Below are 43203 nucleotides of genomic sequence, written 5' to 3' on the forward strand. Positions count from 1 at the left end.
CTTGGCCTGCGCGCTCAATTTGCCGAAGCCCTGCACGTCGAGCGCGAAGCGCTGGGTCAGGTCGTTCGCCATATTGGCGGAGTTAGTCGTATCCGAATTCATCCCGTGTCTTCCTTAGATGATTTCAAGGTCGGCGCGCAAAGCGCCCGCCGCTTTCATGGCCTGCAGGATCGACATCAGATCCGCGGGCGTCGCACCGAGTGCGTTGAGCGCCTTCACCACTTCGGCGAGATTGGCGCCGGCGGTCACCATCTTGAGGGCGCCGTTGTCCTGCTTCATCTGAATCTGCGACTGCTTGGCCACTACCGTCTGGCCATTCGAGAACGCGCCCGGCTGGCTCACCACCGGCTGCGTATTGATCACCACCGACAGATTGCCGTGCGCCACCGCGCAGTTCTGCAGCGTGACCATCTGGTTCATCACGATCGAGCCAGTGCGCGCGTTCAGGATCACCTTCGCGGCGGCTTGCGCCGGCTTGACGTCGAGGTTCTGCAATTGCGCCATGAAGGCGACCTGCTGCTCCGGATCGGACGGCGCGCGCAGTTGGATCGTACGACCGTCGAGCGCGGTTGCCGTGCCGCTGCCGAATGCATTGTTCACCGCGGCCACGATGCGTTGCGTGGTGTCGTAGTCCATGTCGTTCAGGTCGAGCTGCATCGTGCCCGCTTGCGATACCGAGGTCGGCACCGCGCGCTCGACGATCGCCCCGCCGGCAATGCGGCCCGCATTGAGCGTGTTGACCTGCACCTTGCTGCCGTTCGCGCTTGCGCCGGCGCCGCCGACCGCCAGATTGCCCTGGCCGAGCGCATACACCTGGCCGTCCGCGCCCTTCAACGGCGTGAGCAGCAGCGTGCCGCCGCGCAGACTCTTCGAATTACCGAGCGACGACACCGTCACGTCGATGGCTTCGCCCGGACGCGCGAACGGCGGCAACACGGCCGTTACCATCACCGCGGCGACGTTCTTCAACTGGATGTTCGACAGCGACGATTGCTGGTTGGTCGAACCCGCCGCCTGGTTGTTGATCGAGATGCCGAGGTTCGCCAGCATGTTGGCGAGCGTTTGCGTGGTGAACGGCGTCTGCGTGGTCTGGTCGCCCGTGCCGTCAAGACCGACGACGAGACCGTAGCCGATCAGCGGGTTGTCGCGCACGCCCTGAATCTGCACGAGGTCCTTCAGACGCTCGGCGTGCGCGGGCGTGGCGGCCGGCAGCGCGGCGCAGGCGAGCGCAACCAGAGCGAAAGCGCGGCCAAGGCGGGAAAAGACGGTACGCATGATCACCACGGCGACACGTTAAGGAAGAAGCGCTGCAACCAGCCCATATTCTCGGCTTCGTTGAGATAACCCTTCGCTGAGTATTCGATCTTCGCGTCGGCCACCTGGGTCGAGTACACGGCATTCAGGTTGGAAATCGTGTTCGGATTCACCACCCCGGAGAAGCGCACGAATTCATCGCCCTGGTTGATCAGCATCTGCTTCTCGCCGCTCACCATCAGATTGCCGTTCGGCAGCACGCCGGTCACCGTCACGGTGATCGTGCCGTTGAACGTATTCGATGCATTGGCGCCGCCGGTTCCGTTGAACACGTTCGCACCGGTGGCGCTGAGATTGGTCTTGCCGAACAGCCCGCCGAGGAAGCCTGCGGTCGGCACGTTGAAGTTGGTGCTCCCCGAGCGGTTCGCGTTGGCGCCCGAGGACTTCGTCGCGTTGACGTTTTCCTGAATCACGATCGTCAGGATGTCGCCCACATTGCGCGGCCGCTGGTCTTCGAACAAAGGCCGGCCCGCGTAGCCCGGGTTGTAGATCGAGCCAGGCGATTGCGCTTGCGGCGGCATCGGCGGCAGGGCCGTCATCGGCTGCTGCGTGATCGGCTGCTTCGGCACCAGACCGCAGCCGCCCAGCGTCGCGAGCAGCGTGAGCTGCACGAGTGCCTGAGCGGTGCGCGAATGAACCGGATGACGAGTGAAGTGCGACATCTTGATTACCGACTGTTAATTCCTGATCCCTAAGCCTTAAACCTGCATCTGGCTGAGGGTCTGCAGCATCTGGTCGGAAGTCGTCACGGCCTTGCTGTTGATTTCGTACGCGCGCTGCGTCTGGATCATGTTTACCAGTTCCTGCACCACGTTCACGTTCGATGCTTCCACGTAACCCTGGCTCAAGTTGCCGGCGCCGTTCAGGCCCGGTTGCGCGATGTTCGGCGCGCCCGACGAAGCCGTTTCCGCGAACAGGTTCTCACCCTTCGCATCCAGACCGGCCGGGTTGATGAAGGTGGCGAGCTGCATCGAGCCGAGCTGCTGGCTGTTGGTCGAGCCGGCCACGGTGATCGACACCACGCCGTCGCTGCCGATGGTCAGCGAGGTGGCGTTGCTCGGGATCGTGATGCCCGGAATCACCTGGTAGCCGCTCGAGGTGACGAGCTGGCCCTGGGCGTTGGTCTGGAACGAACCGTCACGCGTGTAGGCGGTCGTGCCGTCGGGCATCTGCACCTGGAAAAAGCCCTGGCCGTTGATGGCGATGTCTTTCGAGTTGCCGGTCTGCTGCAGGTTGCCCTGCGTGTACAGACGTTCGGTCGCGACCTGCTGCACACCCGTGCCGAGCTGGATGCCGGACGGCAGTTCGGTGTTCTGCGTCGAGTTCGCACCCGGCTGGCGGATGGTCTGATACAGCAGATCCTCGAACACCGCGCGCGAGCCCTTGAAACCGTTGGTGCTGACGTTCGCGAGGTTGTTCGAAATCACGTCCATCTGCGCCTGTTGCGCATTCATGCCGGTAGCGGCGATGTAGAGCGAGCGATTCACTATTCTTCTCCAAGGTGTCGGGACAATCCCGGAACTACCCGTTAGCTAAAGCTGAGCAGCTGGTTGGCGGACTGATCGTTCTTGTCCGCGTTTTCCAGCAACTTGGTCTGCATCTGGAACTGGCGCGCGTTGGTGATCATCGAGACCATCGCGGCGACCGGATTCACGTTGCTGCCTTCGAGCGAAGCCGGCGCCAGCGTGACGGCCGGATCGGCGTCGGCCGGATTGCCGTCGGCGGTGCGAAACAGACCGTCGTCGCCGCGCGTCATGGTTTGCGGATCCGGATTCACCAGCTTCAGCTGATCGACCGTCACCACCGCGGTCGGCGGATCGCCCGGCGTCAGCGCGGACACCGTGCCGTCCTTGCCGATGGTGATTTCCGCACCCGGCGGCACCGAGACCGGACCGCCGTTGCCGAGCACGGTCTGGTTCATGGCGTTCACCAGCTGGCCGTTCTCGTCGATATGCAGATTGCCGGCGCGCGTATAAGCCTCGTTGCCGTCGGCGGTTTGCACGGCCAGCCAGCCCGGACCCTGAATCGCCACGTCGAGCGGGTTGCCCGTCTGCTGGATCGGCCCCGGCGTATAGTCGGCGCCCGGCGTCGACGACAGCACGAAGGTGCGCGTGGTGTTGTCGTTGATCGAACTGCCGTCGCCGAACGCCATCGGCACGGCGCGGAAAGTTGCAAGCTGTGCGCGAAAGCCGGTGGTCGAGGCGTTCGCCAGGTTGTTGGCGACGATAGCCTGCTGTTCGAGCGCTTGCGTGCTGCCCGACATCGCGGTGTAGATCAGCCGATCCATGATGGGAGGTCCCGGTCGCTTACAGGTTGATCAGGGTCTGGTCGACGGTCTGCTGGGTCTTGATCGTCTGCGCGTTCGCTTGATAGTTGCGTTGCGCGGTGATCAGGTTCACCAGTTCGCTCGTCAGATCGACGTTCGAGTTTTCCAGCGCGCCGCCTTGCAGCACGCCGTGATTGGTCGAACCCGGCGCCGAAATCTGCGCGACGCCCGATTGCGAGGTCTGCTGAAACTCGTTGTTGCCGAGGTTCACGAGACCGTTCTGGTTCGAGAAGTTCGCGAGCACGATCTGGCCGAGCGCCGCGGTCTGCTGGTTCGAGTAGTTGCCGGTCAGCGTGCCGTCAGGGCCGATCGTGAAACTCGTCAGCGTGCCGGCTGCGTAGCCGTCGGGCTGCAGCGAGTTCACGCCGTCCTTGCCGCCGTACTGCGTCGTGCCGGCGATGTTCAGCGTCAGGTTCTGCGGCGTCGACGAGCCGTCGGTGGTCGGGATCGAGAAGGTGTACGCGAACGGCGTGGTGGTGGCCGTGAAGGTGGGCGGATTCGTGAGCGGGGTGTTGACCTGGGTCGTGCCGAGCAGCGTGCCCGACGAATTGAAGTTCGCCTGGCCCACCAGGTTTGCCGTGCCGGTCGAGGTGCCCGCGTACACGTTCCATGTGCCGGCCGAGGTCTTGGCGAAGTACATGTTGACGGTCTGCGAGCCGCCGAGCGAATCGTAGACCGTCGTGCTGGTCGAGTAGTTGTACGTCGTCGAGGTGTTCTGGTTGAACGCGATCGGCGTCGGCTTGATGGTGTAGCTATCGGTACCGGCGGCGGCCGGCGTGCCGTTGAACGTGATGGTCTGGCCGTTGCCGAGCGGGATCGCCGTACCCGCGGTGTACGTGCCGTTGGTCGACGTGCCGAGCGTGTTGTCCGTCACCGTATAGGTGGTCGGGGTCGGGAACGTGACGGTGTAGTTGTCGTTGTTCGTGCCCGAGGCCGTATTCGTGATGGTTGCGCCGGTGGTGGAGAGCGTGCCGGTGCTGCTGACGGTCGCCACGGCCGGCGTGCCGAGCATCAGCGGGTCCTGCGCGTTCAGGTTCAAACCGGCGACGATCTTCGTGGTCGCTTGCGGCGCGATGTTCGCGGTCGGCACGCTGAGCGGCACGGTTTGCGCGGTGTTGATGACGCCCGAGCTGTTCGCCGCGTAGCCCATCAGTTGCAGGCCTTGCGCGTTGGTGATGTAGCCGTTCTTGTCGAGCTGGAACACACCGTTGCGCGAGTACACCAGCGAGCCGTTGTTCGACAGCTGGAAAAAACCGTTGCCGTTGATCGCGACGTCGAGCGCCTGGTTGGTGCTGGTGATCGTGCCTTGCGAGAACTGTTGCTGCACTTCGGACAGCTGGGTGCCGATGCCGATCTGGTTGTTCACCGCGGTCGCCACCGAATTGGCGTACATGTCCGCGAACTGCGCAGCGCCGCTCTTGAACCCGGTCGTATTCGCGTTGGCAATGTTGTTGCCGATCACGTCGAGATCGCTCGACGCTGCGGACAAACCACTCAAACCTTGTTGGTAACCCATGACGGTCTCCGTATCTGGAAAGTCGTAACTGACTGAATCTGAATCAGAGGATGGCCGCGACGCTGCTCAAGCCCACGGTCGTGCCGTTCGACAGCACGAGGCCCGGCGTACCGCTGCTTTGCATGACGACGCTTTGCACCGTCGCGCCCGCGAGCGTGGTGGCCGTGGCTTGCTGACCGTTGATCGTGCCGACCGCGGTGATCGTGTAGCTCCCGTCAGGCAGCGTGTTGCCAGCCGAGTCGGTCGGCGTCCAGCCCACCGGAATCGTGCCGGCCGACTGCTTGCCGAGGTCGAGCGTGTTGACGATCGTGCCCGCCGAGTTCTTGATGACGATCTGCAGGTCGCCCACCGAATTGGCGAGCTGCACGCCGAACGAGCTGGCCTTGCCGCTCGCGACCGTCACGGAGTTGCCCGGGGCAAGCACGGTCGAGCCGATCAGCAGCGCAGCTTGCGACTGCTGGCCTGCCGACATCTGCGTGGCGAGCGAGGTGAGCGTCGTGTTCAACTGGCTGATACCCGACACCGTGTTGATCTGGGCCAGCTGCGACGTCATCTGCGAGCTGTCCATCGGATTGGTCGGATCCTGGTTCTTCAACTGCGCGACGAGCAGTTGCAAGAAGGTGTTCTGCAGATCGGTCGCCGAGGTGCCCGAGGTGCTGCCGGTCGAGCTGGTGGAACTGCTCGCGCTCTTCGTGCTCTTGGTGCTGCCGCTCGCGCTGTTCGTACCGTTCATGGTATCGAGCAGCGTTTGCGATACGGTCGGGCCGTTGTTGCCGATGGTGGTGGTCAAGGAACTCTCCTCAGGTGCCGATCGTGAGCGTTTTCAGCATCAGCGTCTTGGCGGTGTTCAGGGTCTCGACGTTGGCCTGGTACGAGCGCGAGGCCGAGATCATGTTGACCATCTCCTGTACCGGGTCGACGTTGGGCAGCGTGACGTAACCGTCCGAATTGGCGGCCGGGTTGCCCGGGTCGTACGCGGTCTTCATCGGCGTCGGGTCGTCGACCACGCCGGTGACCTGCACGCCGCCGATCTGCTGGCCCGAGGCCGTGCGCGAGCCGCCGATCGGGCTAACCGCGAACACCACCTGCTTGGCCTTGTACGGCTGGCCGTCCGGGCCCGTCGTGCTGTCCGCGTTGGCGAGGTTCGACGCCGTCACGTTGAGCCGCTGCGACTGCGCCGACATCGCGGAGCCCGCAACACCAAAAATATTCATCAAAGATGGCATGTTTCCTTCCCTCTCTTGCTCCGATTCCATGCGACGCAACTGCATGGTTCGAGCCGGCCTCAAGTTAAATCCCGTAGCGATTGTTCCTGCGTACTGCGTCTTCTTCTGCGACGTCTGCCGCGCTTGTCCGTTACTGCCTGTTACGAGCCCGACGTGATCGCTGCGAGCATCGTCTTGATCTGGCTCGACAGCACCGTCATGCCCGACTCGAAGTGCAACGTGTTGTCCGCGAACTGCACCCGCTCGGTATCGATATCGACCGTGTTGCCGTCGAGCGCGGGCTGCGTCGGAATGCGGTATTGCAGGTTGCCGTAGTCGTCGGGCGTGCCGCCGGTCGGCGTCAACGTCGCCTTGCCTGACATATGGCCCGGCGCGGTCGACACCATCGACATGCCGCTCGTCACGCCCGCGGGCTGCGCCATGGCAAGCGTCGAGTTGTTCGAAGCGCCCGTGCCGGCGCCGCCGCCCGCCTTCTTCAGCGCACCGGCGAGCGACGAAGCGAAGTCGACGTCGCGCGCCTTGTACCCGGGGGTATCGGCGTTGGCGATATTCGACGACAGCAGCTCCTGCCGGTAGGCGCGCACATCGAGCGCCTGGCGGCCAAAGGCAAATTCGGCATCGAGTTTGTCCAGCATAGAAATCTCCGGAGACGGTTCCCGAGGCTTCCCGGGCCTGCCTCGCATGAGACCTGCGTCGGCCGGGAAGACCTTTTTGCATGAGGTGCATCTTATGGGCCGAACGCAAGCGGCAATCGGACGAATAACCGGGAAAGGGGGCTTCTATTCGACGTTTGCGCAATGGGGGCGCTCTCTAGAATGCAATGCGTACCGATGCATTCGATGGAGAAACACGATGGACCAGCCGACCTTCGACCTGACGCACCGCGCAAGCTGCGCGGCGGCGCATCGCGGGAGTGCGGGCGCGGTCCGGCGTGTTGCCCGCCGCGCATCCCGCAGGACGTGCCGTCTGCTGGCTCGCCTTGCCGTGAACCTGGTGGTATGGGTCGCCGGCGGCATCGTGCTTCTGCCTGCTTCCACACAAGCTCAACAGGCTCAGGACGCCGGCGGCCCCATCGTGATTCCCGGCCCGGGTGAAAAGAATCCGGCCGCGCTCGCCGATCTGGCCGCGCAGATGCAGGCCGCGCCCGCGAAACGGGCAGGCTCCGCCGCGACGCTCGCCGCCGCTACCGCACAGTCGCTCGCGCCCGGCCCGGTTGCGCGCAACACCGATCAATTCACGCGAGCCGCCAACGCGAGCGGCTCGATCGTCATTCCGGGCGCGGGCGAACCGCCCGCCGCGCCGCAGATGATCCGCACCAGTTTCAAGCCCGACGCGAACGGCGTCGTGACGATTCCCGCACCGGGAAGCTCGTCCGGAAACGCGCTGGGACGCGCGACTGTGCCTGGGAATGGTGTCAACAGCGGTGTCAACGGCGGTGTCGGCGGCGCCAGCGGTGCCAACGGCGCCGGTATCGAAAGCGCAATCGGTAACGCGACGGCAGCGAGCGGCTTCGACAGCCTTGCGTCGCGTGGCGAGCCGCCTCAACTGGGTGCGAACGGCAAACCGATCGCGACCGCGGCAGTCGTATTGAAGCCCACGCCGACACCCGCTCCGATGCCGACACCGCCCGCCACGATCGCCCGCACGCCGTCGGCGCGCCAGGTGGCGCCGGCTGTCGCACAACAGGGTCTGCAACCCGCAGCGCTGGCGCAACCCGCGCCGCTCCCCGGCCAGCAAGACGCCGAGGCGATTCGCAGCGCCGCGCTCGCCTTCCTGCAACAGCAATCGGCAGGCTTGCCCGGCAAGGTCGAGATCACCGTCGCACCGGCCTTCCCGCGCGGGCTCACGGCCTGCACGACGCTCGAACCGTTCATGCCCAGCGGCGCGCGCCTGTGGGGCCGGATGACGGTCGGCGTGCGCTGCGCCGGCGAGCGGCCGTGGACCATCTATCTGCAAGCGCGCATTTCGCTGCGCGCCACCTACTATCTGGCCGCCCGCGCGATGGCACCGGGTGAAGTGTTCACAGCCGCCGACCTCGTCGCGCGCGACGGCGACCTGACCGGTCTGCCGCAGGCGATCGTCACGGACCCCTCGCAGGCGGTCGGCTCGGTGTCGCTCGTGCGCATCGCCGGCGGCATGCCGCTGCGCCGTGACATGATCAAAAGCGCGTCGGCGGTGTCGATCGGGCAAACGGTGCGGGTCGTCGCCGCGGGCGACGGTTTTGCGATCTCGTCCGAAGGCAGCGCGATGAACAATGCCTCGCCAGGCCAGCAGGTACGGGTGAAGACAGCTAACGGCCAGGTCATCTCCGGCATCGTCAAGGATGGCTCGACGGTGGAGGTTCAGTTGTGAAACAGCGCGGCGGCGAGTCCGATAGTCCGCACGCCGGCGCGGGTTCACGCGTGACGGCCCGGGCAGACGGCCCAGAGGCCGCGGCGGCCGGGCAATCCGTTGTGGGGCCGGATTATCCTGAAAGGAACGGTAAAACCTTGAGCGATTGCGCTAAAGTTTTGATCAGCGCTTGCCGTTATCAGAATCAAATCGTTCAGGAAGCCCATCGTGAAAGTCGATTCCACAACCAATTCGAATCTGCCGACGTTGAAAGACGCCGTGTCCCGCTCGCAGCAAAGCGACGCGACGAGCGCGAACAGCAACGCGCAGAGCGCGAGCACCAGCTCGCCGACCACTCCCAGCGGTTCGGGCGACGCCAGCGTCAGCCTGTCGGGTCTGTCGCAGCATCTGCGCAGTCTCGCGGCGTCCGGCTCGGCCGACATCGACACGGCGCACGTCGAGTCGATCAAGGCAGCCATCAAGGACGGCTCGCTGACGATCGATTCGAGCAAGATCGCCGACGGCGTGCTGAATACCGCGCGCGAACTGTTGCAAAGCAAAACCTCGTCGACCGGCAATTAATCGACGCATCGAAGTACGGTGAACGGCCGGGCGGCATTCGACAAATCCGGTTCGCGAATCATGCGCGAGCCGTCGTGTTCAGCGAGTTGTTGAGATGAAAGACGCCCTGCTTGCCACCCTCATCGAAGAATATTCGGCCGTCGAGGCATTCGCCTCAATTCTGACGCTCGAGACGAAGGCATTGACCGCCTTGTCGCCGCTGGAACTGCTGCCGCCGATCGTCGAGAAAAAAACCGAACTGATCGGCACGCTCGCCAAACTCGAAACCACGCGCGACGCGTTGCTCGCGGAAATGGGCTTTCCGGCCGGTTGGCCCGGTATGGAGCTCGCGGCGAGCGCCGACACGCGGATCGCCGACCAATGGGCGCTGCTGCAAAAAGCCGCCGAGCGGGCGCGGCGCTTCAATACGAACAACGGCGAACTGATCCGCGTGCGGATGGACTACAACCAGCGCGCGCTGACCGCGCTGCAGGTGGCCGTGCCGCAGAAGACCGGCTTCTATGGGCCGGATGGGCGGATTCCGGCTCAGTCAGCAATCTGAAAATTTCGTGGCCGCAGCGCATTTCGCACACTGACCTGGTTGCGTAGCGTGTTTCTGAACAAAAGGGCTCGTCTTTGACGAGCCCTTTTTGCTTTCCCCCTCCGCTCAGGGCGCCTAAGCCCTCCTCCCGCGCACGTTGGCCATCCGGCCAGGTAGCGCGCAATTCCCCGCCACGTTGAAATCACGGATTCCCCACTGAGGTTCTCCGCCGTCGCGCGCGGCTTTTCGATGCCGCGTCAGACGAGCAAAGCGGAGCGTTACTCACTAGCGAAGTTGTGTAATCGTGTGTATGATTCGAGAGGTGAAATATGAACAGTGCCGAGGTCGTCAAAGTAATTCAAGCGGATGGCTGGCGGTTGATCCGGATATCGGGCAGCCACCATCACTTCCGGCATACGGTAAAGGCCGGTCTCGTGACCATCCCGCATCCGAAAAAGGATCTTCCGCCCGGCACACTGAACAGCATCCTGAAACAGGCGGGTCTGAAATGAAAAACCTGATTTTCCCGATCGCAATCGAGCCTGGTGACACGCACCATGCGTTCGGCGTGGTGGTCCCCGACATCCCCGGTTGTCATTCGGCCGGCGATTCGCTGGAAGAAGCCTACGCGAACGCAAAAGAAGCCATCGAGGCGCATCTGGATACGCTGCTCGACGAGGGCTTGCCGATTCCCGAGCGGTTAACGCTGGACGAGCATCGGCGCAATCCGGACTACGCGGGTTTTACTTGGGGTTTTGTCGCCACGCGCAATATTCCGGCGCTGAAAAAAGCGGTGCGCATCAATATCTCGCTGCCCGAGGCGCTGGTTCACGATATCGACGCTTACGCCCAGGCGCGCGGCATGTCGCGCTCAGCGTTTCTCGCGCTGGCCGCCGAGCACGAGATGGCGGACGCGTAACTGAAGAGAAAACCGGGAAGAAAAGGCGGGCGTTGTGCGCGCCGCCGGTCAAACATCGAACCGTCAAACGCCCGTCGCCTCGGCATTCGCCCAGGCCATCTCGCGCAGGCGCGTACGCAAACGCGCCACGGCCTGGCTGTGCAACTGGCACACCCGCGACTCGCTGACTTCCATCACCGCGCCAATTTCTCGCAGGTTCATGCCGCGTTCGTAATACAGCGACATCAGCAGCTTTTCGCGCTCAGGCAAGCGGTCGATCGCCTCGATCAGCGCCGAGCGCAGGCTGTCGTCCAGCAGCGCCGACAGCGGGTCCGAATGATCGACACAGTAACGGTCGAGAAACGGCTCGTCGTCCGCGGAACGGTCGAAGTCTTCGTAATAGATGAGCTGGCTGCCGTGCAGATCCTGGAGCATCGACTGATACTCGTCGAGCGGCATCTGCAGATGCTCGGCGATCTCCGTTTCGCTCGCCGAGCGGCCCAGATTCTGTTCGACCTTGTGCACCGCGGATTCGACTTCGCGCGACGTGCGCCGCAAGCTGCGCGGCAACCAGTCGTTGCTGCGCAATTCGTCGAGCATCGCGCCGCGAATCCGCTGGCTGGCATACGTCTCGAACTGCGCGCCCTGGTCTTCCTTGTAGCGGCTCGCCGCATCCAGCAATCCGATCATGCCGGCCTGGATCAGGTCGTCGAGATCGACGCTCGCCGGCATCTTGGCGACGAGCTGCAAGCCGAGACGACGCACCAGCGGCGCGTACTTTGTCAGAACATCGGCTTGGGAGATCTTTCCCTGAGCGTTATACATCGTGCTCCCCTTGTCCTTGTGCCGCCGCTCAGGCGTGCTGCGCGGACGGTTGGTCGGCGTGTTGCGCCGCTGTAACTGTCGCAGGCGCCATCCACGGCGTTTGCGACGACATCGCTGGCCGCATCGGCCAGTACTGCAACTCGGCGGCGAGATGCCGGAAATCGCGCGCGGCCGGTGTCGATGGGAAGGCATCGACGACACACCGCGACAACTCCAGGGCTCGCGCCATCCGCGCATCGGCGGCAATGCAACCGGCGTCTTCCAGCGACACCGTCAGGTAGCGCCCTGCCACGCCGGCCAGGTTGACAAACGCGGTATGCGCGTCGTCAACGCTGTGTACGTGATTCACCAGCACGCGAAACTGCGCGGTGGCGTGGGCGTAGTGCAACCGTTTCATGCATGCATAGGCGTCGGTGATCGCCTGCGCGGCCACCCGCGTGACGATCATCAGGTCATGCGCCTGCATCGCGAGGGGTGACAGGTGGCCCTGCTCGTCGAGTTCCGCGTCGATCAGCACGATGTCGGCAGACCCGCGCAGCACGGCGCCCAACTGCGCGGCCGAGTGGCCTTCGCGGTTATGGCGCGAAGCAGCCAGCACCGAGAAGCCGAGTACGTGTTGTGCGGTGGCTTCGTCGAGCGTCATCTCGCCACGCATTACCGCCGCAAAATTGCCCGCGCCGCGCACGCCGCCGAGCATCGCGCTCACCGACTTGTCGCCGAGGCATTCGTCGACCACCAGCACGTCCTTGCCTTGCTGCGCGAGCGCCGCGGCGAGGTTCACCACAATGGTCGTGGAACCGACGCCGGCCGACCCACCCGTCACGGCAATCACACGCGAGCCGCTTTTCGCCAACAGGCGCCGCAATCCTTCGGCTTGATCCGAGATGAATTTATCCAAAGCGGACCTCGTGCAGTTCAGCCGTCGACCGGGCGGACAGCGCGGACAGCAGCGCCGGAATATCGTCGTCGTGCGGCACGAACGGCGAGTTGTCGCGCGGAATGCAGAACGTGCTCTTGATCAGGAATTTCTTGGTCGCGACGTACAGGTTTTCCGGCACCTTCTGGCCCGTCGACACGTAGTGCACCGGCAGCTTGTAGCGAATCACCGTATCGAGCACGCCACCCAGATTGGTGGCCTCGTCGAGCTTGGTCAGAATGCAGCCGGCGAGCGGCTGCTTGTCCGGTGCGCGCTGATAGGCCTGCACCACTTCGTTCAGGGTGTCGCCGTGGCTCGTCGCGTTGAGCAGCAGCAGACGCTGCACCGGCTGACCGGCGCGGCACAGCATGGCGATCTGGTCGGACACGAGGCGATCGCGCTGGCTCATGCCGATCGTATCGATCAGCACGATGTGCTTGTTGCGCAATTCGGCGAGCGCAAGTTGCAGATCGCCGCCGTCTTTCACCGCGTGAACCGAGACGCCGAGAATCTTGCCGAAGATGCGCAGTTGTTCGTGGCCGCCGATCCGGTAGCTGTCGGTGGTGAGGAGCGCCACCTTGCTCGCGCCGAAGCGCATCACGCAACGCGCGGCGAGCTTTGCCGTGGTCGTGGTCTTGCCGACGCCGGTCGGGCCCATCAGCGCGAACACGCCGCCGCGCTCCATCAGCGCGTCTTCGTCTTCCATCACCGGCAGGTTCGATTCGAGCACCGAACGCACCCACTCCATGCCGCCTTCCATGTTGTCGACGTCGTCGGGCAGGTTGTCGACCATCATCTGCACGAGTTGCGCGGAGAAGCCGGCGGCGAACAGGTGCTTGGTGAGTGCGGCGCGTGCCGGGCTGCGGCGTTGGCGATCGCCCCACAAGAGTCCGGCGAAGTGTTCTTCCATCATGCCGCGCATCGACGACAGTTCGTGCATCACGGTGTCGTTGACGACCTGCTCCATGCGCGCCTTGATCGCTTCGGCGACCGTAGCAGGCGTGCGGGTGTCGTCGCTGGCGGGCTGCTGGCCAAGTTTCTGGGCGGCACGGCGCGCGGCGAGTTGCTGGGCTTCACGAGCCCATTCGGGCGTGTCGGTGACTTCCGGCGCGCTCGGTTGCGAGGTGTAGTGCGGGGCGTGTTGTGAAGCCGGCTGTGAACCGGGTTCGACCGCGGCGCCGAGACCCTTGGCCATGGCGGCGGCCGGCGTCATCGCGGCGGGGCGCGCGCTGTACGCGCCTTGCTGCTGCTGTTCGGCCGCGATGCGGCGTGCGTGATCGATCAGCCAGGGATTCGATTCGGCCATGGTGCGCGGCGTATCGGCAGCAGGCGCTGCCGGCATGCCCGCGGCTTTGAGCAGATCCGCGCGGATGTCTTCGGTGAGACGCGTTACCGCGGCGCGGGCGCTGGGTTGCTCGACGCCGACCGGTTGCGATGCCGACGCTGCAGCGGGTGCGGCCGGTGCTGCTTTGGACGCGTTCGGCAGCGCGCCCTTCGGCGCAGCGGTGACAGCAGGCTTGGCAGCCGGGCCTGAAGCGTTCGCGCCGTTCGAGACGTTTGGCGTCATGTTCTCGGTACCCGCTTCCGGGCTTGCGCCGAACACGGACGAAAACACATCGGGCATGCCGCTCGCATACGGATTGGCGCGCGGCGCGGCGAGTGCGGGTTGCTGTCCAGTCGTGACGTTCGTCGGTGCGGCCAGCATTGCACCTGCGCTGCCGCGCGGCGCTTTCGGCGTGATGGCGGCGAGCTCGCTGTCGGCAAGCGCTACGATTTCGACGCTGCCGTCGTCCATCGTGCGGTTGGACAAAACGACGGCATCCGGGCCCAAGGCTTCGCGCACGAGACGCAGAGCATCGCGACTGGTAGCACCGACAAATTTACGAATGTTCAAGCTGGACCCCCGATGAGGTAAACGGACTTACGGACTAACGGACCGGCAACATACCGCTTCCCATTGAGATCATTATTGCGAAACCTGTCGAGCGACGATCGGTGGATAAAGACCGTGAAAGGTGGGCAATTCGGGCGATGGAAACGCGCTGCAATGCACGCGCCCAACGGTTTGAAACAGGCGCGAGGACGGCGTCCAGCGGGGTTTTCGCGGACGCAACATGACCTCCGGCCCCTGCTTGCGGCACGAGAACTCAGACGCCGGAATGAAAACCGGCGCTCGAAGAGCGCCGGCGGAAACCATCGATCAGGAACAAGTTCGGCTAACTGCCGGGAACCGGCACGCAACGTCTCACCAGCCGGGCTTAACCATGCGCCCCGATCAGGTTCACCACCTTGATATTGCGTGTGTCCGGCACTTCCGCATAAGACAGCACCTTCAACTGCGGCAGGCTGCGGCGCAAAAAGCGCGCGAGCATCGGCCGTAACGCATGCTGCACCAGCAGCACCGGCGCGAGCCCAAGGTTCTGCTGACGCGTCATCGCCTTCTGCGTTTCGTTGAGCAGCGTATGCGCGAGGCCCGGCTCAAGGCCCGGATTGGCGCCCGTTGAAAGCGCCTGCGACAGGACCCGCTCCAGATTCGAATCGAGGCCCATCACCTGCATATCGCCCACGCCGGGGAACCACTGCTGCGTGATCGCGCGGCCCAGCGCGAGGCGCACGGCGGCGGTGAGATCGTGCGCGTCGGTGACCTTCGGCGTGTGTTCGGACAGGGCTTCGAGAATCGTGCGCATGTCGCGGATCGGCACACCCTCTTCCAGCAGGTTTTGCAGCACCTTTTGCAACGTGGTGAGCGGCAGCGACTTCGGCACCAGATCGTCGACGAGCGACGGCGTGTCCTTCTGCATCCGCTCAAGCAAGGCCTGCACTTCGCGGCGGCCGAGCAGTTCGGACGCATGCGTGACCACCAGGTGATTCAGGTGCGTGGCCACCACCGTGCTCGAATCGACCACCGTGTAGCCGTACACCTGCGCCTGTTCGCGCAGATTCGTATCGATCCAGATCGCCGGCAAGCCGAACGCCGGATCCTGCGTCGGCGTGCCCGGCAGTGCGGCGGATACCTGTCCCGGATTGATCGCCAGCCATTGCCCCGGATACGCTTCGCCGACGCCCACTTCCACGCCCTTGAGCGCGATCCGGTAGCCGTTCGGCCGCAGTTCGAGGTTGTCGCGGATATGGATCACCGGCGGCAGGAAGCCGATTTCCTGCGCGAATTTCTTGCGGATGCTCTTGATCCGCTTGAGCAGTTCGCCGTCCGAGTTCTTGTCGACGAGCGGAATCAGCCGGTAGCCCACTTCGAGACCGAGCGTGTCGATCATCGTGACGTCGTCCCAGCTGGCTTCGGTGTTTTCCGTCGGCGCCATCGCGGCCGGTGCGACATCGACGAGCGCCGCGCTGGTCTTGCGCACGTCGCTGCGCTTTTTCATCGTGCGGCCGAGTTGAATCAGGCCACCGCCGAGAATCAGGAAGGCGAAGTGCGGCATGCCCGGAATCAGGCCCATCAGCACCAGAATGCAGCCGGTGATGATCAGCACACGCGGGTTCGTGAAGAGCTGACCGGTCAGTTGCGTGCCGATGTCTTCGTTGGTGGCGACGCGCGAGACGATCACACCGGCCGCGGTCGAAATCACCAGCGACGGGATCTGCGCGACGAGGCCGTCGCCGATCGTCAGCAGCGTGTAGTTCTTGCCCGCCGCCGCGAAGTCCATGTTGTGCTGGACCATCCCAACGATCAGCCCGCCGACGATGTTGATCACCATGATCAGCAAACCGGCGATCGCATCGCCGCGCACGAACTTGCTCGCGCCGTCCATCGAGCCGTAGAACTCGGCTTCCTGCGAAACCTCCGCGCGGCGCTTGCGGGCCTGCTCTTCATTGATGAGACCGGCGTTCAGGTCGGCGTCGATCGCCATCTGCTTGCCGGGCATCGCATCGAGCGTGAAGCGCGCGGACACTTCCGCGATCCGCCCCGCACCCTTGGTGATCACCATGAAGTTGATGACCATCAAGATGATAAACACGACGATACCGACCGCAAAGTTGCCGCCGACGAGGAAGTGGCCGAACGACTCGATCACCTGCCCCGCCGCGTCCGGGCCGGTATGGCCTTCGAGCAGCACGACGCGCGTGGACGCCACGTTCAGCGACAGGCGCAGCAAGGTCGAGAACAGCAGCACGCTTGGGAAAGCGGCGAAGTCGAGCGGTTTCATCGTGTACATGCTGACGAGCAGCACCATCACGGAAAGCGCGATATTGAAGGTGAACAGCAGATCCAGCAGAAACGGCGGCAACGGCAGAATCATCATGCCGAGGATCATGCAGATCAGCACCGGCCCGGCGAGGGCGCGCAAATTGGTGCTGCTCAAGGCATCGGGGCGTCGGGACAGGAATCCGGCGCGAGCGTTCATGCGGAGGCTCCTGAAGCGTTGTCGCTATTCTGGTTAAGCACGTCGGCGGCTTCCTGCTCGGCTTCGTCGTCCGGCACGCTGCCCTTGTCGAGTTCGGCGGGCACGTCGAAGTCGGTCGGTGTGGGCGGCTTTTCGCCGCCCTCGGTGTTGAAGCGTCGCAACTGGTACACCCACGCGAGCACTTCGGCGACCGCGCCATACAGCGGGCCCGGAATTTCGCGGTTCAGTTCGACGTTGTGATATAGCGCACGCGCAAGCGGCGGCGCTTCCAGCAACGGCACGTTGTTCTCGGCCGCGATTTCGCGAATCCGCGCGGCCACCAGATTCACACCCTTGGCGACCACCTTCGGCGCGCGCATCTCGCCGTCGGTGTACTGCAGCGCGACCGCGAAGTGTGTCGGGTTGGTCACCACCACGTCCGCCTTCGGCACGTTGGTCATCATGCGGCGGCGGGCAATCGCGCGCTGCTGCTGGCGAATCCGGCCTTTCACGTGCGGATCGCCTTCGCTTTCGCGGTGTTCGCGCTTCACTTCTTCCTTCGTCATGCGCAGTTTCTTGTGGAACTGCCAGAGTTGATACGGCACGTCGAGCGCGGCCACCACGAACATGCCCGCCACCGTCATGCCGCAGCACACCGCGATCAGATGCACGGTGTTGGCGAGCGCCAGTTGTATCGGCTGGGTCGCCAGCGCGAGAATTTCTTCACGGCGATGCCAGATCGCCGTGCCGCCGATGCCGCCCACCACGAGCGTCTTCGCGAACGACATGCCGAGCTGGACTGGCCCGTTGATCGAGAATATCTTGCCGAGCCCTTCGATCGGATTGAGCCGGTTGAACTTGGGCTCGAGTCCTTTCGAAGAAAACTGCCAGCCGCCCAGCGCCATGGGCGCGAGCAAGGCCGCCGCGCCGGTGAAGGCCAGAATCGGCAGCAGCGCGGACAGGCCCTCGCGGCTCGCCGCGCCGGCGCCGATCATCATGCGGCGGGTTTCGAACACCGTGGCATGGTCGAACGTAAAGGATGCACGCAGCATGGCCTGCAGATGCTCGCCGATGTGGCTGGACATACCCCATGCGCCGAAAAACCCCGCCGCCAGCAGCGCAAACGTCGACAGCTCCCGCGAACGCACGATCTGCCCTTCCTCGCGCGCCTTCTGCAGGCGCCGGGGAGTGGCTGATTCGGTTTTTTCGAGGTCGCTATCCTCTGCCACAAACGCTCTCCAGTCGGCTGAGGCACGGCGCCTCTTTCCAGTGAGAGCGATTATTCCCGCTCGACGCAAGCGCTGATCGGCGGATAAGGCCCGGGAAAGGGGGGTATTTCGAGGGATGGGGCGCCAGGCAAGACGCCCGGCGGGGTTTGCTGGCGGGGCTGGCGGGGCTGGTGGAGCTGGTGGAGCTGGTGGAGCTGGTGGAGCTGGTGGAGCTGGTGGAGCTGGTGGAGCTGGCGGGATCGTGCCCCGGCGTTTGCGCGCGGGCTAGGCCCATCCGGGCACCCGCGCTATGTTGCGCGGATGCCCGGCCGGTTCTTACGCTTGCATGCTGCGGCCTAGAAACCGACGTAAGGCGCCGGGCCGCCGCTCGCCGTCTGGTCGAAGCCGTAATACATGTGACGGCCGTAGAAGAACGGCAAGCCGAGATCGAAGCTGCTGCTGCCGCCAATCTGCCCGGCCAGATCGTTGAACGCGTAGTTGCTGCTGTTGCTGAACAGCGTGGCCGCGTTCAGGATGCCGATGCTGACGCTGGCGGTCGTGCTGCTCTGACCGGTCAGTGTGATCGAACGGGTTTGCGCGGCCGACGGGCAATAGAACCCGGCGTAGTTGCTACATACCGGCAGCGAGCTATCGGAGAAGAAGTACGCGTTCGAACCCGAATCGAAAAACGCCTGCACGGTCGTGCCGTTATAGACGCTGTTGTTCAGGTCGCCGTAGCCATCGGTAGTGAAGGTCTGCGAGGCCGCCAGCGCATTGTTCGACTGCGTGTTGATCCCGAACACCAGTGTGCCGGTGGCCGAGGATGCGCCGGTGTTCGACACTGGTGGCATCTGCACGATTACGCCGTTGTTGTCGCCCGTGAAGTTGGCGACCGGATTTGCCACCTGCTGGAGCACCGGTACCGTGGCACGGGTGCACGTGCTGCCCGAACACGTGAAGTAATTGCTGTAGGTGGCCGCGGTTGACGCATTCGCGCAGGTTGCGCCGCAATCGGTAAGTGCTGTGCCGATACCGAGAATGCCGTTGGCGCCTAGATCGCTGACGGTGTTTTCCGCAGATCCGCTGCCGCAGCCCTTCGTCGGCGCACTCCCCGCGGCCGGATCGCCGATGATCTGGATTGGAATGGCTCTCGCCGTCGTCTCGCCGCCGATCTGGACGGTCGCGGTACGCACGGTGCCCCACGTGTAGCCGTCGGCGAAGGTCGCGCATTCGGCGAGTTGCGCGCCGCTAGCCAGGGTACTGATCGGCAAGGACGCGGTATTCACCACCGAGCTCACCAGACGCAGCCCGAACGAACCCGTGTCGACCTGGATGTTGTTGATGGTCTGACAATTGGATGTCGTACCAGGCGGGCAAACGGTCACGCTAACCGTCGGAATATTGATGACGCCGTTTGTTCCCTGCGCGACCGTGATCGGCACGGTATTCGCGGCGTTCGCGGCGATCGGCTGCTGGGTGGGGCTCGCCGGCAGCGATCCGCCGTTCAGCGTGGTCGACGAATTATTGCCGCTGGAACTGGAGCCGCCGCCACCGCCGCAGGCGACCAGCACCGACACCAACGCCACAGCCACCGCGGCCTGCACCCAGCCCTTGAGCTTCGCAACACTTTGCATGGTTCGCATCGTTCGTCCTCGCCCTTACTGGATGTCGGAACCGCTGACGCCGGCAGGCAACGCCTGCGGCAACCAGGCCTGACCGTTGAACGCGCCCATGTGGCCGCCGGAGCGGACCACGAGACTGCTCTGGTCGACCGCGACGGGGCCACGAGCGCCTCCGCGCGCCACGCGCGCGGCTTGCACGCCGGCCACGTACTGCGGGAAATAGCTGCCGAGCAGATCGTTGAGATCCGGCATTTGCGGGCCGCGCCACGCAATACCGAACACCGACCCGTCCGCGGCAAGATATTCGCGCACCACCGTGCCGTTGCCGAGCGTGGTTTCACGCACGGTGTAGGAAGACGAAGCGCTCGAGGCGGAAGAGGCCGCGTTGGATGCGGAACGCATCACGCTTTGCGCCGCCGTTGCCGAACTGGCGGCGGGCTGCACGGTGCGGGAAGAAACCGATGCATCCGCGGGGGGTGTCATCGGGGCACCGCCCAGTGCCGCATGAGCGGACTGCACGGCTGACAGCGAACAGGGTAAGGCTAGCGCCATGACAAACCCGGCGCGACGTACATGACTCCACATGACAAGGCTCCTCCCGAGCGGCTGCAGCGCGGCTCGCACCTCGTGCGAACCGGCCGCATGTATGCAGATCATACGGCACCGCTGCGATCGCACACAGAAGGATTACCTCACCGTGCCACCGACTGGCGACTGCCTGTCACCAGAAAGCCGTGCCGCTGCTTGAGCCAGTAGTATGCCTGTGCATTGTGTCGGCAAACCGTAAGGTCGCACGAGTGCGTGGCTTACCGCCCATTCCGGTCCGGCGACCTGGTGGTTCGGCGCTCCAGCCTCGCGCCCTTCTCGGGCGGCCGGCTGGTCAGAAGCCGAGACTCGCCAGCAGATCGTCGACTTGCGACTGGTCCTGCATCACATCCGTCTTGCCTTCCGGGTTGATCTGCGGACCGTTCAGCAGGTGTTCAGGGCTGCCGGTGGACGACGGCTCGGCCGCCAGCGCCGCCGCATTCGCCGCGAACTGCTCGCGCCGTTCGAGCGCGATGTTCTCGACCAGCACGCCGAGCAGCTGTTGCTCGATCAGGTACACGACTTCCGTAATCTTCTTGATGACCTGGCCGGTCAGATCCTGGAAGTCCTGCGCCAGCATGATCTCCATCAGCTGCGCGTTGGTCGCGCCCGTCGCTTCAGGCACGCCGCGCAGAAAGGTGCGCGTGTCGTTCATCAGCGCGCGCACTTCTTCGCGCTCGATCGGCGCTGCGTACCATTGCTCCCAGCGCGCGTCGAGCTCACCCGCGTCCTGCTGCAATTGCGTCTGGATCGGCTTGGCGATTTCGATCGACGACAGCACGCGCTCGGCGGCCTGCTCCGTCATGTTCGCGATGTACTTCAGACGGTCGCGGGCGTCGGGCACGGCTTCCGCCGCGCGCTCGACGTGCTTGTCGAGCCCGAGCTCACGCATTGAGTCGCGCAGCGTGCGTGTCAGTTGTCCGATACGGGCGAGGATGCGGTCGGACGCGAAGTCGCCGATCTCGTTCGCCGCTTCGGCGCCTTGCGCGTTGGTCGGCAAATTCACATCAGCTCCCGGCTTTCGCCATCTTCTCGAGAATCTTGTTGAGCTTCTCGTCGAGCGTCGCGGCCGTAAACGGCTTGACGACATAACCGCTCGCGCCGGCTTGCGCCGCCGCGATGATGTTTTCCTTCTTCGATTCGGCCGTCACCATCAGCACCGGCAGATGCGTGAGGTTGGCGTCGGCGCGAATTTCCTTGAGCATGGCCAGACCGTCGAGGTTCGGCATGTTCCAGTCGGAAATCACGAACTCGTAGGTGCCGCTGCGCAAGCGCGCAAGGCCTGCCTGACCGTCTTCCGCCTCGTCGACGTTCGAGTAGCCGAGCTCTTTGAGCAGGTTGCGGACAATCCGGCGCATCGTCGGAAAGTCGTCAACCACCAGAATCTTCATTCCCTTATCCATTTCATTCCCTTTGCTTAATCCATGATGCGGCGCATGACCGCCAGTTCTATCAGGCTCTTGCGACCGGTGTCAGTGCTATAGCTATCGACCAGAGTCCGTGCTTTAGCACATTACTCCGGTCCCATGCAAAACACTTACTCCGCCCGCATGCCTGGCGCTCGCCGTCAGGCCCGCGCATCATACCCGCTGTACGCGATCACCCATTGCCGACAGACGCGCCATCACGCGGCGGCTCATCTCCGGCAGCGACGCAATTTCGTCCGCCGCGCCGAGCGCAATGGCTTCGCGCGGCATGCCGAACACGATACAGCTCGCTTCGTCCTGCGCGAGGGTATACGCCCCCGCTTTCCTCATGTCCAGCAGTCCGGCGGCGCCGTCGCGGCCCATCCCGGTCAGAATCACGCCGACCGCGTTCTTGCCCGCGTGCTGCGCGGCCGAACGGAACAGCACATCCACCGAGGGCCGATGCCGGTTCACGGGCGGCTCGTCCGACAAATGAGCAATATAGTTCGCGCCGCTACGTGCCAGCAACAGGTGAGCGTGGCCAGGCGCGATATACGCATGTCCCGGCAGCACGCGCTCGCCGTGCTCTGCCTCTTTAACGGTAATCCTGCACAAACCATTAAGGCGTTGCGCAAAAGATTTTGTAAAACCCGGCGGCATATGCTGCGCGATCAGCACCGCAGGGGCATCCGGCGGCAACGGCACGAGCACTTCGCGGATCGCTTCGGTGCCGCCCGTCGACGCGCCGACGATGATCAGCTTCTCGGTACTGAGCAGCGGATTGTTGAAGAGCGGCGCGGCGGCGGCAGGCGCATGCGCGGCCTGCGTGGCGGCATGGTGCACCGGCGCGGCCTGGCGCACGCGCGCGCGGGCCGCGGCGCGAATCTTGTCGGCGAGCTTTTCCGAGTAGTCGAGCATACCGTCGCGAATGCCGACCTTCGGCTTGGTGACGAAGTCGACCGCACCCAGCTCCAGCGCGCGCAGCGTGATTTCATTGCCGCGCTCGGTCAGCGACGACACCATCACGACCGGCATCGGCCGCAGGCGCATCAACTTCTCGAGGAAGTCGAGACCGTCCATGCGCGGCATTTCGACGTCGAGCGTCAGCACGTCCGGATTGTGTTGCTTGATGAGATCGCGCGCGACCAGCGGGTCGGGTGCGGTCGCCACGACGGTCATGTCCGGCTGGCCATTGATGATTTCCGTCATCAGGCTGCGAATCAGCGCCGAATCGTCGACACACAGTACTTTGATCTTTTGCACAGCGCTCACGCCTCCTCTGTAGTTCTGGCGTTGTTTGATTTAATCGGGCGCGGGCCGCCGCCGAACAGCTCGATGCGCGGCTTCGGGCTGCCCGCGCCCGCACCGCCGCCCGCTGCGCCGAACAGTTCGACCCTGGGCCGCGCGGCTGCCGGCGTCGAGAACAACTCGACCCGTTTGCGTGCTGCCGCGAGCCGCTCGGCACGCGCTTCGGCGCTTTGCCGCACGAGCGCCTGTTCGCGCTCGGCCACGCCCGCTTCCTGCTGCAAGCGCAACTTCTTCACCATCACCTGGCCGGTGCGCGGCATGAAGGCGACCTTGCGCGGGTGATTTCCCTGCAAATCCTCGGCGACGATGCGGATCTTTTCCAGCGCCAGATAGCGGCGCACGAATTCCGAATTGCGATCGCCGATGTTCATCGTCGTCATGCCGGCCAGCACCGCGCCGCCGCCGAACACCTTGGCCTCGAAGCGCTCGCGCCGGCCGCCGGCCTTGATCAGTTCGTTGATCAGCACTTCCATCGCATACGCGCCGTAGCGCATCGAATCCGAGGCGGCCTGCGCGACATCCGCGCCGTCGTCGGGCAGCATGAAGTGATTCATGCCGCCGATGCCTGCCGTGCGGTCCTGAATGCAGGCCGCGACACACGAGCCGAGCACGGTGACGAGCACCATGTCTTCGCTCGTGGTGTAAAACTCGTTCGGCAACAGCTTCACGCCGGGGCGTTGGAAGTGATTGTCGAAGTACAGATTGCTGGCAATCGGCAGAGTGCTGCTCATGCGGTCACCCCATTCGCGGTAACAGCGGCCGTAGCGGTGGCCGTAGCATTGCCCGTGGCGTGGCCCGCATGATTCGACGCACGTGCCGCCGGTGCGCGGCCGCCCGCGTCACGCGTCAGTTCATACACGGTCTGGCCGCGCAGCTTGAACGCCTGCGTCACATAGGTGAAGTTTTCCGAGTGGCCGGCAAATAGCAAACCGCCCGATTTCATCAATGGCTCGAAGCGCGCAAGCACCTGCGCCTGGGTCGGCTTGTCGAAATAGATCATCACGTTGCGGCAGAAAATCGCGTCGAATTGCGAGCGCAACTGGTAATCGCGGTCAGTCAGATTCAGTTGTTCGAAGCGCACCATCGCGCGCACCTCGGGCCGTACCTTGACGAGGCCGGCGTGCGCGCCGGTGCCTTTCAGGAAGAAGCGCTTGAGGCGTTCGGGCGACAGGTGCTTCACCTGGTCGAACTGATACGTGCCGGCTTCGGCTTTCGCCAGCACCTGCGTGTCGATGTCGGTAGCCAGCACGGTGGCCTGGCGCGCGCCGCTATCGCCGAGCGCTTCGATCAGCGTCATCGCGATCGAATACGGCTCCTCGCCGGTCGAAGCCGCCGAGCACCACACCGAAACGGGCTGCGCGCGGCGCGGCACGAACTCGGCGAGAATCGGAAAATGATGGGCTTCGCGAAAGAATGCGGTCAGGTTGGTGGTCAGCGCATTGGTGAACGCTTCCCACTCGGCCGGATCGTTTTCCGCTTCGAGCAGATCGAGGTACTGCTTGAAGGTCTCGAGGCCACGGGCGCGCAGGCGGCGTGCCAGCCGGCTGTACGCCATGTCGCGCTTGTGATCCGACAGTGAAATGCCCGCGCTGCGATGAATCAGATCGCGAATGCGAGCGAAATCCGCCGACGTAAATTCGAAATCCCGTCCTTGCTCGCCGGATCTGGCCGGCTCCGCCCGCTCGGGACGTGCCCGTGATTGCGGACCTTGCTGTGCGCGCGTTGCGGTCATGTGAGTTCCTGCCTGCGATACGAGCCATCCGGCTTTGGGTCAGAAGAATGGCTTCTGCCCAAAGGGATTGAGTTCGCGGGGTCGCGCCCGCCCGCGAGTTCTGCCAACACGCGATCGGCCCGCGACACGCCTTTTAAGCGTGCTTCGATGATTCGCCCCTCAGGGAGCGAGATGCCGAATGACCGCATGTCTTCGTGTTACTTCCTAGAACGTTTCCCAGTCCGCGTCCGATCCTGCCGTCGCGGCGCCTGCCGGGGCCGGTCGTGCAGCGGATTCGGATGCGGCGCGGGCCGTCTTCGGTTTGAGAGCGGGTTCGACACGCGCGGTGTCGGCACCATGGTTGGTCAAAGCCGGTACTGTCTGGCTTGCCGTGTTTGCCGCCTTGCTCGCTGCCGGGTGCGCCGCGCTGTGCGTCAACGCTTGCGACGCCGGCTTTGCAAGCGGCACGTGCTGGCTGACGCTCGCGCGTGCAACTGCTTGCGGACGGGACGCGGTCACTGCGCTGCGCGTCTGGCTGCCGGCTACTTTCCAGGCGTTCACCACCGCCTGCAATTGACGCGTCTGCTCTTCGAGCGACGCCGCCGCAGCCGCGGCCTGTTCGACCAGCGCGGCGTTCTGCTGCGTCACCTCGTCCATCTGCACGACCGCGCGATTGACCTGTTCGATCCCGCCCGACTGTTCTTCGGAAGCCGCGCTGATTTCGCCCATGATGTCGGTCACACGGCGCACCGCCTGCACGATCTCGTCCATCGTGGTGCCCGCGCGGCCGACCAGCGCCGAGCCGCTTTGCACCTTGTCGACCGAGTCGCCGATCAGTTCCTTGATTTCCTTCGCGGCGCTGGCGCTGCGCTGCGCGAGGCTGCGCACTTCGCCCGCGACCACCGCGAAACCGCGGCCCTGTTCGCCGGCGCGCGCGGCTTCGACCGCCGCGTTCAGCGCGAGAATATTGGTCTGGAATGCGATCCCTTCGATCACGCCGATGATGTCGACGACCTTGTTCGAACTGGTCGCGATGTCCTGCATCGTCGTGACGACCTGATTCACCACGTCGCCGCCGCGGGTCGCGATGTCCGACGCATTGACGGCCAACTGGCTCGCCTGGCGCGCGTTCTCGGCGTTCTGGCGCACGGTGCCGGTCAGCTGTTCCATGCTCGACGCGGTTTCCTGCAGCGAAGCCGCCTGCTGTTCGGTGCGCTGCGAAAGATCGGTGTTGCCCATGGAGATTTCGCGCGCGCCGGTGTCGATCGATTCGGTGCTGCTGTGAACCGACTTCACCATCGTGGCGAGGCTTTCCTGCATCCGCTTGATGCCGGAAAACAGGCGGCCGATTTCGTTACGGCTGAATACTTCGATCGGCTGGGACAAATCGCCCGAGGCCATCCGTTCGAAGCATGCCGTCGCATCATTGAGCGGCTGCACGATCAGGCCGCGCAGTGCGAAACGGATGCCGACCACCACCAGCAACGCGAGCACGGTGACGGCGATGATCAACGTGGTCATCAGCGAAATGTCCGACTGCGCGCTCGACTGCTGATCCACGGCATGCTGCTGGAGCGCCTTGACGACCGCGGATGCGGCGTTGTCGTACGAAACGAACCACGGGCTGATTTTCGTATCGGCGATGGCGTGATAAGCCGCCAGATCGTTCGCCCGCAAGGCGGCGAATTCAGGCTCCATGCCGTCGCGCATCAGCGACGTGCGGCGCGTCACCAGTTCGTCCAGCTGCGCCTGGGTGACGCCGTTCTTCGGCGTGTCAAGATAGGTCTGCCAGCTCTGGTTGCCCATGCCGTACAGTTCCTGCGCGCGATCGAGAACCTTCTTCGCCTGCTCGGTGTTGCCGGCCGCGCTCAACGCATTGAAGCGATCCAGCGAGACGCGCGAGCGCAACAGGTACGACGAGGCGTCGTCGAGCGCGTGAATGGCGACCAGGTCGCCGCGCGCGATCCGGTCGAGCGACCGGCTCGCGTCGTTCAACGCGGTTAGACCCAGCGCGCCGACCACCACGGTCAGCGCGACCAGAATGATCCCCACCATCGTCAACGATGTGCGAATCGACCACCTGCTCAGCATCTTGGCGCTCCCTGTTCGATCTGTCTTCTGTAATGACGCGTACCGGTGCTCAGGCGCTGAGCGTTTCGATCAGCGCCATTTCGCGGCTGGTCATCAGCTTCTCGATGTCCATCAGGATCAGCATGCGGCCGTCCACGGTGCCGAGACCCGTGAGGTACTCGGTGGTCAGCGTCGCGCCGAATTCCGGCGCCGGCATGATCTGGTCGGTGGCAAGCGTCAGCACGTCCGACACACCGTCCACCACCATCCCGACCACGCGATGCGCGACGTTCAGGATGATCACCACCGTCTGGTGGTCGTACTCGACACGGCCCAGATGGAACTTGATGCGCATGTCCACGATCGGCACGATGATGCCGCGTAGATTGATCACGCCCTTGATGAACTCAGGCGCATTGGCGATCCGCGTCACGTTGTCGTAGCCGCGGATTTCCTGCACCTTGAGAATGTCGATGCCGTACTCTTCGGCGCCGAGCGTGAAGACGAGGAATTCCTGACCGCCGGCGTCTGCCTGCTGCGCGTCGCGGCGGCCATTCGTACCGCTCGCGTGCGCGACGCTCGAATTGATGGATTGGACTTCTGCCACGTTAGCCCCCAAACGGTTGGGATGAAATGAGTTGAGTGAGTTCTACGAGTGTCATGCGAGGCTCATCGCGCCGTGCGCATGGCGCGTTTCGCGGTTCAGCGCCGCCACGTCCACGATCAGCGCGACACTGCCGTCGCCGAGAATGGTTGCGGCGGAAATGCCGTGCACCTTGCGGTAATTCGTTTCCAGATTCTTCACGACCACCTGCTGCTGTCCCACCAGTTCGTCGATCAGCATCGCAAAGCGGCGCCCCTCGGTTTGCATGATGGTGACGATGCCTTGCGTCGGTTCCTGCTTGGCGTCGTCGACCGTGAATACTTCGTGCAGCGCGACGAGCGGCAGATATTCGCCGCGCACGCGCACCACGCGCTCGCCGTTGGCGACCGTGTAGATGTCTTCGGAACGCGGTTGCAGCGACTCCATCACGAAGTTCAGCGGCAGAATGAAGATCTCGTTGCCGACCTTCACCGACATGCCGTCGAGAATCGCCAGCGTGAGCGGCAGGACGATGCGCGTGGTGCTGCCCTTGCCCGCATGCGAGGTGATTTCCACGTGACCACCCATCGACTGGATGTTGCGCTTCACCACGTCCATGCCGACGCCGCGGCCGGAGACGTCCGTGACCTGCTCGGCCGTCGAAAAACCCGGCAGGAAGATCAGGTTCCAGACTTCTTCGTCGGTCATGCTTTCGCTGACCTGCATGCCCTGCTTCGCGGCCTTCGCGAGAATCTTGTCGCGGCGCAAGCCGGCTCCGTCGTCGCTCACTTCGATGACGATGTTGCCGCCATGGTGAGCCGCCGACAGCACCAGCTGGCCGGTCGCGTCCTTACCCGCCGCACGCCGCGCTTCCACGGTTTCAATGCCGTGGTCGAGACTGTTGCGCACAAGGTGGGTCAACGGATCGATGATCCGTTCGATCAGGCTCTTGTCGAGTTCGGTCGCCTGACCGAAGGTGACGAGCTCCACTTCCTTGCCGAGTTTCGCCGCCAGATCGCGCACCAGACGCGGGAAGCGGCTGAATACGTAATCCATCGGCATCATGCGGATCGACATCACGGCTTCCTGCAGATCGCGGGCGTTGCGCTCGAGTTGCGCCATGCCGTTGAAGAGCCGGTCGTGCAGGGCTGGATCGAACGTGCTGGTGGTCTCGGCCAACATCGCCTGCGTAATCACAAGTTCGCCGACCAGGTTGATCAGCTGATCGACCTTCTCGACGCCAACGCGAATCGAGCTGCCTTCCGCGCCGCCTGCCGCCGCGGCCGGACGACCGCCTGCCTTGCGGTCCTGCTCGGCGGGCGCTGCGGCGCCCGCTGCCGCGCTTGCTGCCGGTGCGCTGCTCGCCGCGGGTGCCGGCGCGGCGGACGCCGGGCTCGTTGCAGGCGAGGCGGTATCGAACAGCCCGTGCGTGGCTGCGGCTTGAGCGGGCGCAGCGGTGTGGGCCGCCGGTGCCGACGATGCTGCGCGCTCCGCCTGTGCTGCTTGTGCCGTCTGTGCTGCTTGCGCCGGTGTCGAATCGGCAGCGTCGGGCGTTCCAGGTTCGCCTTGCTGCGTCTCGTCTGCCGGCGCGGTGCCACGGCTGATCGAAATCTGACTTTCGTCGATCACGAAACAGCACACGGCGGTAATGTCATCGGAGGTCACATCGGTCTGGAGCCACAGCGTCAATTCGCCGCCGCCCTTGACCTGCCCGACGATGTTGCCCAGGTTGCCTAGCTCTTCGGCCAGCAGTTCCTGGTCCTTCTCACCTACGCCCCGTAGCGTAATTTTCAGATGGGGGCCGGCGTCGCCGCCGGCGCCCGCAGCTTGCCCGGTCTGTGCCGGTTCGCCGTCAGTCCATTCCCCTGCCGCCTGCACTGCCTGTTCGACGACATGCTCGGGCGGCGTGCCGCCTTGAGCGGCCGTTGGCGCTTCCACCTGCGCGGCGGGTGCTGCGGCTGGCGCGGCGTCGAAGCGGCTTTCCGCATGCAACTGCTCGAGCTTCGCGCAGATCGCCTTGGCGACGGCCGCATCCGGCTCGGCGCTCGCGCGATAGTCGGCGAGCTGCCCCGACAACACGTCCTTGGTTTCGAGGAACGTGTCGATCATGTCCTTGCGCAGCACGAGTTCGTTATTGCGTGCGCGGTCGAGCAGCGATTCGAGAATGTGGGTCGTCTCGGTCAGCGCGGTAAAGCCGAACGTCGCCGCGCCGCCCTTGATCGAATGCGCCGCGCGGAAAATTGCCGCGAGGTCTTCCGGGTCCGGGTGAGCGATATCCAGATTGAGCAGCAACTGCTCCATCTGCGCGAGCAGTTCATCCGCTTCGTCGAAGAACGTCTGATAGAACTGAGTGATGTCGAGTGTCATGCCTGGGTCACCGCGAGAGTTCCTGTCTAGGCTTGGGCTGCCGTGCCGCCGCGTCGAAAGCTTCTATAACTTGTCTAAAAGTGGCGCTTATGGGGTGCCTGTCGGCGCTCATGCCTCGCCCGGTTCGGCTAACGCCGCCACCAGTTCGGTCAGCATGTCGGGGTCGAGCGGCTTTTCGATCCAGCCGGTCGCTCCCGCTGCCCGCGCCGCCGCCTTGAAGGGCTCGCCCGATTCCGTCGTGAGGACGAGGATGGGTGTCGCCTCGTAGGCCGGGTTGCCGCGCAGTTCGGTAATCAGATCGAGGCCGGTCTTGCCCGGCATGTGCTGGTCCGTCAGCACGAGGTCGAACGACATGGCGAGCGCGTTTTCGAGCCCTTCATTGCCGTCCGCCGCGAGCGTCACTTCATAGCCTGCCGTCGTCAGCGTTGCGGCAAGGATTTGCCGCATCGATGCCGAATCGTCGATTGCCAGGATGTGCCTGATCATGAAAACCTCGCTGCACTTACGCTATGGATCGCGAGGCACTCCGCGCCACATCGGCGCCGGGTCAGCCAGGCGATCGTTGTCTGTTACGGGGCCGCCGGCGCTATCACCGGCGCCTTCGGTGCAACCGTCACCGGTTGCGCAAGCTTTTGCAGCAGCGGCTTGGAGCCGGCCGCGTCGTCCGACAAGGTGGTCGTGGTGGAGTCGTCATGGTCAAGCGCCTCCTCCGACTTCCTGTTCAGCACGATGATGCTGATGCGGCGATTCTCCGGGTCCATCGGGTCCGCCTTGTTCAGGTTCTGCGTCGACGCGAGGCCGAGCACGCGCATCACCTTCGCTTCGTCCATGCCGCCGCCGATCAGCTCGCGTCGCGATGCGTTGGCGCGGTCCGCGGACAGCTCCCAGTTGCTGTAACCCTTCTCGCCGCCGGCGTACTGCACGGCGTCGGTGTGCCCTTGCACGATGATGCGGTTCGGCACGTCGTTCAGCGTGTGGCCGATTTCGCGCAGGATGTCGCGCATGTACGGTTCAACCACGTCTCGCGCGGTCGCGAACATCGGCCGCTTCTGCGAGTCGACGATTTCGATGCGCAGGCCGGTCAGCGTCGAGTCGATGCGGATCTGCTGCTTGAACTGGCGCAGTACCGGATTCGCTTCGATCGCGGCCATCAGCTTGATCTGCAGATCGTGCAGACGGACCTGCTCGCGGCGCTCGAGCTCTCCCTGCAACTGCTTGTCCGAGTCTTCGTTGTTGTGCGACGCGGTGCGCTCGGCGCGCGCGCTCGAGCCGTCGGTCGAGCGTGTCACGCCCTGCGCGTCGGTCGAAATGTCGCGGCCGCCGCCCTTCAGAATGCTCGAGTCCTCGGCGCTGCGATCGCCGCCCCACAAGGTGATCTTCAACGGCTGGTTGAAGTAGTCGGCAATGCCCTTCAGCTGCACGGTGGAGGCCGAACTGAGCAGCCACATCAGCAGGAAGAACGCCATCATCGCGGTCATGAAGTCCGCGTACGCGAGCTTCCACGCACCGCCGTGATGGCCTTTTTTGGCCGGCGCGGAGCGCTTGACGACAATGGCGCGGTCTTTGTCCTTACTCATCGAATCGGTTCCCGGCGCCCGTTACTTGGCTTTGACGCGGCGCACGTGCTCTTCCAGCTCGGCGAACGACGGACGTTCGGTCGAGAAGAGCACCTTACGGCCGAATTCGACGGCAATGGCCGGCGCGTAGCCGTTCAGGCTGGCGAGAATCGTCACCTTGATGCACTGGAACATCTTGGTCGACTCGGTCACGCGCTGCTCGGCGACGCTCGCGAGCGGGCTGATCAGCCCATACGAAAGCAGAATCCCGAGGAAGGTGCCGACCAGCGCCTGGGCGATCATCTCGCCGAGCACCGCCGGCGGCTTGTCGGCCGAGGCCATGGTGTGCACCACGCCCATCACCGCGGCCACGATACCGAACGCCGGCATGGCGTCGCCGACCTTGGTGAGCGCGTGCGCCGGAGCCTCGCCTTCCTGGTGATGCGTCTCGATCTCCTCGTCCATCAGGCTTTCGATCTCGAACGCATTCATGTTGCCGCCCACCATCAGCCGCAGGTAGTCGGTCAGGAATTCGATGATGTGCTTGTCGGCGAGGATCTTCGGGTATTGCGTGAAGATCGGGCTCTTCGCCGGATCGTCGATGTCGGCTTCCAGCGTCAGCGTGCCTTCCTTGCGCGCCTTGGCCAGCAGGACGTAAAGGAGCGCCATCAGCTCCATATAGACGTCCTTGTTGTACTTCGCGCCCTTGAACAGGGTCGGAATGACGCGCAGTGTCGCCTTGATCGTCTTCATCCCGTTGCCGAGAATGAACGCGCCGACGCCAGCACCGACGATCATCAGCACTTCGACAGGCTGCAGCAGCGCGCCGAGATGGCCGCCTTCCAGCGCGTAACCGCCGAAAACGGACAATAGCGTCACGAGTGTTCCCACGAAAATCAGCACTGCCGAGCCCTCACAAAGAAGCGACGGTGACCGTCGTTAATCTGGTTTACGGCAACGGAGCAGAAAACTTTGACGGAAAAGCGGCGTGTCACTCCGGTGTAAACCAGAGGCGGGTTAAACCAGGCCGCCAAGGCCCGGCGCCGGCCAATGGGGCCGGAAGGCCCGCCGGATGGCGGTTTGAACGCGTATGACGGCATCTGCATCGGGTTGCGAGCCAGGAGCCGATGCCGCTTTGCGGGTCAAACCTCAAGCGCCGCAAGGCTTTCGCGGGCCCGGGCGTCGGCAAATTTCTTTGTCTTACCTGCGCGCGAAGGGGGCTGGCACAGCCCGCAGACGAAGGCATGCTGCGGATCGTGCGCATGCGCGACAAAATGTCCGCCGCACCGGCAACAGGCGGTCATTTGCAACATTCCGGAGTCGAAGAAACGCACTAGCGTCCAGGCGCGCGTGAGACTGAGCACGGGCTCGTCGTCGTGCATCTGGACGTGTTCCAGATAGAGCCGGTAGCTCTTCACGATCGACTGGATCGTCAGACAGCCGCCGTGGCCGGCCATGAAGCGGTAAATGTTATAGAAGAGCGACGAGTGAAAGTTCGGCTGCCAGGTCATGAACCAGTCGGTCGAAAAGGGCAGCATGCCCTTGGGCGGCGACACCCCTTTCAGTTCCTTGTACAGCTTGATCAGCCGGTCGCGCGACAGGCTGGTTTCTGCTTCCAGCAATTGCAAGCGCGCGCCGAGTTCGATCAGCTCAATGGCCAGGGTAATTTCCCTGACTTCCTGCACCACACTTTTGTACGCCATCCGTTTGCATTTCCCCGGTCCTGATCGCTTTATTTGAACTAAAAGCTGCCCTCAGCCGAGTTGCTCGACTGGCTGGCTTGCCATCAGGATCGCGGAATGCGCCTGAGCCACGGCGCTGGATTTGCCTTTGTCCGCAAGAGTGGACAGCACGGCATGGTCATCGAAACGGAAACGGCACAACACCTGATTGGACGCCGCCAGCTTCACGGTCTGCGCCAACGACAGGTTGGCGAGCACGTCGGCCAACTGGTCCGAAATCCCCATGCGAAACATGCCCATCGGCTTGTCTTCGCGCAGCAGACGCTGTGCGAGCAGGAGATAAGACAGGTTGACTTCTCTGATCTCATTGAGCATTTCGCTTGTCGCGCTCATGATTCCCCCGGGGTGTATCTGGCTGGTCAGGCCGTTACGGAAACGTTTGCTCGAACGCGCGCGCTTAAACCGCACGAATCGGCTCGTTTCTGGTCTTGCGAGCATTGTGTCGAAAGGGGGGGCCGACGAAAATCGGACAGACACCCAGCCTGCCTGACGGATTAATCCGTCATTCGTGTAGGAATTTTTCCTACACGGAGGGCGTCAGAAAAATGGTGGGGGCGGATGAGGCACCGTGTGGCTTGGGGCTCGCGATGCGATCTGGCTAATTTCTGAGTGGAAATGTGAACCAAATGGTGAGTTCTGAGTGGCTCACCATTCGCACCTTACAGCGGTGAGAAAGAATTATAAGACGTTTTCACTTCTGCGCAACGGGCCCGGCAGGCGTGCCGGGCCCGCTCCTTGCTGGTGCTTCTTCGTCTTTTGAAGATCCCCCGCCATGCTCTCCCGCTAGCTGCGGAGCCCGCCTGCCGGCCTGCAACGCATCATGTTTCGCGCTGTAACAACATTAAGCGTTTGAAAAATAACTCGAATTAGCGTGGTCGATCCCGATAATGAAGCCAAGGGATTACCCGAAGCAGGTTCGGAGCACCCCCGGGCGGCGGCCTACCGCGCCCAACCGTCCGTCAGGCATTCGCTCCCCGCTCTACCCGAGCGTTGCTGTGCGAAGCCGTTTTGAACAGGAGAAAACCGCATGCGAATCGCACAGATTGCGCCCTTATACGAAGCCGTTCCGCCGAAACTCTATGGCGGCACCGAACGTGTCGTCTCGTATCTGACTGAAGCGCTGGTCGACCTCGGCCACGACGTCACGCTGTTTGCGAGCGGCGACTCGGTCACCTCCGCAAATCTCGACGCCTGCTGGCCTCGTGCGCTGCGCCTCGACCCCACGATCCGCGATGCGCTGGCGCCGCATGTCCTGATGATGGAAAAGGTGCGCAAGGTCGCGCATGAGTTCGACGTGCTGCACTTTCACCTCGACTACCTGCCGTTCCCGCTCTTCACCACCATGGACACGCCGTTCGTGACCACGCTTCACGGCCGCCTCGACTTGCCGGAACTCCAACCGGTGTTCGACGCATTCTCGAATGTGCCGGTCGTGTCGATTTCGGACTCGCAGCGCGCGCCGCTGCCTCAGGCCAACTGGCTGAATACGATTTACCACGGCCTGCCGGAGCAACTGCTCACGCCGCAAACGCACAAGAAGCCGGAATACCTGGCGTTTCTCGGCCGTATCTGCCCGGAGAAGCGCGTCGATACAGCTATCAAGATCGCTGCACAAAGCGGTTTGCCGCTGAAGATCGCCGCCAAGGTGGACAAGGTCGACCAGGAATACTTCAAGAAGGAAATCGAACCGCTGCTTTCCATGGCGCACGTGGAGTTCGTCGGCGAAATCAACGAGGCGCAAAAACCCGAGTTCCTGTCGGGCGCCAAGGCGCTGCTGTTCCCGATCGACTGGTCGGAGCCGTTTGGCCTCGTGATGATCGAATCCATGGCGTGCGGCACGCCGGTGATCGCGTTCAACCGCGGTTCGGTGCCGGAAGTGATCGACCATGGTGTGACCGGCTACATTGTCGAGGACGTTCAAGGTGCGGTCGCCGCGCTGCAGCGCCTGGACGAACTGTCGCGCACCGAAATCCGCGCACAGTTCGAACGCCGCTTCAGCTCGAAAACGATGGCTCAGAACTACGTTGACGGCTATTCGACACTCATCAATGCAACGCGCCGCCCGGTGTTGCGCCAGGTCGCGATGGGATAACGGCCGCACGGCGCGCTTAAGCGACTGGCGCTTTTATGCGCCCAGCCGCTTAAGCCGTACTTCCAGCACTTACGCCGGTTTCCAATTTGTACGCCAATCGTGAGTAAATTTTTCTTGTGAATCGTTTGCGCGAGCGGTTAAGAGGAGTTATCCCTCTTTCGCTTCGGAAAAGCCGCCCTTCAGAGGCGGCTTTTTTAATGCCGACGTGGATGCGCTTCCATCCCGGATTAGCGCAGCAAAATTAACAGCCCGGCATCGATCAACCTTCAGTTGGCTTTCACCAGGACCGGCAGGTATTCAAGCCGCGCCAATCACAAAACGTTCGCGGTTCTTGCCGACAATCCACTTTGGCGGTTTGCCGCGCCCACTCCAGGTATTACCCGACTTCGGATCCTGGTACTTGGCCGGCAGCGGCGCCTTCTTCGGCGGGCGCCCGCGCCGCGCGGCAACGGCAAAGCCGAGATCCTGCGCGGTTAGACCGTATTCAGCGATCTTTTGGCGGATGTCAGCGACCACGTTATCGATTTCAGTACGCCGTGCTTCGTCAGCCTGTGCCTGCAATTTGGCGATCTGTGCCTTCAGGTCTGCATATTGAGACATTTCGGTTCTCCCCTTTTTAGAACTCATTCGCTCGCAGACTAGCTGCAATTATAAAAATTCGCAATGGACAATAATACCGATTTAGGAAGAAATCATCTGATAATTATTAAGCGTCGATGAATTGTAAAACAGCATCTTTATCGCAGAATAATGGGTAAAGGAGACTCCACATTGACAATTCTTGACACCTAATCCGGCAGTCTTTCCCTAGAATTGCGCGCTCAATGGCATGCATCCGCGCTTAGCGCTCATGCCACTCCAAGCGTCAAACATTTTAGGATTACCAATCATGCAATTGTCAAAGCGTCTCGCAGCCGAGTTGTTCGGCACCTTCTGGCTTGTGCTCGGGGGCTGTGGCAGCGCCGTCCTCGCCGCTAACTTCGCCGGCCCGGTCCACGGACTCGGCATTGGTTTCGTGGGTGTCGCGCTCGCGTTCGGCCTCACCGTCCTCACCATGGCTTACGCGATCGGCCACATCTCCGGCTGCCATCTGAATCCGGCGGTGAGCGTCGGCCTGACCGTTGCCGGCCGCTTTCCGGCGCGCGACCTGCTGCCGTATATCGTCGCGCAGGTGATCGGCGCGGTGCTGGGTGCGCTGGTGCTGTCGTTGATCGCATCGGGCAAGCCGGGTTTCGACCTCGTCGCCAGCGGTTTCGCCAGCAACGGTTACGGTGAGCGCTCGCCGGGCCACTACTCGCTCGCGGCCGCGTTCATTTGCGAAGTGGTGATGACCGGCTTCTTCCTGTTCGTGATCCTCGGTGCGACCGACAAGCGGGCACCGGCCGGTTTCGCACCGATCGCCATTGGCCTGTGCCTGACGCTGATTCACCTGATCTCGATTCCGGTCACCAACACCTCGGTCAACCCGGCGCGCTCAACCGGCCCGGCCCTGTTCGTTGGCGGCGCAGCGGTGGATCAGCTGTGGATGTTCTGGCTGGCACCGATCGTCGGCGCGGTGATCGCCGGCGTGCTGTACCCGGTCATTGCTGAAAGCCGCCGCGGCAATTCGCAAGAACCGGTGCTCAACTAGTTCAACGGGCGCACCTGGTGTGCGTATCCAGAACAGTCAGAGCGGGGGCTACGGCGCCCGCTCTGACTTTGTACGTACCAGACGGGCAACCCAGTGGCGCGCCAACGGTCCGCTGCTAGAATCGTGCGACTTTCCAAGCTCGCACAGGTGCTACCCATGACCCGTTTCCGCGGATTCCTGCAAGGCGTCGCACTCTCCATCGGCGGCTTGTGTGTGGGCGCACTGGCACTCCCCACGGCCCATGCGGCAGACAACAACACCGAAACGCTCGTATTCGTCCGCCACGGCGAGAAACCCGCCAAGGGTTACGGCCAGCTCAATTGCCAGGGGCTCAACCGTGCGCTCGCGCTGCCGGCGGTAATCGCCGCCAAGTTCGGCAAGCCTGATGCGATCTACGCGCCCGATCCCGGCCAGCAAAAGGACGACAGCGGCCACCCCTATTACTACATTCGACCGCTAGCGACCATCGAACCGACCGCCATCCAGTTTCAGATGCCGGTGCAAACGCCGTACGGGTTCGCCCAGATCGATCAACTCGGCACGGCGCTCGTCGATCCGTCCAATCGCAACAAGCTGATTGTCGTTGCGTGGGAGCACAAGCTGATCGTGAAGTTGCTGCGCCAGATGATGAGTGCGCACGGCGGCAATGCCGCCGATGTCCCCAACTGGCATAGCGACGACTTCGACAGCATCTATGTTGTTCGCCTCCACTGGCAAAACGGCACGGCCCGCGCCAGTTTCAAGCTTGATCACCAGGGACTGAATGGCCGCACTACGGATTGCCCGTGCGCGGCGCTGCCGGGAGCCCCTTCAGCGGCCGCGGCAGGCGCTTCCGCGGGCTCGGCGGAGTAGTCGGGTAATGCGGACGACGTAGGGCTTTGTTACCCGCGCAGCTGCCCGTTCTCAGGACATCAGTTCGTCGTTGAGCGAGAAGAGCTTGCGCAGGTGATGCGCGACGCCCGCTTCGAAGTTGTTGCCGATGCGCGGCACGTTCGGCAAGCGCGTGATGAGATCGGGATTGGCGTTGTTCATCATGAACGGATGGCCGGCTGTCTCAAGCAGATCGATATCGTTCATGTTGTCGCCGAACGCCACGCATTGCGAGGCGGCTACGCCGAGGCGTTCAAGCACGATTTGCAACGCGCGCCCCTTCGATACGTTCGACGTCATCACTTCCAGACAATCCGGCAGCGAATAGGTGACATACAACGCGTCGCCAAAATCACGCGCCAGGTTGGCCGAGATCTGCGCGAGATCCGCAGGATCGCCAATGTAGAGGACCTTTGCGATATCGGCACCGTCGTGGCTGGGCAGATCGGTCACCTCGTACGTGAAGCCGGAATCCTGGTGGAATTTCAACAGGTCTGGCGCATCCCGGTCGATCAACCACGCCTGGTCGGCGAACAGGTTGACGATCACACGGCCATGCGCACCGACGATTTCCGGCAGCACCAGGCGCTGCACGATGGCCGGCGGCAGGTCGTCGGCGTGGAGCACCGTATTGTCCGGCGCATGAATGCGCGCACCGTTCGACGTAATCAGATACGGGTTGATGCCCAGCAGATCGCGAATACCCGCAACGTCGCAGTAGTGGCGCCCCGTCGCGATCACGAAGTGCAGCCCGTCGCTTTCGAGCTTACGCACGGTCGCAATCGTGAACGGGTCCACCTGATGATCGGCGTTGAGCAGCGTGCCGTCGAGGTCTGTGGCAATGACTTTGTACATAATGTGAGCAGCCGGGCAGCGTCAAAGATCGCATTTTACCGTTGTGCACGGCATCCGCGAGATCGCGACCGGCGCGCGCCAACATTCTCAACCGGCGACGCGAGCCGCTTCGCGCAGCGCTAACTGCAGACCGCCATGCGCGGAGTCGGCCAACGGCTCGCGCAAACGGGTCTGATAAATCTCCGGCACGTACTCACGCAAGGGCGCACCGAGGCCGCCGCACAGCGCGACCGGCAGGCTCGCCGAGGGGTCGAGCGCCGCAATCATCTTGCCCACGTCCGCACCGGCCTCGCCAAGCAAATGCGCCGCGAAGGGATGCGTACGATGCGCGATGATGATCGGCGCAAGCTTCGCATAAGCCGTCTGATTGGCTTCGCATAGCCACACGATAAGGCTGTCGCGATCATGCGCGCCTGTGTGGGCAAGCAGCGCCTGAGCCAGATCGTCATTGGGCACCCGCCCGTCGAGCGCCTGCTGCGCGTGTACGATGCCCCGCAATCCGAGCCAGGCACCGCTCGCCTCGTCGCCAGACGGGTAGCCGAAGCCGCCGGCGACCCGGCATTCGCCATCGGCGTCAAGAACGGCCGCCTGACTGCCTGTGCCAAGCGCGACAACCACGCCTTGCGCGCCGCCGTGCGCGCCCAGCAAGGTGGTGTACACATCGCTTTCCACCGCGAGCCCGGCTAGCGCCGGCGCCTGTGCGCGGAACGCGCTCAGCCAGTCGCGATTATTGACCCCGGCCAGGCCGCAGCCGAGTACGCAGCGCGACCAGTCCAGCGGCACGCCGGCACGCGCAAATGCTTCGGCGCAACTGCCTGCGATGGCCTGCCACGCGCGCTCCACACCGAGGCCCAGACCCGATGGCCCGCCCGCAGCCTGCGCAAGCTCCTGGCCCTGCGCGTTGCCGAGTACGACGCGCGTACCGCTGCCGCCGCCGTCGATGCCGATCAGAAAGAGGTCTTTATTCATCGAATTGAGTGAGTTCAGATGGTGAATAACGCATAGCGTGGCAGGTCAGTTTCGATCCTGCAATCGGCCGGATGGCCAGCTTGCAGGACTCCCGGCTTCCGCTATGCTGACGGGCGACATGACCACACGGGAGCGCGAAAGTGACACAGCGATGCAACTGGGTATCGAGCGAAGCGCTCGCACACTACCATGACAGTGAATGGGGCGTGCCCTCGCGCGACGATCAGCATTTGTTCGAAATGCTTGTGCTGGAAGGGGCGCAGGCGGGTTTGTCATGGTCGACGATTCTCAACAAACGGGCCGGCTATCGCCGCGCATTCGCCGGCTTCGACATCGATAAGGTTGCGCGCTTTACCCCTAAACAGGTCGACGCGCTGGTACTGGACGAGGGCATTGTGCGTCATCGCGGCAAGATCGAGTCCGCCATTACCAATGCCCGCGCGGTGCAGCAGATTCAGGCCGAGCATGGTTCGCTCGCCAACTTCGTATGGTCATTCGTCGATCAGACGCCGATCCAGAACGATTGGGCATCGTACAAACACGCGCCGGCATCCACGGAAATTTCGGACGCGCTCAGCAAGGGGCTGAAGCGCTACGGCTGCAAGTTCGTCGGCTCGACGATCTGCTATGCGTTCATGCAGGCGGTTGGCCTCGTGAACGACCACGAGACGAGTTGCATGTGCCGCGCGCGATGCGCGGCGCTCGGCAAGAAGGGCCGCAATCGCAAAGCGTGATGCGACGGCAGCTATAGGCGCCGCTCGCCGGCGCCTGGCACAACGCGTCTGAGACCCGAAGCAAACCCGCGTAACCACGAAGACCCAACCGCAAACCGGTGCCCCAAAAGCAAAACGGCGATGTGGCTTCTTTCGAAGCTCACACCGCCGTTCGGCGTGCGTACTATGCGAAAAGCGTGCTTAGTGCAGCTTTTTCGGCAGCATCTGGCTGCGCAGGCGCTTGTGCAGGCGCTTCACAGCAGCTGCCTTCTTGCGCTTACGTGCCGTGGTCGGCTTTTCGTACGATTGGCGCTCACGCAGTTCAGCGATCAGGCCATTCTTTTCGATTGCGCGACGAAAGCGGCGAATCGCCACTTCGAACGGCTCGTTTTCTTTCAGAAGAATCGTCGTCATGTAATTCCTAACTCAATCACTTGATAGGGGTAAATTGCGTGGCGGGATACCGCTCACGCGCCGGCCCTCCGGTCGTTTCGATTCATGGCCAGTAACAGGCAAACGCGGGTAGAACCCGGCCAAACCACGAATGAAACGAAAGGCATAACGGCCACGGAGGCCGGAAAAGAGAGGTGGGGAGTTCACCGCGGAACGCGGACAGACGTAATACCAAAGCCACGCCTGCTGCCGTTTCGCCAACCTTTCATCAATGAAAAACACTGACGAAACAGGCAAAGATCTCAATTCACTCCCGATGATATCAGGAAACTCACCATCCTACCAGGGGTTTAGCGATTGCGCCAGGCCCCTCGCGCGCTCAGGCACTCGCCTCGTCCAGCTCGCGGATATCGGCGCCGGTCAGCATCAGATGGACGGCGGCGGCCAGGCTTTTGAGCTGGTCGACCGAGGTTGCGCTGGCAATTGGGGCCGTTACACTCGGGCGAGCAATCAACCATGCCAGTGCAACGGTGGCTGGCGTGCTGCCGTGCTGCCCGGCGACCCGGTCGAGCGCGTCCAGAATCCGCAAACCGCGCTCATTCAGATACTTCTCGACCCGGCTGCCGCGCGTCTTGTTGGCCAGATCGGCCTGTGAACGGTACTTGCCGGACAGAAAGCCGCTTGCAAGGCTCCAATACACCACCACGCTGAGCCGATTGGCGAGCGCCACCGGCTCGGTGTCGCGCTCATACTCGGCGCGATCGTACAGGTTGTACTCCGGCTGCAGCAATTGATACTCGGGCAGGCCGTGCTGGCGGGACACGCCAAGCGCTTCCTCGACACGCGCGCCGCTGTAGTTCGACGCCCCGATCACCCGCACTTTGCCCGCCTCGATCAGCTTCTGATAGGCACCGAGCGTTTCGACCAGAGGCGTTTCAGTGTCGTCGTCGTGAGAAAAGTAGACGTCGATGTAATCGGTCTGCAAGCGTCGCAGCGAATCTTCGACTGCCGCCTGAATATTCGCAGCAGATAAACCCTTGCGCTGCGGATGCTTGGAAACCTTGGTGGCGAGCACGATCCTGTCACGCTTGCCGCTCTGCCTGAACCACTTGCCGATAATGGTTTCCGATTCGCCGCCCTGGTTGCCGGGCGCCCACGCGGAATAGACGTCGGCGGTATCGATGAAGTTGAGTCCCGCATCGACAAATGCATCGAGGATCGAAAACGAGGTGGCTTCATCGGCGGTCCAGCCAAATACATTGCCACCGAACATAAGCGGCGCGACCTCTAATTCGGAACGTCCTATCCGGCGCTTTTGCATGATTTTTCCAGGGTTTGCCTCAAGAGAAAACGAGAATACGCCGTCTTTTCAATACTTGCAGTGGAGCGCCCGAACAAGGCTGCAAGCGGCTTACAGACGAGCGGGCACGTAACCCGCCGTAAAAACAATTGGGTCGCTATAGCACAAAGTTCCTCAAGTTTTTTTTAGACGCGCCGTCAACCTTCACTGAGGCGGCCAGCAATGAACGAGTGCTTCCGCCGATGCCAACGTGGCGTATTGGGCTCAAGGCTTATTTAGGAGATTTTCCATGCTCGGAATCAATAGCAACATCAACTCGCTGGTTGCACAGCAAAACCTTAATGGCTCGCAAAGCGCCCTTTCGCAAGCCATCACCCGTCTGTCGTCGGGCAAGCGCATCAACAGCGCAGCGGACGACGCAGCAGGTCTGGCGATCTCGACGCGTATGCAAACGCAGATCAACGGCCTGAACCAGGGCGTGTCGAATGCGAATGACGGCGTGTCGATGATTCAAACCGCATCGAGCGCACTGTCCTCGCTCACCTCCAGCCTGCAACGTATTCGTCAGCTGGCTGTGCAGGCATCGACCGGCACGCTGTCGCCGAGCGATCAGGCTGCACTGCAGAAGGAAGTTTCGGCACAGATCTCGGAAGTGAACCGTATCGCGTCGCAAACGACGTACAACGGCACGAACATTCTGGACGGCTCGGCAGGCAGCGTGACGTTCCAGGTCGGCGCGAACGTTGGCCAGACCATCAGCCTGAACCTGAACCAATCGATGTCGTCGGCGAAGATCGGCGGCGGCCTGGTGCAAACGGGTCAAACGCTGGGCACGGTCAACGTCAGCGTGGACGCGTCGGGTGCTTACACGACGGCTGCCAGCCCGGCCATCACGGCAATCAACGTGCTGTCGGACGGCAAGGGCGGCTACACCTTCACCGACCAGAACAACCAGGCGATCACACAGACAGTCGCATCCGCGGTGTTCGGCGCAGGCGCAACGGCAGGTACGGGTACGCAGGGTACGGCTCTGGCACTTCAGGCCGGTGCAACGACGACGGCAGGCGCAGGTTCCGCCGCTCAGGTTTCGGCAGTTGCGCAGATCAACGCGATCAACAGCCCGCCGACGGTTTCGAACCTGAACATCAGCACGGTTACCGGCGCGAACGAAGCAATGGTCTCCATCGACAACGCACTGCAGACCGTCAACAACCTGCAGGCGTCGCTGGGTGCCGCGCAAAACCGCTTCACGGCAATCGCCACGTCGCAGCAAGCTGAATCGACCGATCTGTCGTCGGCACAGTCGCAAATCACGGACGCCAACTTCGCACAGGAAACGGCGAATCTGAGCAAGGCACAAGTGCTGCAACAAGCTGGTATCTCGGTGTTGGCGCAAGCTAACTCGAACCCGCAGCAAGTTCTGAAGCTC

44 protein-coding genes (1 of these 44 running past the window's edge) are annotated in these 43203 nt (G+C 63.2%); 10 read left to right on the top strand and 34 right to left on the bottom strand.

Annotated elements, in window-relative coordinates; translation table 11 throughout:
• From flgJ to flgB, 9 genes are all read right to left on the bottom strand, one after another.
• Positions 1 to 102 carry the 5' portion of a flagellar assembly peptidoglycan hydrolase FlgJ gene (gene flgJ, locus BCY88_RS23195; protein ID WP_120346516.1) on the bottom strand. The gene continues 888 nt to the left of window position 1, outside the view, so only the first 102 of its 990 coding nucleotides appear in the window; its start codon is at positions 100 to 102; its stop codon lies beyond the left edge, outside the window.
• A 12-nt stretch (positions 103 to 114) separates the two neighbouring features.
• Complete coding sequence (locus BCY88_RS23200) at positions 115 to 1275, bottom strand: flagellar basal body P-ring protein FlgI (RefSeq protein ID WP_120346517.1); 1161 nt, start codon at positions 1273 to 1275, stop codon at positions 115 to 117.
• 2 nt (positions 1276 to 1277) lie between these two features.
• The gene (flgH, locus tag BCY88_RS23205; protein ID WP_028198512.1) at positions 1278 to 1976 is read right to left on the bottom strand and encodes a flagellar basal body L-ring protein FlgH; all 699 of its coding nucleotides are present in this window, start codon (positions 1974 to 1976) and stop codon (positions 1278 to 1280) included.
• Positions 1977 to 2012: 36 nt separating this feature from the next.
• Positions 2013 to 2801 carry a flagellar basal-body rod protein FlgG gene (gene flgG / locus BCY88_RS23210; protein WP_028198511.1) on the bottom strand — a complete coding sequence of 263 codons (789 nt, stop codon included), beginning with the start codon at positions 2799 to 2801 and terminating at the stop codon, positions 2013 to 2015.
• 41 nt (positions 2802 to 2842) lie between these two features.
• On the bottom strand, positions 2843 to 3601 hold the full coding sequence (gene flgF / locus BCY88_RS23215; protein ID WP_120346518.1) for a flagellar basal-body rod protein FlgF: 759 nt from the start codon (positions 3599 to 3601) through the stop codon (positions 2843 to 2845).
• Positions 3602 to 3620: 19 nt separating this feature from the next.
• Positions 3621 to 5156: a flagellar hook protein FlgE gene (locus tag BCY88_RS23220; protein WP_120346519.1), complete on the bottom strand. Its 1536-nt coding sequence runs from the start codon at positions 5154 to 5156 to the stop codon at positions 3621 to 3623.
• 43 nt (positions 5157 to 5199) lie between these two features.
• Entirely contained in the window at positions 5200 to 5889 is a 690-nt protein-coding gene (locus tag BCY88_RS23225; RefSeq protein ID WP_259461493.1) for a flagellar hook assembly protein FlgD, read from the bottom strand.
• A gap of 67 nt (positions 5890 to 5956) precedes the next feature.
• On the bottom strand, positions 5957 to 6382 hold the full coding sequence (gene flgC, locus BCY88_RS23230; RefSeq protein WP_074281879.1) for a flagellar basal body rod protein FlgC: 426 nt from the start codon (positions 6380 to 6382) through the stop codon (positions 5957 to 5959).
• 140 nt (positions 6383 to 6522) lie between these two features.
• Positions 6523 to 7017, bottom strand: coding sequence for a flagellar basal body rod protein FlgB (flgB, locus tag BCY88_RS23235; RefSeq protein ID WP_120346521.1), 495 nt, complete (start codon positions 7015 to 7017; stop codon positions 6523 to 6525).
• A gap of 217 nt (positions 7018 to 7234) precedes the next feature.
• Between flgB and flgA the strand changes: the two genes are divergently transcribed.
• From flgA to BCY88_RS23260, 5 genes are all read left to right on the top strand, one after another.
• Positions 7235 to 8734, top strand: coding sequence for a flagellar basal body P-ring formation chaperone FlgA (flgA, locus tag BCY88_RS23240; protein ID WP_120346522.1), 1500 nt, complete (start codon positions 7235 to 7237; stop codon positions 8732 to 8734).
• Positions 8735 to 8941: 207 nt separating this feature from the next.
• Positions 8942 to 9295, top strand: a complete 354-nt coding sequence (flgM, locus tag BCY88_RS23245) for a flagellar biosynthesis anti-sigma factor FlgM (RefSeq protein WP_120346523.1) — start codon at positions 8942 to 8944, stop codon at positions 9293 to 9295.
• Positions 9296 to 9389: 94 nt separating this feature from the next.
• Entirely contained in the window at positions 9390 to 9836 is a 447-nt protein-coding gene (locus BCY88_RS23250; protein ID WP_120346524.1) for a flagella synthesis protein FlgN, read from the top strand.
• A 308-nt stretch (positions 9837 to 10144) separates the two neighbouring features.
• Complete coding sequence (locus BCY88_RS23255) at positions 10145 to 10327, top strand: type II toxin-antitoxin system HicA family toxin (protein ID WP_120346525.1); 183 nt, start codon at positions 10145 to 10147, stop codon at positions 10325 to 10327.
• Positions 10324 to 10734, top strand: coding sequence for a type II toxin-antitoxin system HicB family antitoxin (locus tag BCY88_RS23260; RefSeq protein ID WP_120346526.1), 411 nt, complete (start codon positions 10324 to 10326; stop codon positions 10732 to 10734). The genes BCY88_RS23255 and BCY88_RS23260 overlap by 4 nt, the downstream gene beginning before the upstream one ends.
• A 63-nt stretch (positions 10735 to 10797) precedes the next feature.
• Here the strand turns inward: BCY88_RS23260 and BCY88_RS23265 are convergent, their stop codons facing one another.
• The 20 genes from BCY88_RS23265 to flhD all read right to left on the bottom strand — a co-directional run bounded on the left by BCY88_RS23265 (position 10798) and on the right by flhD (position 33285).
• Positions 10798 to 11538 carry an RNA polymerase sigma factor FliA gene (locus BCY88_RS23265; RefSeq protein ID WP_120346527.1) on the bottom strand — a complete coding sequence of 247 codons (741 nt, stop codon included), beginning with the start codon at positions 11536 to 11538 and terminating at the stop codon, positions 10798 to 10800.
• Between the two features lie 28 nt (positions 11539 to 11566).
• Positions 11567 to 12436, bottom strand: a complete 870-nt coding sequence (locus BCY88_RS23270) for a MinD/ParA family ATP-binding protein (RefSeq protein ID WP_120346528.1) — start codon at positions 12434 to 12436, stop codon at positions 11567 to 11569.
• Positions 12429 to 14348, bottom strand: a complete 1920-nt coding sequence (flhF, locus tag BCY88_RS23275; RefSeq protein WP_120346529.1) for a flagellar biosynthesis GTPase FlhF — start codon at positions 14346 to 14348, stop codon at positions 12429 to 12431. Before flhF ends, BCY88_RS23270 begins: the two co-directional genes overlap by 8 nt.
• Before the next feature lie 364 nt (positions 14349 to 14712).
• On the bottom strand, positions 14713 to 16815 hold the full coding sequence (gene flhA, locus BCY88_RS23280) for a flagellar biosynthesis protein FlhA (protein WP_120346530.1): 2103 nt from the start codon (positions 16813 to 16815) through the stop codon (positions 14713 to 14715).
• Complete coding sequence (flhB, locus tag BCY88_RS23285) at positions 16812 to 18023, bottom strand: flagellar biosynthesis protein FlhB (protein ID WP_120346531.1); 1212 nt, start codon at positions 18021 to 18023, stop codon at positions 16812 to 16814. The genes flhA and flhB overlap by 4 nt, the downstream gene beginning before the upstream one ends.
• A 335-nt stretch (positions 18024 to 18358) precedes the next feature.
• Positions 18359 to 19645: a DUF3443 domain-containing protein gene (locus BCY88_RS23290; RefSeq protein ID WP_120346532.1), complete on the bottom strand. Its 1287-nt coding sequence runs from the start codon at positions 19643 to 19645 to the stop codon at positions 18359 to 18361.
• Between the two features lie 15 nt (positions 19646 to 19660).
• Complete coding sequence (locus tag BCY88_RS23295; protein WP_120346533.1) at positions 19661 to 20209, bottom strand: DUF2844 domain-containing protein; 549 nt, start codon at positions 20207 to 20209, stop codon at positions 19661 to 19663.
• 295 nt (positions 20210 to 20504) lie between these two features.
• Positions 20505 to 21215, bottom strand: a complete 711-nt coding sequence (cheZ, locus tag BCY88_RS23300; protein ID WP_120346534.1) for a protein phosphatase CheZ — start codon at positions 21213 to 21215, stop codon at positions 20505 to 20507.
• Position 21216: 1 nt separating this feature from the next.
• Entirely contained in the window at positions 21217 to 21612 is a 396-nt protein-coding gene (cheY, locus tag BCY88_RS23305; RefSeq protein ID WP_028198492.1) for a chemotaxis response regulator CheY, read from the bottom strand.
• A 177-nt stretch (positions 21613 to 21789) separates the two neighbouring features.
• Positions 21790 to 22878, bottom strand: coding sequence for a protein-glutamate methylesterase/protein-glutamine glutaminase (locus BCY88_RS23310; protein WP_183081434.1), 1089 nt, complete (start codon positions 22876 to 22878; stop codon positions 21790 to 21792).
• A gap of 5 nt (positions 22879 to 22883) precedes the next feature.
• Positions 22884 to 23654: a chemoreceptor glutamine deamidase CheD gene (gene cheD, locus BCY88_RS23315; RefSeq protein ID WP_120346536.1), complete on the bottom strand. Its 771-nt coding sequence runs from the start codon at positions 23652 to 23654 to the stop codon at positions 22884 to 22886.
• Positions 23651 to 24655, bottom strand: coding sequence for a CheR family methyltransferase (locus BCY88_RS23320; protein ID WP_120346537.1), 1005 nt, complete (start codon positions 24653 to 24655; stop codon positions 23651 to 23653). The genes cheD and BCY88_RS23320 overlap by 4 nt, the downstream gene beginning before the upstream one ends.
• 204 nt (positions 24656 to 24859) lie before the next feature.
• Positions 24860 to 26725 carry a methyl-accepting chemotaxis protein gene (locus BCY88_RS23325; protein WP_120346538.1) on the bottom strand — a complete coding sequence of 622 codons (1866 nt, stop codon included), beginning with the start codon at positions 26723 to 26725 and terminating at the stop codon, positions 24860 to 24862.
• A 49-nt stretch (positions 26726 to 26774) separates the two neighbouring features.
• Positions 26775 to 27311, bottom strand: coding sequence for a chemotaxis protein CheW (gene cheW, locus BCY88_RS23330; RefSeq protein WP_120346539.1), 537 nt, complete (start codon positions 27309 to 27311; stop codon positions 26775 to 26777).
• Positions 27312 to 27362: 51 nt separating this feature from the next.
• Positions 27363 to 29654 (bottom strand): chemotaxis protein CheA, encoded by a 2292-nt coding sequence (gene cheA, locus BCY88_RS23335; RefSeq protein WP_120346540.1) that lies wholly within the window; start codon positions 29652 to 29654, stop codon positions 27363 to 27365.
• A gap of 108 nt (positions 29655 to 29762) precedes the next feature.
• Positions 29763 to 30140, bottom strand: coding sequence for a response regulator (locus BCY88_RS23340; RefSeq protein WP_030102387.1), 378 nt, complete (start codon positions 30138 to 30140; stop codon positions 29763 to 29765).
• An 83-nt stretch (positions 30141 to 30223) separates the two neighbouring features.
• Positions 30224 to 31231, bottom strand: a complete 1008-nt coding sequence (motB, locus tag BCY88_RS23345) for a flagellar motor protein MotB (protein WP_120346541.1) — start codon at positions 31229 to 31231, stop codon at positions 30224 to 30226.
• Between the two features lie 21 nt (positions 31232 to 31252).
• Positions 31253 to 32113: a flagellar motor stator protein MotA gene (motA, locus tag BCY88_RS23350; protein WP_028198483.1), complete on the bottom strand. Its 861-nt coding sequence runs from the start codon at positions 32111 to 32113 to the stop codon at positions 31253 to 31255.
• Between the two features lie 239 nt (positions 32114 to 32352).
• Positions 32353 to 32913, bottom strand: a complete 561-nt coding sequence (gene flhC, locus BCY88_RS23355) for a flagellar transcriptional regulator FlhC (RefSeq protein ID WP_106355136.1) — start codon at positions 32911 to 32913, stop codon at positions 32353 to 32355.
• Between the two features lie 51 nt (positions 32914 to 32964).
• Positions 32965 to 33285 (bottom strand): flagellar transcriptional regulator FlhD, encoded by a 321-nt coding sequence (gene flhD, locus BCY88_RS23360; protein WP_259461492.1) that lies wholly within the window; start codon positions 33283 to 33285, stop codon positions 32965 to 32967.
• A gap of 694 nt (positions 33286 to 33979) precedes the next feature.
• Here flhD and BCY88_RS23365 point away from each other — a divergent pair.
• Entirely contained in the window at positions 33980 to 35044 is a 1065-nt protein-coding gene (locus BCY88_RS23365) for a glycosyltransferase family 4 protein (protein WP_120346543.1), read from the top strand.
• Between the two features lie 297 nt (positions 35045 to 35341).
• Here BCY88_RS23365 and BCY88_RS23370 read toward each other — a convergent pair whose 3' ends face one another.
• Positions 35342 to 35644, bottom strand: coding sequence for an H-NS histone family protein (locus BCY88_RS23370; RefSeq protein WP_120346544.1), 303 nt, complete (start codon positions 35642 to 35644; stop codon positions 35342 to 35344).
• Between the two features lie 289 nt (positions 35645 to 35933).
• Between BCY88_RS23370 and aqpZ the strand changes: the two genes are divergently transcribed.
• Together aqpZ and BCY88_RS23380 are read left to right on the top strand one after the other, a co-directional pair.
• Positions 35934 to 36674, top strand: coding sequence for an aquaporin Z (aqpZ, locus tag BCY88_RS23375; protein ID WP_120346545.1), 741 nt, complete (start codon positions 35934 to 35936; stop codon positions 36672 to 36674).
• A 156-nt stretch (positions 36675 to 36830) separates the two neighbouring features.
• Positions 36831 to 37526 carry a histidine phosphatase family protein gene (locus tag BCY88_RS23380; RefSeq protein ID WP_120346546.1) on the top strand — a complete coding sequence of 232 codons (696 nt, stop codon included), beginning with the start codon at positions 36831 to 36833 and terminating at the stop codon, positions 37524 to 37526.
• 51 nt (positions 37527 to 37577) lie between these two features.
• Here the strand turns inward: BCY88_RS23380 and BCY88_RS23385 are convergent, their stop codons facing one another.
• Complete coding sequence (locus BCY88_RS23385; RefSeq protein WP_120346547.1) at positions 37578 to 38399, bottom strand: Cof-type HAD-IIB family hydrolase; 822 nt, start codon at positions 38397 to 38399, stop codon at positions 37578 to 37580.
• Between the two features lie 87 nt (positions 38400 to 38486).
• Positions 38487 to 39368 carry a glucosamine kinase nucleotide-binding domain-containing protein gene (locus BCY88_RS23390; RefSeq protein WP_120346548.1) on the bottom strand — a complete coding sequence of 294 codons (882 nt, stop codon included), beginning with the start codon at positions 39366 to 39368 and terminating at the stop codon, positions 38487 to 38489.
• A gap of 140 nt (positions 39369 to 39508) precedes the next feature.
• Here BCY88_RS23390 and BCY88_RS23395 point away from each other — a divergent pair, with 140 nt between their 5' ends.
• Positions 39509 to 40102, top strand: coding sequence for a DNA-3-methyladenine glycosylase I (locus tag BCY88_RS23395; RefSeq protein WP_120346549.1), 594 nt, complete (start codon positions 39509 to 39511; stop codon positions 40100 to 40102).
• Positions 40103 to 40282: 180 nt separating this feature from the next.
• On the opposite strand, the gene rpsU is transcribed toward BCY88_RS23395, so the two are convergent.
• The gene (rpsU, locus tag BCY88_RS23400) at positions 40283 to 40495 is read right to left on the bottom strand and encodes a 30S ribosomal protein S21 (RefSeq protein WP_006050883.1); all 213 of its coding nucleotides are present in this window, start codon (positions 40493 to 40495) and stop codon (positions 40283 to 40285) included.
• A gap of 358 nt (positions 40496 to 40853) precedes the next feature.
• Positions 40854 to 41795: an aldo/keto reductase gene (locus BCY88_RS23405; RefSeq protein ID WP_120346550.1), complete on the bottom strand. Its 942-nt coding sequence runs from the start codon at positions 41793 to 41795 to the stop codon at positions 40854 to 40856.
• A gap of 268 nt (positions 41796 to 42063) precedes the next feature.
• Here BCY88_RS23405 and BCY88_RS23410 point away from each other — a divergent pair.
• A partial coding sequence (locus BCY88_RS23410; RefSeq protein WP_120346374.1) for a flagellin occupies positions 42064 to 43203 on the top strand: 1140 nt, incomplete at its 3' end.

This window comes from Paraburkholderia fungorum, assembly GCF_003610895.1.
GTDB lineage: Bacteria > Pseudomonadota > Gammaproteobacteria > Burkholderiales > Burkholderiaceae > Paraburkholderia > Paraburkholderia fungorum_B.

Coding starts and splice junctions, on each gene's coding strand:
- flgB (WP_120346521.1), bottom strand. CDS start 7,017: ATGCTGGACAAACTCGATGCCGAATTTGCCTTTGGCCGCCAGGCGCTC.
- rpsU (WP_006050883.1), bottom strand. CDS start 40,495: ATGACGACGATTCTTCTGAAAGAAAACGAGCCGTTCGAAGTGGCGATT.
- BCY88_RS23340 (WP_030102387.1), bottom strand. CDS start 30,140: ATGATCAGGCACATCCTGGCAATCGACGATTCGGCATCGATGCGGCAA.
- BCY88_RS23260 (WP_120346526.1), top strand. CDS start 10,324: ATGAAAAACCTGATTTTCCCGATCGCAATCGAGCCTGGTGACACGCAC.
- BCY88_RS23200 (WP_120346517.1), bottom strand. CDS start 1,275: ATGCGTACCGTCTTTTCCCGCCTTGGCCGCGCTTTCGCTCTGGTTGCG.
- aqpZ (WP_120346545.1), top strand. CDS start 35,934: ATGCAATTGTCAAAGCGTCTCGCAGCCGAGTTGTTCGGCACCTTCTGG.
- BCY88_RS23380 (WP_120346546.1), top strand. CDS start 36,831: ATGACCCGTTTCCGCGGATTCCTGCAAGGCGTCGCACTCTCCATCGGC.
- motB (WP_120346541.1), bottom strand. CDS start 31,231: ATGAGTAAGGACAAAGACCGCGCCATTGTCGTCAAGCGCTCCGCGCCG.
- flhA (WP_120346530.1), bottom strand. CDS start 16,815: ATGAACGCTCGCGCCGGATTCCTGTCCCGACGCCCCGATGCCTTGAGC.
- flgH (WP_028198512.1), bottom strand. CDS start 1,976: ATGTCGCACTTCACTCGTCATCCGGTTCATTCGCGCACCGCTCAGGCA.
- BCY88_RS23250 (WP_120346524.1), top strand. CDS start 9,390: ATGAAAGACGCCCTGCTTGCCACCCTCATCGAAGAATATTCGGCCGTC.
- BCY88_RS23220 (WP_120346519.1), bottom strand. CDS start 5,156: ATGGGTTACCAACAAGGTTTGAGTGGTTTGTCCGCAGCGTCGAGCGAT.
- flgA (WP_120346522.1), top strand. CDS start 7,235: ATGGACCAGCCGACCTTCGACCTGACGCACCGCGCAAGCTGCGCGGCG.
- flgC (WP_074281879.1), bottom strand. CDS start 6,382: ATGCCATCTTTGATGAATATTTTTGGTGTTGCGGGCTCCGCGATGTCG.
- BCY88_RS23365 (WP_120346543.1), top strand. CDS start 33,980: ATGCGAATCGCACAGATTGCGCCCTTATACGAAGCCGTTCCGCCGAAA.
- flhD (WP_259461492.1), bottom strand. CDS start 33,285: ATGAGCGCGACAAGCGAAATGCTCAATGAGATCAGAGAAGTCAACCTG.
- cheD (WP_120346536.1), bottom strand. CDS start 23,654: ATGAGCAGCACTCTGCCGATTGCCAGCAATCTGTACTTCGACAATCAC.
- BCY88_RS23255 (WP_120346525.1), top strand. CDS start 10,145: ATGAACAGTGCCGAGGTCGTCAAAGTAATTCAAGCGGATGGCTGGCGG.
- cheY (WP_028198492.1), bottom strand. CDS start 21,612: ATGGATAAGGGAATGAAGATTCTGGTGGTTGACGACTTTCCGACGATG.
- BCY88_RS23390 (WP_120346548.1), bottom strand. CDS start 39,368: ATGAATAAAGACCTCTTTCTGATCGGCATCGACGGCGGCGGCAGCGGT.
- BCY88_RS23325 (WP_120346538.1), bottom strand. CDS start 26,725: ATGCTGAGCAGGTGGTCGATTCGCACATCGTTGACGATGGTGGGGATC.
- BCY88_RS23265 (WP_120346527.1), bottom strand. CDS start 11,538: ATGTATAACGCTCAGGGAAAGATCTCCCAAGCCGATGTTCTGACAAAG.
- cheA (WP_120346540.1), bottom strand. CDS start 29,654: ATGACACTCGACATCACTCAGTTCTATCAGACGTTCTTCGACGAAGCG.
- flgF (WP_120346518.1), bottom strand. CDS start 3,601: ATGGATCGGCTGATCTACACCGCGATGTCGGGCAGCACGCAAGCGCTC.
- BCY88_RS23405 (WP_120346550.1), bottom strand. CDS start 41,795: ATGCAAAAGCGCCGGATAGGACGTTCCGAATTAGAGGTCGCGCCGCTT.
- BCY88_RS23385 (WP_120346547.1), bottom strand. CDS start 38,399: ATGTACAAAGTCATTGCCACAGACCTCGACGGCACGCTGCTCAACGCC.
- flhC (WP_106355136.1), bottom strand. CDS start 32,913: ATGGCGTACAAAAGTGTGGTGCAGGAAGTCAGGGAAATTACCCTGGCC.
- BCY88_RS23225 (WP_259461493.1), bottom strand. CDS start 5,889: ATGAACGGTACGAACAGCGCGAGCGGCAGCACCAAGAGCACGAAGAGC.
- BCY88_RS23370 (WP_120346544.1), bottom strand. CDS start 35,644: ATGTCTCAATATGCAGACCTGAAGGCACAGATCGCCAAATTGCAGGCA.
- BCY88_RS23290 (WP_120346532.1), bottom strand. CDS start 19,645: ATGCGAACCATGCAAAGTGTTGCGAAGCTCAAGGGCTGGGTGCAGGCC.
- BCY88_RS23295 (WP_120346533.1), bottom strand. CDS start 20,209: ATGTGGAGTCATGTACGTCGCGCCGGGTTTGTCATGGCGCTAGCCTTA.
- BCY88_RS23320 (WP_120346537.1), bottom strand. CDS start 24,655: ATGACCGCAACGCGCGCACAGCAAGGTCCGCAATCACGGGCACGTCCC.